The 57671-nt window shown below is 72.0% G+C and carries 40 protein-coding genes and 5 pseudogenes (1 of these 45 running past the window's edge); 22 read left to right on the top strand and 23 right to left on the bottom strand.

Features of this window, described 5'->3' with window-relative positions:
- Window positions 1-2448, bottom strand: the 5' portion of a protein-coding gene (locus AB0O40_RS10290; protein ID WP_365037807.1) for an NB-ARC domain-containing protein. Its footprint begins 801 nt before the window's first position; only the first 2448 of its 3249 coding nucleotides appear in the window; the start codon lies at window positions 2446-2448; its stop codon lies beyond the left edge, outside the window.
- A 148-nt stretch (window positions 2449-2596) separates the two neighbouring features.
- The gene (locus AB0O40_RS10285; RefSeq protein WP_365037804.1) at window positions 2597-3562 is read right to left on the bottom strand and encodes a DUF5937 family protein; all 966 of its coding nucleotides are present in this window, start codon (window positions 3560-3562) and stop codon (window positions 2597-2599) included.
- Between the two features lie 77 nt (window positions 3563-3639).
- On the opposite strand from AB0O40_RS10285, the gene AB0O40_RS10280 reads away from it, so the two are divergent.
- Window positions 3640-4512, top strand: coding sequence for an alpha/beta hydrolase (locus AB0O40_RS10280; RefSeq protein WP_365037801.1), 873 nt, complete (start codon window positions 3640-3642; stop codon window positions 4510-4512).
- On the opposite strand, the gene AB0O40_RS10275 is transcribed toward AB0O40_RS10280, so the two are convergent.
- The 7 genes from AB0O40_RS10275 to AB0O40_RS10245 form a co-directional block, all read right to left on the bottom strand.
- A complete protein-coding gene (locus tag AB0O40_RS10275) occupies window positions 4496-4951 on the bottom strand; it encodes a hypothetical protein (RefSeq protein ID WP_365037798.1) in 456 nt (151 codons plus the stop codon). The two genes, AB0O40_RS10280 and AB0O40_RS10275, sit on opposite strands and share 17 nt — an antisense overlap.
- Window positions 4952-5218: 267 nt before the next feature.
- On the bottom strand, window positions 5219-5788 hold the full coding sequence (locus AB0O40_RS10270) for a class F sortase (protein ID WP_365037795.1): 570 nt from the start codon (window positions 5786-5788) through the stop codon (window positions 5219-5221).
- 106 nt (window positions 5789-5894) lie between these two features.
- The gene (locus AB0O40_RS10265) at window positions 5895-6368 is read right to left on the bottom strand and encodes a hypothetical protein (protein ID WP_365037792.1); all 474 of its coding nucleotides are present in this window, start codon (window positions 6366-6368) and stop codon (window positions 5895-5897) included.
- Window positions 6369-6600: 232 nt separating this feature from the next.
- Window positions 6601-9075: a CHAP domain-containing protein gene (locus tag AB0O40_RS10260; RefSeq protein ID WP_365037789.1), complete on the bottom strand. Its 2475-nt coding sequence runs from the start codon at window positions 9073-9075 to the stop codon at window positions 6601-6603.
- Window positions 9076-9392: 317 nt separating this feature from the next.
- Window positions 9393-10598, bottom strand: a complete 1206-nt coding sequence (locus AB0O40_RS10255) for a PP2C family protein-serine/threonine phosphatase (protein WP_365037786.1) — start codon at window positions 10596-10598, stop codon at window positions 9393-9395.
- 197 nt (window positions 10599-10795) lie between these two features.
- Window positions 10796-11119, bottom strand: coding sequence for a multidrug efflux SMR transporter (locus AB0O40_RS10250; protein WP_365037783.1), 324 nt, complete (start codon window positions 11117-11119; stop codon window positions 10796-10798).
- Entirely contained in the window at window positions 11116-11769 is a 654-nt protein-coding gene (locus AB0O40_RS10245) for an NAD(P)H-dependent oxidoreductase (protein WP_365037780.1), read from the bottom strand. The genes AB0O40_RS10250 and AB0O40_RS10245 overlap by 4 nt, the downstream gene beginning before the upstream one ends.
- A 112-nt stretch (window positions 11770-11881) precedes the next feature.
- On the opposite strand from AB0O40_RS10245, the gene AB0O40_RS10240 reads away from it, so the two are divergent.
- Entirely contained in the window at window positions 11882-12442 is a 561-nt protein-coding gene (locus tag AB0O40_RS10240; protein ID WP_365037777.1) for a helix-turn-helix domain-containing protein, read from the top strand.
- A gap of 51 nt (window positions 12443-12493) precedes the next feature.
- Here the strand turns inward: AB0O40_RS10240 and AB0O40_RS10235 are convergent, their stop codons facing one another.
- From AB0O40_RS10235 to AB0O40_RS10225, 3 genes and pseudogenes are all read right to left on the bottom strand, one after another.
- Complete coding sequence (locus AB0O40_RS10235) at window positions 12494-13012, bottom strand: DUF427 domain-containing protein (protein WP_365037938.1); 519 nt, start codon at window positions 13010-13012, stop codon at window positions 12494-12496.
- Window positions 13004-13222 (bottom strand): annotated as a pseudogene (locus AB0O40_RS10230) (UBP-type zinc finger domain-containing protein); the annotation flags it as partial. The gene AB0O40_RS10235 and the pseudogene AB0O40_RS10230, both read right to left, overlap by 9 nt.
- Before the next feature lie 257 nt (window positions 13223-13479).
- Window positions 13480-14946 carry a lamin tail domain-containing protein gene (locus AB0O40_RS10225; RefSeq protein ID WP_365037774.1) on the bottom strand — a complete coding sequence of 489 codons (1467 nt, stop codon included), beginning with the start codon at window positions 14944-14946 and terminating at the stop codon, window positions 13480-13482.
- Between the two features lie 647 nt (window positions 14947-15593).
- On the opposite strand from AB0O40_RS10225, the gene AB0O40_RS10220 reads away from it, so the two are divergent.
- From AB0O40_RS10220 to AB0O40_RS10210, 3 genes are all read left to right on the top strand, one after another.
- A complete protein-coding gene (locus AB0O40_RS10220) occupies window positions 15594-16145 on the top strand; it encodes a hypothetical protein (RefSeq protein ID WP_365037771.1) in 552 nt (183 codons plus the stop codon).
- A 70-nt stretch (window positions 16146-16215) separates the two neighbouring features.
- On the top strand, window positions 16216-18057 hold the full coding sequence (locus AB0O40_RS10215) for a ThiF family adenylyltransferase (RefSeq protein WP_365037768.1): 1842 nt from the start codon (window positions 16216-16218) through the stop codon (window positions 18055-18057).
- A complete protein-coding gene (locus AB0O40_RS10210) occupies window positions 18054-19088 on the top strand; it encodes a ketoacyl-ACP synthase III (RefSeq protein ID WP_365037765.1) in 1035 nt (344 codons plus the stop codon). Before AB0O40_RS10215 ends, AB0O40_RS10210 begins: the two co-directional genes overlap by 4 nt.
- Window positions 19089-19224: 136 nt before the next feature.
- Here AB0O40_RS10210 and AB0O40_RS10205 read toward each other — a convergent pair whose 3' ends face one another.
- Window positions 19225-19758 (bottom strand): hypothetical protein, encoded by a 534-nt coding sequence (locus tag AB0O40_RS10205; RefSeq protein ID WP_365037762.1) that lies wholly within the window; start codon window positions 19756-19758, stop codon window positions 19225-19227.
- A gap of 340 nt (window positions 19759-20098) precedes the next feature.
- Between AB0O40_RS10205 and AB0O40_RS10200 the strand changes: the two genes are divergently transcribed.
- Window positions 20099-20617 carry a hypothetical protein gene (locus AB0O40_RS10200; protein ID WP_365037759.1) on the top strand — a complete coding sequence of 173 codons (519 nt, stop codon included), beginning with the start codon at window positions 20099-20101 and terminating at the stop codon, window positions 20615-20617.
- Between the two features lie 170 nt (window positions 20618-20787).
- Here the strand turns inward: AB0O40_RS10200 and AB0O40_RS10195 are convergent, their stop codons facing one another.
- Both AB0O40_RS10195 and AB0O40_RS10190 read right to left on the bottom strand, forming a co-directional pair.
- Window positions 20788-21762, bottom strand: coding sequence for an aldo/keto reductase (locus AB0O40_RS10195; RefSeq protein WP_365037756.1), 975 nt, complete (start codon window positions 21760-21762; stop codon window positions 20788-20790).
- Window positions 21763-22079: 317 nt separating this feature from the next.
- The gene (locus tag AB0O40_RS10190; protein WP_365037753.1) at window positions 22080-22943 is read right to left on the bottom strand and encodes an SDR family oxidoreductase; all 864 of its coding nucleotides are present in this window, start codon (window positions 22941-22943) and stop codon (window positions 22080-22082) included.
- A gap of 152 nt (window positions 22944-23095) precedes the next feature.
- On the opposite strand from AB0O40_RS10190, the gene AB0O40_RS10185 reads away from it, so the two are divergent.
- From AB0O40_RS10185 to AB0O40_RS10165, 5 genes and pseudogenes are all read left to right on the top strand, one after another.
- Window positions 23096-23500, top strand: a complete 405-nt coding sequence (locus AB0O40_RS10185; RefSeq protein WP_365037750.1) for a helix-turn-helix domain-containing protein — start codon at window positions 23096-23098, stop codon at window positions 23498-23500.
- Between the two features lie 184 nt (window positions 23501-23684).
- Complete coding sequence (locus tag AB0O40_RS10180; RefSeq protein ID WP_365037747.1) at window positions 23685-25190, top strand: cryptochrome/photolyase family protein; 1506 nt, start codon at window positions 23685-23687, stop codon at window positions 25188-25190.
- 282 nt (window positions 25191-25472) lie between these two features.
- Window positions 25473-25610: pseudogene (locus AB0O40_RS10175) on the top strand (NAD(P)-dependent oxidoreductase); the annotation flags it as partial.
- A 615-nt stretch (window positions 25611-26225) separates the two neighbouring features.
- Window positions 26226-27782: a hypothetical protein gene (locus AB0O40_RS10170; RefSeq protein ID WP_365037746.1), complete on the top strand. Its 1557-nt coding sequence runs from the start codon at window positions 26226-26228 to the stop codon at window positions 27780-27782.
- A gap of 355 nt (window positions 27783-28137) precedes the next feature.
- Complete coding sequence (locus AB0O40_RS10165; RefSeq protein ID WP_365037743.1) at window positions 28138-28905, top strand: hypothetical protein; 768 nt, start codon at window positions 28138-28140, stop codon at window positions 28903-28905.
- A gap of 71 nt (window positions 28906-28976) precedes the next feature.
- Here AB0O40_RS10165 and AB0O40_RS10160 read toward each other — a convergent pair whose 3' ends face one another.
- The 3 genes from AB0O40_RS10160 to AB0O40_RS10150 all read right to left on the bottom strand — a co-directional run bounded on the left by AB0O40_RS10160 (window position 28977) and on the right by AB0O40_RS10150 (window position 30503).
- Entirely contained in the window at window positions 28977-29117 is a 141-nt protein-coding gene (locus AB0O40_RS10160; RefSeq protein ID WP_365037740.1) for a hypothetical protein, read from the bottom strand.
- Between the two features lie 113 nt (window positions 29118-29230).
- Window positions 29231-29953 (bottom strand): SDR family oxidoreductase, encoded by a 723-nt coding sequence (locus AB0O40_RS10155; RefSeq protein ID WP_365037737.1) that lies wholly within the window; start codon window positions 29951-29953, stop codon window positions 29231-29233.
- Window positions 29954-29960: 7 nt separating this feature from the next.
- Window positions 29961-30503, bottom strand: a complete 543-nt coding sequence (locus tag AB0O40_RS10150; protein ID WP_365037734.1) for a DUF4383 domain-containing protein — start codon at window positions 30501-30503, stop codon at window positions 29961-29963.
- Between the two features lie 214 nt (window positions 30504-30717).
- On the opposite strand from AB0O40_RS10150, the gene AB0O40_RS10145 reads away from it, so the two are divergent.
- From AB0O40_RS10145 to AB0O40_RS10120, 6 genes are all read left to right on the top strand, one after another.
- Window positions 30718-31494 carry an adenosylcobinamide amidohydrolase gene (locus tag AB0O40_RS10145; RefSeq protein ID WP_365037731.1) on the top strand — a complete coding sequence of 259 codons (777 nt, stop codon included), beginning with the start codon at window positions 30718-30720 and terminating at the stop codon, window positions 31492-31494.
- 341 nt (window positions 31495-31835) lie between these two features.
- Window positions 31836-32315: a diadenosine tetraphosphate hydrolase gene (locus tag AB0O40_RS10140; RefSeq protein ID WP_365037724.1), complete on the top strand. Its 480-nt coding sequence runs from the start codon at window positions 31836-31838 to the stop codon at window positions 32313-32315.
- A 1174-nt stretch (window positions 32316-33489) separates the two neighbouring features.
- On the top strand, window positions 33490-36174 hold the full coding sequence (gene lanL, locus AB0O40_RS10135; RefSeq protein WP_365037721.1) for a class IV lanthionine synthetase LanL: 2685 nt from the start codon (window positions 33490-33492) through the stop codon (window positions 36172-36174).
- A gap of 43 nt (window positions 36175-36217) precedes the next feature.
- Entirely contained in the window at window positions 36218-36373 is a 156-nt protein-coding gene (locus tag AB0O40_RS10130) for a VenA family class IV lanthipeptide (protein WP_365037719.1), read from the top strand.
- A gap of 230 nt (window positions 36374-36603) precedes the next feature.
- The gene (locus AB0O40_RS10125) at window positions 36604-37722 is read left to right on the top strand and encodes an ATP-binding cassette domain-containing protein (protein ID WP_365037716.1); all 1119 of its coding nucleotides are present in this window, start codon (window positions 36604-36606) and stop codon (window positions 37720-37722) included.
- Window positions 37719-38600: an ABC transporter permease gene (locus AB0O40_RS10120; RefSeq protein ID WP_365037713.1), complete on the top strand. Its 882-nt coding sequence runs from the start codon at window positions 37719-37721 to the stop codon at window positions 38598-38600. The genes AB0O40_RS10125 and AB0O40_RS10120 overlap by 4 nt, the downstream gene beginning before the upstream one ends.
- Before the next feature lie 266 nt (window positions 38601-38866).
- On the opposite strand, the gene AB0O40_RS10115 is transcribed toward AB0O40_RS10120, so the two are convergent.
- Window positions 38867-42868, bottom strand: coding sequence for a LamG-like jellyroll fold domain-containing protein (locus AB0O40_RS10115; RefSeq protein WP_365037710.1), 4002 nt, complete (start codon window positions 42866-42868; stop codon window positions 38867-38869).
- Window positions 42869-43171: 303 nt separating this feature from the next.
- Between AB0O40_RS10115 and AB0O40_RS10110 the strand changes: the two genes are divergently transcribed.
- The 3 genes and pseudogenes from AB0O40_RS10110 to AB0O40_RS10100 form a co-directional block, all read left to right on the top strand.
- Window positions 43172-51175: a ricin-type beta-trefoil lectin domain protein gene (locus tag AB0O40_RS10110; protein ID WP_365037707.1), complete on the top strand. Its 8004-nt coding sequence runs from the start codon at window positions 43172-43174 to the stop codon at window positions 51173-51175.
- A 26-nt stretch (window positions 51176-51201) separates the two neighbouring features.
- Window positions 51202-51528 (top strand): hypothetical protein, encoded by a 327-nt coding sequence (locus AB0O40_RS10105; RefSeq protein WP_365037704.1) that lies wholly within the window; start codon window positions 51202-51204, stop codon window positions 51526-51528.
- Between the two features lie 330 nt (window positions 51529-51858).
- Window positions 51859-52002 (top strand): annotated as a pseudogene (locus tag AB0O40_RS10100) (helix-turn-helix domain-containing protein); the annotation flags it as partial.
- 159 nt (window positions 52003-52161) lie between these two features.
- On the opposite strand, the gene AB0O40_RS10095 reads toward AB0O40_RS10100, so the two are convergent.
- Complete coding sequence (locus AB0O40_RS10095; protein WP_365037941.1) at window positions 52162-52428, bottom strand: hypothetical protein; 267 nt, start codon at window positions 52426-52428, stop codon at window positions 52162-52164.
- Window positions 52429-52858: 430 nt separating this feature from the next.
- Here AB0O40_RS10095 and AB0O40_RS10090 point away from each other — a divergent pair, with 430 nt between their 5' ends.
- Both AB0O40_RS10090 and AB0O40_RS10085 read left to right on the top strand, forming a co-directional pair.
- Window positions 52859-53215 (top strand): STAS domain-containing protein, encoded by a 357-nt coding sequence (locus AB0O40_RS10090; RefSeq protein WP_365037701.1) that lies wholly within the window; start codon window positions 52859-52861, stop codon window positions 53213-53215.
- A gap of 1273 nt (window positions 53216-54488) precedes the next feature.
- Window positions 54489-54914: pseudogene (locus AB0O40_RS10085) on the top strand (DUF2199 domain-containing protein); the annotation flags it as partial.
- A gap of 238 nt (window positions 54915-55152) precedes the next feature.
- On the opposite strand, the gene AB0O40_RS10080 reads toward AB0O40_RS10085, so the two are convergent.
- The 3 genes and pseudogenes from AB0O40_RS10080 to fxsT form a co-directional block, all read right to left on the bottom strand.
- Window positions 55153-55467 (bottom strand): tetratricopeptide repeat protein, encoded by a 315-nt coding sequence (locus AB0O40_RS10080; protein WP_365037935.1) that lies wholly within the window; start codon window positions 55465-55467, stop codon window positions 55153-55155.
- Window positions 55456-55677: pseudogene (locus AB0O40_RS10075) on the bottom strand (tetratricopeptide repeat protein); the annotation flags it as partial. The gene AB0O40_RS10080 and the pseudogene AB0O40_RS10075, both read right to left, overlap by 12 nt.
- A 44-nt stretch (window positions 55678-55721) precedes the next feature.
- Window positions 55722-57671: FxSxx-COOH system tetratricopeptide repeat protein (gene fxsT, locus AB0O40_RS10070; protein WP_365037698.1), on the bottom strand; the 1950-nt coding region annotated here is incomplete at its 5' end.

Below are 57671 nucleotides of genomic sequence, written 5' to 3'. Positions count from 1 at the left end.
GTCGGGGGCGATGGCCAACGCCCCCACCGCTGCGGCGTGCCCCCGCAGCATGGCCGTGCAGCGCGACGAGGCCAGGTCGAAGAAGCGGACCACACCGCTCTCCCCGGCGTCGGCGAACCAGCCACCGTCCGGTGCCACCACGATCACCCGCACGCGGCCGGCCGCGGTGGTGATCACCCGGGAGTCGTACGGGGCGTCGGCGCGCCACCACCGCACATCGCCGTTGCGGCAGGCGGTGACGAGGAAGCTGCCGTCCGGGGAGATGCCGATCGCCTCCACCGGTGCGTCGTGGCCGTCCAACACCGCCCGGCAGGTGCCGGAGTACGTGTCCCAGAGCCGGATACGGTGGTCGTCGCCCGCCGCCGCCAGCCAGGAGCCGGACGGCGCCAGCGCGAGCGTCCCGCTCTGCGTGATGAACTCCCCGATCCGGTCCCGGAAGGCGCCCCCGGGCACATTCGGGAGCTGTGCCCATCTCAAGTGTGGTCCCGAAACGGCCCAGCTGCGCGGGAGCACGTCGAAAGAGGCCCGGCGCGCCGCAGCGGCGGTCGTGCGCGGCAGCTCCGCACCGCTGTCCGGGTCCCACCGACGACGCGTTCCCCCCTCGTCATGGCTCAGGAGCGTGGCACCGTCGGTGGAGATCCGGAGCCGGGTGACGGCACAGGAGTGCCCCGTCAACGTCCGCAGCAGCGCGGGATCCGGCAGGTCCGGCAGCGCCCCTCGGGACAGCAGCGCCGGCCGGAGCGCCGGCTCCGCGCAGGCCTGCAGGCGCCGTATCTGCTCCCCCCAGTGCGGGAGCTGACCCAGCCGGTCGTACAGGACGTTCCGCAGCGCAGCTCGTGGCCCGACCGGCCCCAGGAGGTGGGCGACCCGGTTGAGATCGCGGGCCAGCGCCGCCGCCTCGGGGCCCGGGATCCGGGCCACATCGCTCCACGGGGCCGCGGGCCCCCTCTGGTGCAGCCGGCGCTCGACCCAGCGCAGGTCGCCGGCGACCTCCAGCGCGCGCTCGGCCGGCCCGCAGGCCAGCAGGTGCTCGACGAGGTGGTCCAACAGGTACCCGTCCGTCAGCTCCCACGCCCGCGTGCCGGGCGGCAGCGCCACGTCCACCAGTACCCGGTGCAGGTGTCCCAGCTCCGCGTGGCCCAACTCCTCGCGCAGGTAGTCACGGAGCACGTCGTGCAGCCCGAGCCGGCCGCCGTCCACCGGGTCGAGGGAGACCAGCGACAGCCCGTGCAACTGCCCGCACAGGTGACGGGCCTGCACCTCGGTGAGTCCGCCGGTGGCCGCCCACAGCCGGGCCACCAACGGCACCGGGACGGCCTCGTCCTCGACGAACACGCCCAGCTCGGCGAGCCGCCGCGCCCCGCCCGGCGGCAGCAGACCGGTAGCGGCCTCGACCGTGGCGCGGACGGCCTGCGCGCGGCGGGCCGGATCGTCCAGGTCCAGCGGCCGTAAGGGCGCGCCGGGCGCCAGTGCGTCCACCGCGGCCGGGCCGCCCTCGCGCAGGGCGCGCAGCGCCTCGGCCCCCGCCGCGGCGGGGTCGGCGCCGGTGGCCACCTGCCCGGCGACCAGCCGGTTGGTGAGCCGCAGGAGGAGGGCCCAGCGGCCGGTGGCCTGCAGCAGCCCCTCGACGGTCTCGTCGGGGAGCGCGGGCAGCCCCCGGGTCAGCACGGCGCCCGCCTGCTCGGGGGACATCTCGTCCACCGGCAGCCGGACCGAGCCCGGGGGCAGCAGTCCGGGCACTCGTGTGGTGACCAGCCGGACGCAGTTCCGGCCGCCGATCAGGAAGGGCGCGAGCTGCTCGGCCTCCCACACGTCGTCCAGCACCAGCAGGGTGCGAGGCCGCCGCTCCAGCAGCCGCCCCAGGTGCTCGCCGGCCCGCTGCGGGTCCTCGTAGGCCTCCGAGTCGCCGGTGAGGAACCGGGTCACCTCGGCGACCTTGGCGGCGACCGCCGACCGGCCGCGGACGTCCCGGCCGACGGTGACGGTGTAGACGCGGCCCTTGAAGTGGCGGCGGACCTTCCGATCGGCTGCGACGATCCCGGCGAGGGTGGTCTTGCCGAAGCCGCCGGCCCCCTCCAACGAGGTGGTGATGCCCACGGCCGCCGCCCCGCTGCCGCTCCCGGCGGTCGCGCAGACCGCCTGGGCGGCCTGCCGGGCTTCGCCGCGGTCGACCACCCAGTCCGGTACGGGTGGGGGCGGCGGCGGGGGCGGGTCCCCGGCCACCGCGGCGGGCCGCTCCTGGCGCCAGGCCGCCACCACGGCGAAGAGCACGGCCGCGGCCGTCAGGCCGAGCACCCACCACCACGGGTGCCGGCGCAGCCAGTCCAGCGGTCCCCAGTCGGGTCGCCCCGTCGCCGCGTTGGCGGCCAGCGAGACCAGAACGGCCAGTACGGCCGAACCGCCGGCCAGGAGAACCGCTTTGCCGGCCCCGCCGCCCGCTGCACGCATGAGCCACCCCCCGGAAGGGACGATAGCCGCGGTCCGGGGGAGGAGGGGGAGATACGGACAACAGCCGGGCCCCGGACGGCCAGAGCCTCGCGAGGCCCGTGAGCACGACGTGGTGGGCGGCGAGGGGCGGAGCGCGGCCTGACCCGGGTCAGCGCGCCGGCCCGGCCATGAGCGCCGTGCCCGTCCGGGTGCGCAGGTGCACGGCGCTGCGGCCCGTGCGGCGGGTCGTCACCAGCCCCGCACCGCGCAGGGCGCTGAGGTGCTGGGAGACGGCGCTGGGGCTGACGCCCAGGCGGGCGGCCAGGTCGGGGGTGCTCAGCGGTTCGCCGAGCTCGGCGAGGAGTGAGGCGCGGGTCCGGCCGAGGACGGCGGTGAGGCCGGCGGACGTCGGGCGGGGCTGCTCCCAGAGAAGTCCGACGCCCGACGCCGGGTAGCGGATGGAGGCGGCGGTGCGCGGGGAGTAGTCGACGATCACGTCGGGCCAGCCGAAGACGGACGGCATCAGCACCAGACCGTGCCCGCCCGCTTCGACCGTCCACACCGCGCCCGAGCGGCGGCGCCCGTGCACCACCAGTTCGCCCTCGCGCCACACCACATCGGCGTGCAGCTGTGCGAAGAGCTCCTGCACTCCGCCGTCCACCAGCGCCACAGCGCGCCGGCCCAAGTCCGCCTCCAGCACCCCCCGCATACGCCCCCAGTGCGGGGCCACCAGCCGGGCGTGGCAACGCGTCAGCGCATCGGCAACCCTGTCCAACAGCGCCGCCGGCCGCGGAAGTTGCCCGCTCGGAGCGCCCAGTGCGGCGGCGCACTCCGCCGTGACGAACACCGGGTCCGTCGCCCGCAGGTCCGCCAGCTCGGTGTCGAACGCCGGCAGGCGCTCCTTCGGCACCGGAAACAGGAAGGACGGCAGGCAGCCTTCGAGGAGCGCCCGCAGCAACGGCAACTCCGGCTCCTCTGCCAGCACCGGCTGCGCCTCGTGCACCCAGGGCCGATGGACCTCGTGACCTCCGACACCGAGCGCCGCCCGGACCCCGAGCACCGTCTCGGCCAGCGGCGACACCGCGAGCCGCACCCGTGCCACCTCGGCCGCCGAGAGCCGGATCTCCACCGGCATGTCCGCCCCACTCTCTGATCGTTTAGCTGTGGCTGAACGATAGCCGGAGCCGCCCACCGGCCCACAGGCTGTCCGCCATGGAGTTCTTCACCTCGTACGACGGCCTCGCGCTCGCCTTCCGCACCCTCGGCGACGGACCGCCGCTGCTCTGCCTTCCCGGTGGCCCCGGGCGCGCTGCCGAGTACCTCGGCGACCTGGGCGGCCTGTCCGCACACCGCACACTGATCCTGCCCGACACGCGCGGCACCGGGGCCTCCGCGATGCCCCCCGACCTGGCGAGCTGCCGAGTCGACCTCCTGGTGGCCGACGTCGAGGCACTGCGGTGCCACCTCGGTCTGGACCGCGTCGACCTGCTCGGCCACTCCGCCGGCGGCAGCCTGGCCATGCTCTACGCAGCCGCCCACCCCGACCGGCTGGACAGCCTGACCTTGGTCACGCCCTCCTTCGCCGCCGTCGGGCTGCCCTCCGGCAACGGTGCGGAGGAGGTGATCGCCGCCCGTGCGGCCGAGCCCTGGCACACCGAGGCGGTGACGGCGCACGGGCACATGATGGCCGCGAACACCTTCGCCGAGGCCGCGTCGTACCGGTTCGCCTTCGAGCCGTTGATGTACGGCCGCTGGGACGACGCGGCCCGCGCCCACGCGGCAGCCGACCCCACCCAGCGTTCGCTCCCCGTCAGCGAGCACTACTACAGGGACTACACGCCCGACAGTCAGGGACTCCGGCGCCGCCTGCAGGCCTTGCGCTGCCCGGTGCTGCTCCTCGCGGGCGAGGTGGACCTGTGGCCCACCGCCAAGTCCGCCTCCGACGCCGCGCCGCTCTTCTCCAACGCGACGCTCGCCATCCAGCCGGGCGCCGGCCACTACCCGTGGCTGGACGACCCGCAGGCGTTCACGGCGACGGTGGCAGGCTTCCTCGCACGTCCCGTGCCGGTCAGCGGTGGCTGGTGACGGTGCCGTCGTGGGCGCGGTCGCGGGTGGTCCCGACGCTCTGACCCTTGGGGGCCCGGCCCCGGTCGGGGCGTGCGACGTCCGACTCGCTGTGCCAGCCCGAGGCCTCGACGACCCCGACGAACCCGTTCGCCTGGTTGAGCACGTACGTCTTGCCGTGGACCCGGGCGGTGGCGTGGGCGGCGTCGAGGGCGGCGATCCGGGTGCCCTTGAAGGTCACCCAGGCCTGGTACCGCCCGTCGCCCAGGGTGCTGACGTGCGCGATGCTGCCGTCGCTGAGCGGCAGGTCCTGCGTCTGCGCGGGGGTCGAGACGGCGGTTGCGGGCCGGGGCGCGTCGGCCGGGGTGGCCGCCCCCGCCGTGGAGGCCAGGGCCGCGACGGCACCCAGGCCCAGGACGGCGGAAGCGAGCGAGCGGCGTACACGGCGGGCGTTCGACATGTGGGGACGGCCTTCCAGGCGGAACATCGATCAGTGCAGGACCGATTCAAGGCCCCGTGCCCGTAGACGATGTTGAGGGAAGGTAACAGCCACGACACGGCGGTCCAGCCGCGCCGGAGAACGGCCCTTCGGCCCGGCCGGAAGTCCGCGGCGGGACGGCCGGGAGCAGTGCCCGAGGGCCGGGCGCGCTTGCCGGTGCCGCCGGCGGGGCCATGGCCCCCGGAGACCGCCAGAGCGGCGCCGGCCGGCCGCTCACGCGAGGGCGGATCAGGTGCTGAGGTAGGCGTACACGACGACGTTGTCGCTGTAGCCGCCGGACTTGCTGTACGTGCCGCCGCAGGTGATCAGCCGCAGCTCCGGCCGCCCCCGCCCGCCGTAGACGCGGTCGGTGGGGAAGTCGTGCCGCGGGACGCTGTTCACCTCGTAGACGGTGAAGACGGCGGTGCTGCCGTCCGCCCGGGAGACGGTGACGCGGGTGCCGGGCGTGATCGTGCTCAAGGGGTAGAAGACCGCGGGCCCGGCGGCGGTGTCGACGTGCCCGTCGATGACGGCGGTGCCGTTCTCCCCTGGGGTGGCCGAGCCGGTGTACCAGCCCGCCACCGCCGGGGTGGACGGGTCGGGGGCGCGCAACCAGCCGTCCTCGTCCATGCCGACCGTCGTGATCGGGGCGTCGATGCGCAGGGCGGCCACCGACAGCCGGACGGGGCGGGACCGGGCCATCGCCGCGGCCGGCTGCGGCAGGCCCTCGGCGCCGGGACTGGTGGCCGCCCGCACCGCGGGCGGCACGTTCGGCGGGGCCGGGTGGGTGAGCATCCACGCGCCGGCCAAGGCGCACATCGCCAGCCACCCCAGACGACGCGACTCCGGCGAGGCCGCCCGCACGGTCACCGCACCCCGCCAGCGACCGTGCCGGTGGGGCCGGGTACGGCCACGGGCCCCGGCGTCAGGACGCGCCGGCTTTCCGGCGGCGGACCACGTACGCGCCACCGAGGACCCCGACCGCCAGCAGCACGGAGCCGGTGCCGGTCCAGCCCGCCACCCCGGCGGCCGTGCCGCCCTCGCCCGCGTGGACGCCGCCGTGGCCCCGGATCGTCAGGGTGGTGGTGCCACGCTCGCCCTTGCAGCGGAACGTCACCGTGTACTCGGCGCCCGGCCGGGCGTCCTCGAACACCCGGACCGTCCTGGCGTGGCCCTCGTTCAGGACGGTGTCGTCGAAGACCGCCGAGCTGACCCGCACCGACGGCTCCTCGCAGCCGTTCGCGTTCAGCGTCACGTGCCCGCCGGGTTCCACCGCCGAGGGCGAGACCGAGAACCCGAAGGACGTGATGTCGCGGCCGTCGTTCGCCCCGGCCGGCCCTGCCGCCGCCACCAGGGCGATCCCGGCCATGAGGGTGACCGCTCCCGCTCGCTTCGCCATCCCGCGCTCCGTACCCGGACCCCGGCCGGGGCGCGCCTGTCCGCGCCCTTGTCGATCCGGTCGTCCGACGCTGCGACGCTATGGCCGTATCCCGCGCGCCACCACCGGGAGTGGGCCGGTCGGAGCGGGCTCCGGTCACTCCTTCGGTGAACACGAGAGCCCGGTCGCCGGTCTGAGGGCGCAGGGCGTGGAGCCGCGGCGGGGACCGGCGGATGTCGCCCGGGCCGACCGGTCAGCCGGTCACCGCATAGCCCGCACCACCGCCGCCCAGGACGGGGCGGGTGCTCGTCACCCCGGGGACACGCAGGGGTACGGCGCTGAGATCGAGGGCGCCCGGCTGGGGGGCGGGGTTCCACCAGTCGTGCCAGCGCTGGCCGAGCTCGCCGCCGCCGTTGTGGCCCCACGCCCACACCGACCCGTCGGCGCGTACGGCGTAACCGTTGCCGTAACCGGAGCCGATGGAGGTCACCGCGGTCAGGTTCTTCACCGGGGCCGCCGTGCTGCTGTGGCCATGCTCCGGACCGTCCACTGCTCCGCTGGTACCGCGCCCCAGTTCGCCGTCCTGGTTCCATCCCCACGCCCACACCCGGCCGTCCTCCCGCAGGGCGTAGCCGGCCAGCCCGAGGGAGGAGGCGATGGCCTTCACTCCGGTCAGGCCCTTGACCTTGGCGGGGAAGAGCGCCACCTCGCGATCGGTGCCGCTGCCCAGCGCGCCGCCGTACTTGTCGCCCTCGCCCCATGCCCACACCGTGCCGTCCGTGCGCAGGGCGAAGCCGTTCATGGCACTCGCAGCGATGGAGCGCACGCCGGTGAGCGCTTCGACCCGAACCGGGGCGTAGGCGTCGTCGGTGCGGCCCGTGCCGTCTTTACCGTTGGCGAGCCGTCCGCGCAGGGCGTCGCCCCAGGCCCAGACGCGGCCGTTCGCGTCGAGCGCGTAGCCGTTCATCCCGCCGACGGCCACCTGCACGATGCTGCTCAGGCCCGGGATGCGGGTCGGCACGTCCACCACCTGGTCTTGAGGCGGCTGTCCGAGACCCAGTTCCCCGTTGTGGTTGCATCCCCAGGACCAGACGGTGCCGTCCGTGCGCAGTGCGAGCGTCGCGTTCTGGCCGGCGGCCACCGCCGTGACCCGGTCGATCCGGACCTTCACCGGCACCGTCACGACCGTGTTTGACGCGTGGGTGCCATTGCCCAGCTGCCCGTTGAAGCTGTGCCCCCAGGCCCACAGGGTGCCTTGGGCGGTGAGGGCGTATCCGTTGGTCAGAGAGCTCCCGCTGACGGCCACGACCCGGTCGGGGCCCGCGACGGTGCCCGGCCGGTACGGGGCCCCGACCACGGGCCGCAGCGGGGAGTTGGTGCCCCAGGAACAGAGTGTGCCCGGGACGGTGCAGGGCGCCCCGGCCGGCGCCGCGTACAGGTACTCCAGACGCTTGCCGTACGCCGGCAGGTCGGCGACCCGGAGGTGGGAGGCGAGGGGGACGTCGCCGAAGGGGAGCGAGAAGTACGCGGACCGCTGGGTACGAGCCTTGAAGGTGTACGCCCGCCAGCTCGTGGGGCCCCGCCAGTCGGTGGGGTACGCGAACACGTCGGTCCGACGGGCGACCGCCATGGCGACCAGGTCCATGTTCACCGCGTACTGCTTGTCCCTCTTGACGAACCGCCAGCCCTTGGCCCCCTGCGCGAGCAGGAGCACGGCCCGGTCGAAGCCGAGGCTCCGGGCAGCCCGGTCCATCTCGGCGGCGCCGACGGGGGTGCCGACCCGGCTGCCCAGGAGGCCGGCGTCATGGTCCTTGTCCCGCTGGGTGTACGGGTAGGTGTAGCCCTCCTCCTTGGTGTGGATCATCGCCTCGGTGTAGTGCCGGCCGGCTCCGAAGCGCCTGGCGTCCAGGCCGATGGCGCGGGCGGCGGGATCGCCTGTCACCACCCACTGGAGGGTGCCGCCCCGGCGCAGGTACCAGGCGCCGTTGTCCCCGCGTACGGACCGGCCGTCGGGGATCTCCTCGAACAGCTTCTGGTTCGCGCGGGCCGTGGCCACCGCGGCGTTGTGCCGGTCGAAGGCGGCCTGCTCGTCCGCGGAGCGGGGCGCGGGGGTGCCGTCGGCGAAGAGCCTGAGCCGGAACGCGCTGGTGTTCGGGCCGTTGAGGTCGATGAAGTGCTCGGGCATGCGGAACCGGCCGCTGCCCGTGGGGAGTACGGTGCGACGTTGGAACTCACCGTCCGACTCCTTGTTGTACTCGGCGACTTCCACGCCGCCGTCGGGCCGGACCTCCTCCACGAAGGCCACGTGCCCGAAGCGGCCCGGTCCGGTGGGACTCGTGGGCTCCCACTGCGCGAGGTCGCCCACCTCGGGGGTACGGTCCACCCGGTATCCGGCGGCGAGTGCGCCGGTGTCCCACTGCCCGGCGTCGCCCCAGCCCCGGATGTCCGTGCCGAACTCCTCGAGGGCCCGCCACCAGGCGTAGTCGGTGCAGTTGCGGTAGCCGTACCCGGCGGGGCTGTTGACGCTGCCGTTCTTCTCGAAGTCGCCCCGGGCGGGGTCTCCTTTGGGCAGGGCGTCGTGGTGCGGGTAGCTCCCGTAGGAGTCGTACGCGGTCTGGTGGCCGGCGCCCGCGGCCGCAGATGCCCGGAGCGGTACGCCTGCACCGGCGTGCACCCCACTTCCGCCGGCGAGGACCAGCACCGAGGTCAGGAGCCCTCGTACGGCCACGCCCCAAGCCGCCCGGGCCCGGCCCGGCCGCGCGCCGACCCGTACCCGGCCGCACCGCATCCGGCCCGTTCCGCCCATGTGCCCCACCCCTCGGTCATGGCCACGCTAGCGCGTCGGACCTTGGTCATGCGGGCTTCCGGTGGTGGCAGGGTGGGGCAGGACGGGTTCAGGCTGGATGACGAGCAGCGGGCGGTCCTGACCGAGGCGGGCGGGAGCGTCGCGGCGCTGCACCGGCGGCGGACGGCGGAGGTGTCGTCTTCTGCGACGGGGCTCCGGTCGGCGTCGGGGACGTTGCATCGTGCGGTGTAGAGGGGACGTCAGCCGTCGCCGCGCTGCGTTGCCGTCCGGGGGTGCCATTCGGCCAGGACGATGGTGGCGTCGTCCTGGAGCCGGCCGTCGTGGTGGTCGAGGATGGTGTGGACGAGCCGGCGCAGGGTTTCTGGGGCGGGCTCGCCGGCGGCGAGGGCGCGGGTGATGAAGTCGACGAGCTGCTCCTCGCCGAAGTGCCGGCCGGTGGCCGAGCGGGCTTCGGTGACGCCGTCGGTGTGGATCAGCACGCGGTCGCCCGGCTCGAGTTGGGCTTCGTGCACGGTGCGGGAGACCGTGTAGCCCGGGCCGAGGCCCAGGGGCAGCTCGCCGTGGGCTTCCAGGGCGCCGGGTACGACGTGGTGGGCGCGGATCAGGAGCGGGGGCGGGTGGCCGGCGTTGACCCAGTAGAGCCGCCCGGTGACCAGGTCCAGGTGGGCGAAGATCCCGGTGAGCAGCCCGCCGGGCTGCCAGCGGTGCAGCTCCTCGTCGATCCGTTCCGTGATGTCGGTCAGGGACCCGCCCGCCCGACGGGTGGAGCGGCAGCCGGCCAGCGCGACGGCGGACGCCAGCCCGGCGGCCAGGTCGTGTCCCATGGCGTCGACCACGGTCAGGTGCAGCCGGCCGTCGTCCAGGCCGTGGTCGAAGGCATCCCCGCCGATCTCGTACGCGGGCTCCAGCGCGGCCGTGGAGGTGACCGTGTCGGTACCCAGCGTGCGCGGCGGCAGGAACGCCCACACCATCTCCGCCGCCGTGGTCATGGGGCGCCGGCGGATGGTTCGGCTGAACAGGTCACTGAACCCGCTCTTGGAGACCACGGTCAACGCCGTCACCGCCGCCAGCCGCGTGGCGCCGTCCAGCATCGCGGGTGTGATCTGGTCGGCGACGACCTGGAGAACGCCGATCCGCGCGATCCCGTCGATCAGCGGCAGCCACATGGTCAGCGGCGCTCGGTGGGACAGCCGCAGCGACATCGTCCGGTACGCCCACCCGGCCACCGTTCCCTCGATCGCCAGCGCCTCGCCGCCGCCCTCGACCGCTCCGGGGCCGGGCAGCGGCACGAGCTGGTCTTCCTGGACGTCCGCCAGGTAGACGGTCGCAGAAAGCATCCCCAGCCGGCGGGCCGCCTCTTCGACCAGCTGCGGCACCTCGCGAGGTGCCGCGGTGTGCGACCGCTCCAGGAACAGGGCCAACGCCGCCCCCGGCTCCTCCGCCATCACGCACCGGCCCTTTCGCCGACCTCGGCTTCTGCTTCGAGTCTGGGACCGATCCGCCCTCCGTGCGCGCTTTCCGTCCCCGCTGTGCGCATACCGTCGCGGGCAGTGGTGGGCGGGGCTCGGTCCGGTACAGGTCGCCCGCCGGCCGGGTGTCGCCGGCCGGCCCGGCCCCCGGCCGAGGTGGGCCGGGCGGTGTCTCAGCCGGCTGGTGTGGTCGCGCGGGACAGGGCTACGCCCCCGATGATCAGGGCCAGGGCGAGGAGTCGGCCCAGGCTCACAGGGTCCTTCTGGACGACGACACCCAGCGTGATGGCGCCGGCCGCGCCGATGCCGGTGAAGACGGCGTACGCGGTGCCGACCGGCAGGTCCGCCATCGCCAGGGAGAGCAGGTAGACGGCGACGGCGGCGAGCGCGAAGCACAGCAGGGTGGGCAACGGGCGGGTGAACCCGGCCGTCGGTTTGATGCTCTGCGACCACGCGACTTCCACCAGGCCGGCGGCGACGAGCAGGAGCCAGCTCACCGTGCCCCTCCTGCCGTGGCGGCGGCCTCCAGCGCGGCCGCGCGGGACGCGTCGTGCGCCCCGCGCCGGCCCGCGAGCGCCGGATCGGTCAGAGAGTTGACCAGTTCGGTCCCGAGGAAGGTCATGTCCTCCTCCGGCACCGCGAAGTGACCGGCGAAGAAATCGCGCAGGTAGCGCTCCTGGTGGTCGTACGGGTGGCGCGGGGTGCCCGGGCCGTACGCCCCGCCGCGGGCGTACGCCACGACGAACCGCCGGCCGGCCAGGGACATCCGCGGGAAGGTGACCTGGTCGATCCAGGCCTTCAGGGACGCCGGAACGGAGAAGTTGTACATCGGTGTGGCGATCAGCACCACGTCGGCCGCGACGAGCTCGGACAGCAGCGGCTCGACCACGGCCCAGGCCGCCGCCTGCGCGGGGGTCCGCACGGCCTCGTGGTAGCGGGCGGGGTCGGTGATCCCGTGTGCCAGGACGTGGTCGCAGAGCTCGGTCCACGCCTCGCCTATCTGCGGGACCGGGTCCCGGGCCAGGTCGCGGTGGAGGTACGAGCCGTCGGGGTGGGCCGCGCGCCAGGCGGCGGCGACGGCTTCACCCGCCTCCCGGCTGAAGGACTGGCGGCGAGCGCTGGCGTCGAGGTGCAGCAGCGTGGTCATGGCGGGGTCCCCTCGGCAACGGCCGGAACATTAACCGGACACGGTGTCCACTTATACCGGACGAGACCCACAACCGGACAGGGCGTCCACTTATTCCGATACGCTGGAACCCATGGAGACGAGGGAACGCGCGGACGCCGCCCGCAACCGGGCCAAGGTGCTCTCCGCCGCAGCGGAGCTCTTCGCCGCCGGTGATCCGAGGGCGGTCACGATGGAGGACATCGCCCGGGCGGCCGGCATCGGGCGCGGCACGCTCTACCGCCGCTACCCGGACGTCACCTCCATCGCGGCGGCCCTTCTCGACGAGCACGAACGCACCCTGCAGGAACAGCTCCTGCGCGGCGACCCGCCGCTGGGTCCCGGAGCACCGCCGGCCGAGCGGCTGACCGCCTTCTACGCGGCCTTGGTCGACCTGCTCGACACGCACGGCCACCTGGTACTGGGCGCCGAGACCGGCGAAAAGCGCTTCACCGTCGGGGCGTACGGCTTCTGGCGCGCCCACGTCCTGGCCCTCCTGCGCGAGTCGGGCACCCCGGACCCGGAAGCCCTCGTGGACCTGCTCCTCGCCCCCCTGGCACCCGAGGTGTTCCTCCAGCAGCGCGCACGGGGAGTCACCGCGGACCGCATCAAGGCGGCCCTGACACACCTCGCCCGCGCCCTCCCGGCCACCTGAACGACCGGCACGCGCCGGCGAACCGGGCCGCATCGAGGCGGCGGCCCGGACTCACCACAGCAGGGTGCCCGGCCCGCCCTTGAACGGCCCGCGTACCTCCGAGGTGATCCAGCCGCCGTAGAAGTCGCCCTCCTGCGCCGTGGCGTCCTCTCCGGCGACCGTGCACCGGTCCATCCGGCTCGGGTAGAAGGCGACGTGGTCCGCCAGGGCCGTGAAGCCGGGTTCGGGACGGGGATAGCTCCAGGCCGCGGCGGCGCGCACCTCGTCTCCCACGACGACGTCCCAGTACCGGGCCGAGCCCTTCCACTCGCACCAGGTCCGGCCCGAGAGCGCCGGGACCAGCAGGTCCGTACGGACGTCCGCCGGAGGGACGTAGAACACCGGCGGATGGCTGGTCTCCAGAACCCGCAGCGACCGGCAGGTCTCCGCCACCACCTGCCCCGCGCACTCCACCCGCACGAGGCGGTCGTCCTCCCGTACGGCGGGCGGGCGCGGGTAGTCCCAGACGGACTCGGGCGGCCGCGGGGCGGAAGCCTGCGCGGGGTGTTCCGGCAGCGGGTCCAGGTACACCTCGTCCTCGTAGCACCAGGCCCAGTCCTGGCCGCGGGCCAGGGCGCGGGCCACCGGGTGGCCGCTGGAGTCGAAGTGCGCCGCCGCGTGGGCGCCGGGGGAGCTGTCGCTGCAGCCCACGTGCCCGCAGGTCAGGCAGAGCAGCAGGCCGGCCGGCGCGCGTCCGGACACCACGCAGGCCGTGCAGGTCTCACTCGGCGGAGCCGGTTCGGCCGTCCAGGTGTGGGAACAGGACCTCCCCGAGGGCTGTCCGCCGTCGTGCCGGGGTGCCCACTTCGTCATCGGCGATCACCGGCCGGTGCAGTGCCGTCCATGATCTCTCCTTCGCCGTCTCCCGTCTTATCTCTCCTTCCCCCGCACCTCGCGTAGCGGATGCAGCGGGCGGTGGATACGCGCCCGGCAGCGTGCCCGGCGGGCGCCGTCGTACCGGCGCCGGCCGGACGGCCGACCGGCTGCCGGTGCGGGGCTCAGTACGCCGTGCCGTCGGCGCGCCGGCCGGGCGAGCTGGGGAGCGAGCTGATGGTGTCGTGCTTGACCCAGCTGCCGGTCGCCGATCCGTCGGGGTTCCGGTTGATGGACACGCCGTCGGAGTTCGCCTGGCCGGAGGTGTAGCTCAGCGACTGGACCGTCGCTCCGGTGGAGTCCCGGAGGGTGACCGTGTCGCCGCTGTTGGACAGGTTGAGCCCGCCGGTGCTCGCTCCCACGGCCGTGATGCCGGCGGGGATCGCGGAGCTCGCGCCGAAGACGGTGATCGCCTTGCCGGGCTGCAGCGTCGTGCCGGCCGCGAAGGTGTGCCGTACGGCCGAGCCGTCCGAGAGGGTCCAGCCGGTGAGGTCGGCTGCCGTGCTGCCGGTGTTGACGAGCTCGACGGCTTCGCCGGCGGTGTTGCTGCCGGGTTCGTTGGCCAGCACCTCGTTGATCATGACGTTGGCGGGGCCGTTGCCGCCACCACCGCCGAGGAGGAAGTTGTAGCGGGCCAGCACCGGGTAGTGGTCGCTGGTCGTCGTCGCGTAGTTCGGGATGTAGGCCTGGGGCTGGAAGGCGGTCGCCGAGCCGGCGACGTACTTCGCCTGCACCTCGTCGGTGGTGAGCTGGTGGTCGATGAAGTCCGGGTAGTCCGCCGTGGACGGCACGCCCGCCAGCGACAAGGCCCTCGTCGGGAAGGTGTAGCGTGCCGCGTCGCTCACGAAGTTGGCGTAGGGCGACGCCTTCTGCGGCGTTATGGAGGTGTCGACGTCGTCGTTCCAGTCGCCGATGACGAAGACGTTCTGGGTGGGGTAGGTCGTGTCGAGGTAGGACTTGAGGGCCTGCGAGGCGGGGTTGCGCAGGTTCCACGCGTCCTGGGTGGCACCGGACTTCGCGTGCAGGACGATGAAGACGAGGTCGCGGGTGACGCCGTCGAAGGTCCCGCGCAAGGTGAACTCCACCGGCGGGCGGCCGGCGAAGTTGCTGTTCTGGGCGGTCAGGATGACCTTCGCGCTCACCAGGGTGGCCATGCTGGAGCGCCAGACGAGGGCGACCTTCTGTTCGGTGTCGTTGAAGTCCGAGTAGTACTGGGCGCCGTTCGTCACGATCGGGTCGTTGGCCACGACCCCGGTGTACCCGGGCATACCGGCCACGAGTTGGTTGAACGCCGAGGTGCTGACGACCTCGGAGAGGCCCCAGACGTCCATGTCGGCGCCCGCCATGACCTCGCGGACGTTCTGCTGCTGCAGCGCTTCGTCGGTCGGGCCGAAGTCCGGCGACCCGAACCACTCGACGTTCCAGTTGCCGACGTCGAGCTGGGTGGGCGATCCGTGCGAGGGGATCGCGGTGGCCGCGCCGGCCGCGGGGGCGGTGGTGAGGGCGGCCAGCGACACGGCGGCGGCCAGGGAGGCGACGCCGAGCGCGGCGGTGCGGCGGAGGCGTGTGGCAGCTGTGCGACGAGGTGACATGAGGTGCCTTTCGCGAGCGGTTGCGGACGGTTCGCGGAACACCGCACCGGCTGGTGTGGGGGAACACGCCGTGGCGGCAAGGCAGTTGTAGACAGGCCGGATGGCACACGAGGGACCGGAAGATGTCCCGCGCATGTCACTTCTACGCGTGTTGCGCAGTGTGCTCCCGGCACCGGCGCGACGCCATACCCCGGACACCCCCGCCCGTTCGGCGCGTCGCGGTGCGCCCTCGGCCGCCGCTGCGCTCCGTGGCCGCCCCGCACCCCGCGCGATCACCCGAACGGGGAGGTGGCAGATGGAGGGCGCGCGGACGCAGTGACGATTCCGCAGAGCACCGAACGGCTCGGATCGCCCCGGGGCCCCGTCGTACCGGCGTACACGTCACCCCGCGCGCCGGTACGCGTGCCCGAGCACCGTCTGAGAGGCCACGAAGGCCCGTATCACCAGGTCGCGCTGGTGTCCGGGGGGCGTGCGAGCAGCCGGCAAGTCCCCACGCACAGGTGATGAAGCGATCGCACGCGTTGACTTCTGGATGTCTGTTCGCTGCGGCCGTCCGGGTGATGCGCGCCGCTGCTCGTGATCATCCGCGCAAAGGATGGGGCGCACCGACCGTGATCATCGGTCGCCGCCCAGAGCAGGAGGACTCCGTGCCCGACACCGCCACCCCCGTACTCACCCGCAAGATGCGCTTCATGTTCACGCTGCTCGACGCCGACCGGGACGGCTTCCTCGACGCGGACGACCTGACCGCCGTCGCCGACCGCATGGACGCAGTCTTCCCCGGGCAGCCCGACCGCATCGGCACCCTGCGCAGCACCCTGCACGAACTGTGGGTGGACCACCTCGCACCCGCCGCACCCGGCAGCGGCCGCATCGACGTCGAGGCCTTCGAGAACGGCATCCGGCGTTCGGTGAGCGTCAGCCCGGTCACCCTTCTGGAGACCCTGCACGCCGGTGCCTGTGCCTGGATCTCCCTCTGCGACGCCGACGGAAACGGGCTCGTCGACCTCGAGGAGTACCTGCGGCTCAACCGGGCGATCGGCGGGCTGCCCGCCCAGCAGATGGAGGACTCGTTCCGCAGGCTCGACCGCGACGGCGACGGGACCCTGGACCCGGCCGAGATCGACGCCGCCGTCGTGGAGTTCTTCACCAGCGAGGACCCGGCCGCCCCCGGCAACTGGCTGTACGGCCCTTTCTGAGCCCTCGGGCCGAAGCCGGGCCCGAGCCCCCGTCACAGTCGAAGCCGCAGAGGAAAGAGGACGGTTCGCAGTGCAGCAGGCTTACAGGGCCGCGGAGGCGACATGGCACGTCTCCGCGTTCCGCATCGGACCCGGGGACCCGGAGGCGGCCGGACTGGTCGGCCGCATCCGGGAACTCCGGGCGAGGATCTTGTTCGACCACGGCCGTCGCCCGGACTTCCGGACGCCCGCCGGCGCATACGCCGATGACCAGGAACTCGACTTCGGGGCCTGGCACTTCGTCGGCCGCCGCACGGTGCACGGACCGCCGCTGGGGTACGTACGGCTCTCGACCCCCGAGACGGGCGAGCTCTTCCAGACCCGGGCGTACCTGGGGGCGGAACGCTACGAGGAGGTGCTGCGGGCGCAGGGCCTCGGCACCGGCGAAACGTTCGAGCACAGTCGGTTGGTCGTCGAGCACCAGGCCCGCAAGCTGGGCCTGGGAATCCACCTCAACGCCTTCGCCATGGCCGCGGCTCGCAGCCTGGGGGCCAAGGCGATGATCGGCACCTCCGGCACGGCGGACGGGCAGGATCGTTTCCACGAGCGTTTCGGCTTCCGGGCCGTCCCGGGCACCCGCCGGTACGTCGAGCGGTACACCGAGGATGTGCTGATCATGCTGTACCGGGCCACCGCCCCGGCCGGCGACCACGAAGGCCTCGTCGAGCGGTTGGAGGGGGTCTTCCCCGCCGCGACGATCCCGGTGCGGGAGGCCGTACTGGGCCCCGACGCGTCCGCCTCCTCACCGCTGCGCGTCGCGCCGCACCGGGTCGCCGCCGCCGATGCCGAGCCCTGCCGGCGGCCGGTGCTCTACGACCTGACGCGCGCCGAGGACCGGCGGGCCCACGAAGCCCTCCTGGCCTCCGGCGCCGTCCGGGAGGTCCTGGACACCATCGAGGAGCAGCTCGCGGAACTGGTCACGAGCCGCGAGCCGGTGCTGCGCACCTCACCGCAGGCAGTCCGGCGGGCGGTGGCGCAGCAGCTCGGCGGCACCGAACCGCACGCGTACGGGACCTGGGCCTGGTACCCGTGGTCCGGACGGTTGGTGCACCTGCTGCCCCGGGACGAGTTCCGCCTGGTGCGCACCGACCGTAACCGGGGCCGCATCGAACGGCCCGAGCAGCGCCGCCTGATGGGCCGCAGGGTGGGCATCATCGGCCTGTCCGTCGGCAGCAGCGCCGCCCTGACCTTCGCGATGGAGGGCATCGGCGGTGCGTTCAAGCTCGCCGATTTCGACACCCTCAGCGTCTCCAACCTGAACCGGCTGCGCGCGGGAGTGCACCACCTGGGCCTGAACAAATGCGTGGTCGCAGCCCGTCAGATGCTGGAGATCGACCCCTGGCTGGACATCGAGATCCACCCCGGGGGCCTCACCGACGAGACGATGGAGGAGTTCTTCACCGGCGGCGCGGGCCCCATCGACCTCCTCGTCGAGGAGTGCGACACCCCCTACGTGAAGCTCGCCGCCCGCCGACGCGCCCGCGCGCTGGGCATCCCGGTCGTGATGGACGCGAACGACAGGGGCCTGCTCGACGTCGAACGCTTCGACCTCGAACCCGACCGGCCGCTCCTGCACGGACTCCTCGGCGACACCACCTGCGAGGACCTCGTCGGCCTCACCTTCGAGGAGTCGGTCGACGTCATCCTCGCCATGGTCGACCGCGACCGCATCAGCCCGGAACTCGCCGCCGCCATTCCCCGGATCGGCACCACGCTCAGCAGCTGGCCGCAGCTCGCCTCGGGAGTCGCCCTCGGCGGAGCCCTGACGGCAGAAGCGGCCCGACGCATCCTGCTCGGCCTGCCCCGGCCCTCGGGCCGCTTCTACGCCGACCTCGAAACCCTCACCTCGGCCGACCGGAGCACCCTCCCATGACCATGACGCACGAGCAGACCGCCGACACGCACACCGGCGCCGGCCTGCCGGTCCCGTTCGGCGTCGCGGGAACCGGGCAGCACCTGCCCCCGACGATCGTCACCAACAAGGAGCTCACCCGGAACCTGCGCACCAGCGAGGAGTGGATCACGACCCGCACCGGGATCCGCGAACGCCGCCGTCTGGCACCCGAACTGGCCACCTCCGACATGTGCGTGGCAGCTGCCCGCCCCGCGCTGGAAGCCGCCCGACTGGAACCCTCGGACCTCGACGCGATCATCGTGGCCAGCTACACCGCCGACCAGCCGCTCCCGTCCACCTCGGTGATCGTGAAACACGCGCTCGGCGCCACCCGGGCACTGGCGATGGACGTCGCCCAGGCCGCCTGTGCCTCCGGCGTGCACGCGGTGCTCCAGGCCGCCCACCTCCTGCAGAATCCTTCGATCACCACCGTGCTCGTCATCGGAGCGGACTGCGCCTCCCGTGTCGTCCGCCCCACCGACCGGACCGGAGGCGTCTTCTTCGGGGACGCCGCCGCAGCAGCCGTCCTCACGAGCTCCCGGACGCTGGGTGCCGGACTGCTCTCGTACGACATCGGCTCGCAGCTGTCCTACGCCGTCCAGATCCCCGGGGGCGGCTCGCGCCTGCCCACCACCCCCGAGACCCTGGCCTCCGGGAAGCAGTACGTGTCCATGGACGGACCCGCCGTGTGGGAGACGGCGACCACGCGGCTCCCGCAGAGCATCACCGGCGCCACCCGCCGGGCCGGCCTGCTGCCCACGGACATCGACCACTACTTCTTCCACCAGGCCAACGCCAACATCCTGGCCGAGGCGCTCCGCCGCCTGGACGTCCCGGCCGAGCGCGCGCCCGTCACCCTCGACCGACTCGGCAACACCGGTGCGGCGGGCCTGTTCACCGCCCTCCACGCGACCGCCTCGAGCGGCGGACTGCGCCCCGGGGACACGTACGTCCTGTGCGGCATCGGGGCGGGCTGGCACTGGGGCACCCTCTGCCTGCGCCAACCCTGACCCGGCCGCGAGAGTCACCCCGGCGCGCAGGCCATGCCCGGCTCCTGCCCCGGTCCGGCCATCGTCCACGACGAGGAATCGCCCTGGGGGGCTGTCCGGTCGCGTCGGGCCGGAGCCGGGTCACCGGCGAGGGGGTTCAGCAGTTGCGGAGCGAGTGCACCGGGGTCCAGTCGGCATACGTCTGTTCGGTCGGCGAGGTGTCCGTCCAGAGCGTGTTGCCGCTGCTGCCGTAGAAGCGGGAGACCGTGCCGGAGGACTGGTTGTTGACGAAGTACCCGCCGTCGTTCCAGTAGGACACGGAGTAGCGGTTGCAGGGGTCCTGCTTGAACAGCTCCCAGTTCCCGGTGGTCGGGTCCCAGACCAGCTCGCACAGGCTCAGGTACTCGCACGTATAGGTCTGGCCGGGGGCGACGTGACCTGCGGTGGACGCCGGCGAGGTGTAGGGCGACGTCGCCGTGGGACCGAAGCTCCGGACGCCCGCGGGTGCGGAGGGCGCGGTACGGGTGACGGCGTGGCGGCCGGTCGATGCGTTGGCGGCAGGTGCGCTGGTGGCCGTACCGGCCGCGTTCGCGATGCCCACCGTGCCGAGTGCCAGGGCGGCGCACGCGACCGCGACTGCGGCATATCCACGTAGCTGGACCATGATCGAGACCACTCCCCAGATTGGCATGTGCATTGCCGATTCGCGGCACCCAGCATCGCGAGCCGCACGGGGGAGGGTGAAGGAGGCAACCGGCCAGGATCCGCGCTCGATACACGCCACCACGAGGCCGGCGTCAGCCGGCACCGAGCCCTCGCGCCGGCGCCGCCGTCAAGCCGCGAAGGCCGGCGCGGGGGGACACCGTGCCCGCCGGGTCGGGCGGCCGTCCGACGCCCAGGAGGAGCACACCCCCGCACGGTTACGGCCACGCCCCGGAAGAATGGCCTGACCTTGCCCCCGGTGTGGCGTTGACAGTCATGGACAGCGGCCTGGAGCATGTGCGCAGCTCCTGACCTGCTGGATTCCACGGATGACGAGGTGGGCAATGCGGACGTTGCGAAGAGCCCTGGTCGGTTCCATGGCCGTGATCGCCGTGTTCACGGTCTCGACCGGGACGGCTCAGGCCGGTGCGGACAACTGGCGGACCAACCCGGAGCTGTGCCGGTCCGGGTGCAGCACGAGCGCCGCGTACATCAGCTTCTGGCAGTCGGTCCTCTGGGCCGACAACGTCGGCGGGAGCATCTCCCTCACCTTCATCGACGGCCAGTTCGGCCCGAACACCGAGGCCCGGACTCAGGCCTGGCAGGGCATCCACCTCGACTGGGACGGCAAGCCCCTCGCCAAGGACGGCCGCGCCGGCCCCAGGACGTGGTGGTCGGCCGAGACCACCTACAACAAGAACGTCTGCACGTGGGACAGCGCGGGCAACAGGCTCTGCACGTTCTACGGCACCGCGCACTCGTTCAAGTGGGGCGAGGTCAACGGTTCCGGCTCCGACTGGTGGTTCATCAACCCCCGGACCAACGCCAGGGTGAGCCTCCCCGCCTGACCTCCCGGCCCGGTCAGGGACCAGCACGGTCCCTGACCGCAGGGCCGGCCGCCCTCCCCGAGCGGCCGGCCGGTCCACCAGGCCCCCGGGTTGAGGATGCTGGCCGGGCGCAGGGCGGACTCCGCGACCGGCCGACGAGACGTGGCGCGATGCGGAGGCCGGTGCCGGCATCAGCGCTCCAGCAACTCCATCTGCGCCGGGGTGTGGGTGTCTCCCGCGGCCGGGGGCAGGGCGCTGAGACGGGCGAGCTGGTCCGCGGTCAGGTGCAGGGCATCGGCGGCGCTGTTCTCCTGAACGCGTTCGACGCGGCGGGTGCCGGGGATCGGCGCGATGTCCTCGCCCTGGGCCAGCAGCCACGCGAGGGCGACCTGTCCGGGTGTGGCGTCGACCTCGGCGGCGATGGCGGCGACCTGGTCGGCCAGGTCCAGGTTGTGCTGGAAGTTGGCCTCGGTGAAGCGGGGGTTGTCGGCGCGGAAGTCGGTGGCGTCGAAGTCCGCGCGCGAGCGGATGGCGCCGGTCAGGAAGCCGCGCCCGAGCGGGGAGAACGGCACGAAGCCGATGCCCAGTTCGCGCAGGACCGGCAGGACGCGGGCTTCGGGGTCGCGGGTGAACAGGCTGTACTCGGACTGCACGGCGGTGACCGGGTGGACGGCATGGGCGCGGCGAATGGTCTCGGGCCCGGCCTCGGACAGGCCGATGTGCCGGATCTTGCCCTCCTCGACCAGGGCCGCCAGGACGGCGACGGTGTCCTCGATCGGTGTGCCGGGGTCCACCCGGTGCTGGTAGTACAGGTCGATGTAGTCCGTGCCCAGGCGGGCCAGCGAGCCCTCGACGGCGGTGCGGATACTGGCGGGGCTGCTGTCGGTGCCGCCGGTGCGGCCGGTGTGGGAGATCAGGCCGAACTTGGTGGCCAGTACCACCTGCTCCCGGCGCCCCTTGAGCGCACGGCCGACCAACTCCTCGTTGGTGTAGGGGCCGTAGACCTCGGCCGTGTCGATGAGGGTGACGCCCAGCTCCAGGGCGCGGTGGATGGTACGGATCGACTGGTCGTCGTCGGTGCCGGCACCGGTGTAGCCGTGGGACATGCCCATCGCTCCCAGGCCGATGCGGGCAACGTCCAGGTCACGCAGGCGGATGTGCTTCACGAGGATTCCCGTCCTTCGATCAGGCAGGCGGTGGAGGTGGATGAGGGACGCCCCCGGGGCCAGGGGTGGACGACGACCTTGAGGCCTCGCGGTCGTTCATCAGCCGGCAGCCCTCGGCGACGGCCTCGAGGGCCACCGTACGGTCGACGACCCGGCCGGGGCGAACGGTGTCATCCAGGGCGTGCCGCATCGGTTCGCCGGTGCGGCGCGGCCTACGGCACATCCCGTACCGCGGCGAACTCATGCACGGCTGCCCCGCCGAGACCGGCCTGGCAATCAAGCCCACCTGTGCCAACCGGCCCCTCACGCGTCCCACCTCAGCGATGCACGGCGGCTGAGAGTGCCTCGGTCAAAGTCACGGGCGGGCGGCCGATCAGGCGGTGCAAGTCGCCGGAGTCGGTGGACATCTCGCCGCGGCTCATACCGCGGTCGGCGTCAGCGAGGACCTCTGCCAGCTCGCCGGGCAGGCCCGCGGAAACCAGCACCTGGGCGAAGTCGGCCACCGGGAGGTCGGCGTAGGTAACCTGCTTTCCGGTCGCGGCGGAGATCGCGGCGGCGAGCTCTGTCATCGTGAAGGATTCGTCACCGCCGAGCTCGTACACGGCGCCGGTGTGGCCTTCAGCGGTGAGCACGACGGCTGCGGCCTCGGCGTAGTCGGCGCGGGACGCGGCGCTGATCCGCCCCTCGCCCACGGCGCCGACGACCGCGCCGTTCTGCAGTATCTGCGGCAGTTGGCTGGTGTAGTTCTCCAGGTACCAGCCGTTGCGCAGCAGCACGCTGGGGATCCCGCGGTCCCGTAGGTAGGCCTCGGTCTCGCCGTGCGTGGCACCGATGACGGTGGTGGCCGTGTCCGCGTGCGTCGTGCTCGTGTACGCCACCAACGACACGCCTGCGGATGCCGCGGCGTCGATCACGCGGCGGTGGTTGGCGACCCGCTCGCCGACGGGGACCGAAGCCGAGATCAGGAGCAGCCTTTCCGCCCCCGCGAACGCCTCGGCCAAGCCTTCGGCGTCCGCGAAGTCGGCGCGGCGCACCGTGATGCCCCGGTCGGCCAAATCCTTGATCCCGGCGATGTCCCGGCCGGTCGCGATGATGTCCGCGGCCGGGATCCCGCGCCGCAGCAGTGCCTCGACGGTGAGCCTGCCCAACCGGCCGGTGGCTCCGGTGACGACGATCGACATGATGGTCTTCCTTCCTTGCGGGCGTGCCTCGCACGCCTGCCGCGGTCCGTCCGCCGCGGGTCGGAAGACACCATGACCTGCACACTCTCTGTTGGGGAGTAGCCACTTCTTGGTAGGGTACTCACCGCAGTGAAAGCATCGAGGTGAGCCGGATGTCAGCCGTCGTGAATGTGACCGGGCCCACGCCGTCATTCGATCCGTACGAGCGCGGCTGCCCGTCCCGGGACCTGCTCGACCAGATCGGCAGCAAGTGGGCGGTCCTCGTGCTCGGCGAACTCGGCCGGAACGGGACCTCCCGGTTCGGCCATCTCCGGCAGGCGCTGGCGGGCGTGAGCGAGAAGATGCTCACCCAGACGCTGCGCACCCTCGAACGCGACGGGCTGGTCAGCCGGACCGTCTACCCAGAGGTACCGCCGCACGTGGAATACGAGCTGACCGCGCTTGGCCAGACGCTACGGGAACCGTTGAAGGCGCTCACGGAATGGTCCGTGCTGCACATCGAAGAAGTCATCGCCGCCCGCGCAGAGTACGACGACCGCACTGAGCGCACCAGGTAATCAGCGGCGGCATCAGGAGTTCAACCTCTGCTGTGGTCCAGGCCCCCAACCGGATCGTGGAGGGCTCCGAGCTCCCCGGGTTCCGGAGCAGACCGGGGAGGAACGGGAAACCGTGGTGCCACGTTTCCTGCACGACGGCCGCGTCCTTCGCTCTCGGGCCGGTCGGCATTGGTTGGATGCGGGAATGAGCTCAGTGCACTGGCTGTTCGGCGACCAGCTCGGCCCTCACTTCACCGCCACCGCAGCCGGCGGGACACCGAGGAATGTGCGGTGGTTGTTGATCGAGTCCCTTGCTGTTCTGCGGCGGCGCCGTTTCCACCGGGCCAAGGCGCACCTGGTGCTCAGCGCCATGCGCCACCGGGCGGCGGAGCTGGGGGAGCGAGCCCAGTACGTCAAGGCCGAGACCTACCGGCAAGGACTTGCACGGGCCGTGGGCGACGCGCCCGTCTCCGTCCACCACCCCACCTCCCGCTCGGCCCTCCGGCTCGTGACGTCCATGCCGCAGGTGACGGTCCATCCGCCGCGCGGATTCCTTGTCGGACACAAGGAATTCGCCGAATGGGCCGCGCGGCACAAGGGCCGTCGGCTCCTGCAGGAAAGCCTCTATCAGCACACCCGTCGCACGCACGACATCCTGATGGACGGTGACCGGCCGGCGGGAGGCCGATGGAACTTGGACCACGACAACCGCGAGCCACCACCCCCCGGCCGCGCCACCTTGGGCGCTCCGCCGCCGTACCGGCCCCGGGAGGACGAGATCGACGAAGAGGTCCGGCGGGATCTGGACCGCTGGGAGCGCGAGGAGGGCATCACCTTCGTGGGACGGGACGGACCCCGCCTCTTCCCCGCGAGCCGCCGAGAGGCGCTGGCAGCCCTCGATCACTTCGTCACGCACCGGCTCGCCGGCTTCGGCGCACACGAGGACGCGATGCTGGCCGCAGATCCCGTGATGAGCCACAGCCTGCTGTCCTCTTCCCTCAACCTCGGCCTGCTCGATCCGTGGGAGTGCGTGAGCCGCGCCGAGGAAGCGTTCAGAGCCGGGCTGGTCCCGCTCAACAGTGCCGAGGGCTTCATCCGGCAGGTATGCGGGTGGCGCGAATACGTGTGGAACCTCTACTGGTATCTCGGCGAGGACTACCGACAGCGCAACGCACTGCGTCACACCGAACCGATCCCCGCATGGTTCGCCGAGCTGGACGCGGAGGCCGTGAGAGCCCGCTGCCTGTCCACCGTCCTCAGGCAGGTTCGGGACACGGGGTGGACGCACCACATCCCCCGCCTGATGGTCCTCGGCAGCTACGCCCTGCAGCAGGGCTGGGACCCGGCACAGGTGACGGACTGGTTCCACCGGTGCTTCGTCGACGGCTACGACTGGGTCATGCTCCCCAACGTGGTGGGCATGTCCCAGTACGCGGACGGCGGCCAGATGACCACCAAGCCCTACACCTCGGGTGGTGCCTACATCCATCGGATGAGTGACCTGTGCAAGGGATGCCAGTACCGGCCCTCCGACCGCAGCGGTGAACGGGCCTGCCCCTACACCGTCGGGTACTGGTCCTTTTTGAGCCGGCATCGCGCACGGCTGGAGGCGAACCCCCGCATGGCCCGGGCGGTGAAGGGCCTGGACCGCCTCGGCGACGCGGCGCAGGTTTCGCAAGCACACCACGACGCGGGCTACGCGCCCCCTTGACAATCCCTTCGCGGAACCGACGCTTGCGGACAGGGCACTCTCGCCATGCTGGACTTCTTGCCACGAATCCCGCACTGCCACCGGGGGCTCGGCACCGTCGAGTACGAGGTCGAAGCCCCGCCGACCGGGCGAAGCCCGAGGCAGCCTCACCACCGCCTGCGGCTGTCAGTACCTGGCCCTGGCGTGATCGGCCGGCCCACCCGGCACTGCAGTTGGTTCGGCCGGCGGTGTGGTGCGTCACGGCGTCGCCTGCGGCGACTCGGGCCGGAGTGCGCCTGCAGTCTGCTGGAGTTCCCGCTTCAGATCATGCACGCCCACGGCGACGCCCTGGACTTCTTGCGCACCGTCACCTACGTCTGGTGGACCGGTCTCTCTCCGGCCGGCACGGCTGCCCCGGGACAGCGCACCGGCGCCCACCGCGGTCCTCGGTGCTCTCCGAGGCGGCTGCCAGGTGGGTTGATCACCAGCGTCGACAGCCCTGGTCGTCGCCAAGGCCGGCCCGGTGCCCGAGCCGGTGACCGCGCTGCGTGAGCGGCTGGAGGCGGAGGCCGACGAGCTCACGGCGTCGTCCCCGGTCGCCGCGGTCCGGGCGGTGTGCGCCTTGGACGTGCTGGCCGACCGGCTTGGGCATGGGGCGGCCCGTGGCGCCCGGAGCCCCGCGGGCCGCAGGTACCCCTACCGGCACCGGCGCGGCCTTCTTCCGGTCTCTGCGAGGCTCCGGGCGTGGTGCGCAGTGGCCTTTCGGCGAGCCGATCACGATCACTTCGGAACGACTCGTCCCCGGTCCGGAACGACTCGCGGACCGTCTGGCCACGACTGCCTCTGTCCTGGCGGGATGCGGGTGAGCGGACCGTCCGGGGCGGTGGTCGGTGCGGGTCGCGACCGGCCCGGTGGAGGGCGGTTCGCCCGCGCTGCCCGGATCCGGGTACGCGGCCGCCGCCGGTCCGCCATGATGGCAGCGAGCTGGGGGGTTCGATGGGCGGGAAGTTCGATCGATCAGGCGGGGCCGTCCGACGTGCGGGCCTCGCGGTCCTGATGGCGGGTGTGCTGGCCGCCGCCGTGTCCGGGTGTTCCGGGGAGCGTGCGGAGGCGGGGGCCGAGCCGTCCGGCTCGCCCGGCGCCGCCCGGTCGGACGGGCCGCCCGACACCGTAAAGACCCGGCCCACCTTCCCGGTCCCCGACTTCACGCGCACGCCCCTGCCCGAACGCCCCGCGGCCGCCGACGAGATGGCCCGCAGGTCACTGCGGCTGGCCGCGACCGACGCCCGGGGGGCCACCGCGCTGGCCATGGAGGCGGCAGGGCTGGGTCACAGCCCGACGGTGGTCAAGGCACTCAAGCGGCTGGCCTCGCCGTACCTCGTCCAGTACCTCGCGGGGGAGCCGGGGGACGGGACGTACACGGTCCTCACCAACACCGCCGTCGGGCGGATCGTCGTCGGCGGCTCCACGACCGGCACCGTCACCGCATGGGACACGTACACGGGCCGCCGCCGGCTGCACCAGCGCCTGGGGGCGCCCGTGCAGCGGGTGGTCGCGGACGGGGGACTGGTGGCGGCCCGAACGGCGGCCGGCGAGATCGCCGTCTGGGAGTTGACCGGCGGGCGACGGGTGGTCACCGACACCGTCCCCGTCAGGGGCAACTCCGGACTCGCCTTCCTCTTCTCGCGCAACCACAGGCTGTTCGCGTACGGCAAGGACGCCGGAGTCGTCGTGAAGGACACCCGGTCCTGGAACACCACCGCCACGCTGCCGGCCGGGCCCGCGGGCAGTGTGGGCGACCTGACCCCGATCATCCACCCCACCCGCCTGGACGCGGTACTGGCCGGGGTGCGGGACGGCGTCCGGCTGCGGCTGTGGGACCTGGCGTCCCGCACGGAGCTGCCGTCCGTCGCGCTGTCGGATCCGGGCGGGGGCGCCCGGAGCAAGCCGCACGTCTTCGGGCCCCAGTCGATGAGTGACCGGACCGTGCTCTCCGGGGGCGGTTACTCACGGGTCCTGCGGCTCGACGCCCGCAACTTCCGCGATGTCTTCGCGAAGGAGGAGGTCCTCAGCCCACTGGCCTGGACCTTGTCCTCCCGGGCCGACCCCATGGCCGGCGACGGAGCGGGCGACGACGAGAGCACGGGGGCCACCGGGAACGGCAGCCCGCACGGCGGCATCCTCATGGCCGCCATCTCGGCCGACTTCGACGTGGTCGCCGTGCCGTTCGACGACCGCCGGCGGGTGTTCGTCCAGTTCAACTACCCCAATACGGACCTCTATCCCGGACCGGAACGGCGGCAGGACCCCTACCTCGTGGCGCCGGCCGGACGCACGATCACGGCGGTCGCGGCCTGGTCCGCCTACCCGGGGCCGCAGGCGGCCCTGGCCCTCGACGACGGACGCGTCGCGGTGTGGAACTTCGGCTGGACCGTGTGGGGGCAGTCCCCGGATCGCGGCTCGCTGGACGAAGAGCTGCGCCGCCTGTGCGAGACGGCGGCGCTCCTGCCGGCGAAGGACGAATGGGCCCGCTGGGCCGGTCCTGCCGTGCCGTACCGGCCCATCTGTCCGGTGATCGCCAAACGCGGATACCAGGGCGGGGGAAGCGACTAGGCACCGTCAGGGGGAGCGACGGGCCGCCGGCCGCGACCGGGCACCGGCCCGTACGACGGGGACGGGAAGACGAAGGCATGGGCGAGGGGCGGAAGACATGAGCACAGCGGCGCAGGGCGGGACGGGCGGCGGCACGGGACCGGGGGGCTCGCACGGAGCGCAGCCGGCTCCCGCCAGTGGGGGTACCCCTCCCGCGGGACATGCGGCGGGCACGCAGGCCGTGGGGAGTACGCCGAGTCCCGGCGGCACGCCCGCACCGGCAGCGGGAGCCGCCGCCGGCACCGCACCGGCGGCCACCCCCGCCCCGCCCCCCGCGCCCGGTCCCCCCGGCCGCGTGCGCCGCGCGCTACGGGCGGTGCGGACCTGGCAGGGCGGCCGGACCGCGGCCTGGGTCGCCGTCGCGGGTCTGGTCGTGGCCGCGGTGAGCCTGTGGCACGACGTCGCCACGGAGGAGGAGCCGGGTGCCTTCACGGTGCTCGAGCTGTCCGCGGACTCCTCGCGCGAGATCCCCGCCACCGAACAGGCGGCCCCCGACGCCCCCAAGCTCCCCACCACGACCGAGGCCACCGTGCTCGCGGTCGGGCTCAAGAACGACACCTCCTCCCTGCGCACGTTCAAGCAGATCGGGATCCGCAACAAGGGCCAGGTGTCGGTCACGCCGTGCGGCGGCGGGTCCGGCGGCGGGACGGTCTTCACCGCCACCTACGAGGTCGACCTCCCGCCGGTCGGGAAGACGGCGCTCACGCAGGCCCCGCACGGCCACAACTTCGAACCCAAGAAGGCCGAGGCCTTCCACCTCACCCTCGGCAGCCCCGGCGGGACCGATGACCTCCTGCAGGCCGGCGGCGTGTACGCCCTGGAGGTGTTCCTGGTCGAGGACAACGGCCACGTGTTCGAAGCGGGCAAGATCACGGTGGCCGAGACCCCGGCCGTCGCGACCCAGTACCCGATGGACCTCAGCCTGCTGCAACTGAGCAGCTACCCCGACGAGAAATGCGTCCGCAAGACCGCCGCCGGCATCAAGAAGCTCGCGGACGACGGCTACCCCCTCTCGGACCAGGTCAAGAACCTGCACGCCGGACTCCTGAAGACGGCCGACGAGCTGGCCACCGCCACGCCGTAGCCCGCATGACGGCCGGAAGGGTGCGTGCGGCCGAACCGGCGCGCTGCCGGCTGCGCCGTCGGTCGGCGCGGTCACCAGCCCATGACGCGGACGAGGAAGAAGGCCGCCACCATCACCGAACCGATGGCGATCAGGGTGAGGAAGACCGCGGGGTGCTCCCACAGGCCGCCGTCGGGGCGCTCGGGGTGGGCGGCCGCCGTCGAGCCCTCCACCTCCGGAGTCTCCTGCGGGAGCGTCTTCGGGGCTTGCGGGGGCCGAGGCGGGTTCGGAACCTCCGGAGTGCGGTGCGTGGACATGGTTCCTCCTGCGGTGTCGTCGGTGGACGTCAGTGGACCGGGTCCGACGGGGTCGGGAGCCCGGTGCCGGGGATCGCGTTCCCCGGCGGCAGCGAGCGGGCGAGGGCGCTGACCAGCTGTTCCACGAGGGCGTGCACGACGGGGGCGGGGTCCGCGCCCGCCGCCAGGGGCGGCGCCGTGCCGGCCACGGCCCGGGACGCGAAGCCGGTGTCCAGGTGGGGCAGCCGGGCGTCCACGACCGTGAGGTGCCGCGGCCGGGTCTCCCGTCGCAGGACGCCCAGCCAGCCGGCCAGCGCCGCCTTGGAAGCGGTGTAGTCGGCGGTGCCCAGGAGCGGCGAGTCCACGATCGCACCGGTCACGGCGGCCAGGAACCCGCCGTCGCCGACCACCGGTACGGCCCCCCGCAGCAGCGCCATCGGGCACAGCGCGTTGACGGTCATCAGGTGCTCGGCGGTGGCGTCGGCCACCTCGGCGGCGGGCCCGAAGCCGGCCACCCCGACGGTGACGAGGACGCCGTCGAGGCCCCCGAGTGCGGCACGCGCCCAGGGTGCGCTGCCGGCGCACGCGTCCAGGTCGTACGCGTCCACGGTCCTGGCCGGAGCATGCGCCGCGGCGGCAAGTTCGGCGAGGGCCTCCGTATCGCGGCCGGCCAGCGCCACGAGCGCACCGCGCTCCAGGAGGTCGGCGACCGCGAGGCGTCCCAGGGCGCCCGTCGCCCCGGCCACCAGCACCCGTGCCGGGCTCCCGGCCACGGCTGTCTCAGCGCTCCGGGATCCGGGCCGGCCGGACGGCGGGGGCGCCCTCCGGCAGGGCGGGGCGGGCGACCCCCTCCCGGGCGGCCTGCTCGGGGTGCCGGCGGATCCAGTACGGGTTGTCGTGGGGGAGTCCCCCGCTGACCCGCCCGTACATCCCGAAGGTCATGATCAGCAGGCCCATGAGGAAGCTGAAGATGACGTTCGACATGCCGAAGTCGAGGATGTTGCCGGACCGCCCGATGAGGAACAGGTGGACGAATCCGCTGAGCACGAAGAGGACGCCGACGACGGTGTTGACGGTCGAGGCCAGGTTCCCCCCGATGAAGGCGGCGACGATCAGGAGCAGGCCGACGACCACCGAGATGGTGCTCAGCAAGCCGTTGGTGGACAGCCCCGCGATCTGCCGGCCGTCGGTGCTGAACGCGGCGAGGCTGCCGGCGAAGCCGAGGCAGCCGAAGAGGAGGAGCAGCAGGCCACACAGGCCCGCGCCGACGCGGTACACGCGGTTGAGGGGGTGGTCCACGGGCAGTTCGTCTCTGAGGTTCATCGACTTGCCTCCACACCTACTCGTTCTGTCCCGTTATCTGCAGATTGCAGCGCGTTGGGCTCCAACGAAACTCGCAGTGCTTCTGCATCGATTTGTGCGGTTCTGCGCGCTTGGTCGCCCCGAGCGGGCAGCGGGGACCAGGGACCCGCCGGAACCGCATGATCGACGGCACGTACGATCGGCTGGTCCCCGACGCCGTGAGGAGTTCCGGCCGATGAACGTCCCGATCCGCCCGCGCGAGCCGCTGCCCGGCCCCCTGGCGGACCAGCTCGGGGCGGGGGACCGGCTCCGCGTCTCCCTGCATTCCCGGGTCGAGGACGGGGAGGAACTGCACGCGCTGCTGTGGCGTGCCGGCCCCGGCTGGCGAATGATCAGCAGCGCCGTACTCGGCGGCGGCGTCGGCGTGCGGGCCTGGGTGCTGAACGCACAGGTGTCACACGGCTACCGGCGTACCGACCCCGGCCGGCACCTGGCCCGGCTGGCCCACCGGTACGGGGCGCCGGGACCGGGCGTCGGGCTGATGACGGCAGCCGACGTGCAGGGCTACGGCCGGGCGGCCGACGAAGGCGTGACGGCGATCGCCACCGCGGGCATCGGAGTGCGCGGCTGGGCGGCGTCCCCCGCCGCTGGTGCGGCCGGGCCGCCGCCACCGGGCACGATCAACATCGTCGCGGCGGTGCCGGTGGCACTCGGCGACGCGGCTCTGGTCAACGCCGTGGCCACCGCCACCGAAGCGAAGGTACAGGCGCTCCTCGAAGCCGGTCACGACTGCTCGGGCACGCCGACCGACGCGGTGTGCGTCGCGGCCCGGGTCCCCGCGCCGGGCGCTCCCGTGCACTCCTTCGCCGGACCGCGCTCCGAGTGGGGCGCGCGGCTGGCCCGCGCGGTCCACGGCGCGGTGCTCGCCGCGGCGCCCCGTGCGGAACAGCCGCGCGGCGGGCCCGTGCCCCCCAGCCCGCGCTGCCCGGACCTGGACTGTGAATCGGTGTAACTCCCGATCATGGAGGACGCACCGATGACCAGTGAGAACGCGCGGGCGGCGGTGTGGTCCGCCACGGCACCGCGTACACCGACCCGGGACCGGAGTGCGTCTGCCGGCGGCACCGGTGCGGCGGGGTGGTGCCGCTGTCCCGCCGTGGACCAGCGGAGTCCGCAGGACGTCCGGGAGGGCGACGAGTCGCCTGCGGCGCTGGGCGCCGCGGACCCTCGTTCGGGTGACGTTCGGCGGCTGGGATTCCCCGGGCCGCGGGATGCCCGCGGAGGGCCTGCTGGACGGCATGGCGTCGGCATTCCTCGCGCAGGTGCTTGATCACCTGCATATAGGTTCTGGCCATGACTGGGGACTGGCGGATCGATCGCATCGGGACTGCTCTGAGAGGTGAGAACCCGACTGTGTTGCGGCGGTTGACGTCGGGGTTCGCGGTGATCGGGGATGTCCAGTTCCTGCCGGGCTACTCGGTCCTTCTCGTAGACGAACCGGATGTGCAGAGGCTGTCGGCCCTGCCGAAGGCAAAGCGGCTGTCGTTCCTGTCTGACATGGATCAGCTCGGCGAGGCTGTCGAGCGAGCCTGCCGACGGCTGGACCCGGCTTTCCGGCGGGTCAACCTGGAGATCCTGGGGAACAAGGACCCGTTCCTGCATGCGCACGTGTGGCCGCGGTTTGAGTGGGAACCGGCTGACGTGGCGGCTGCTCCGGTGTGGCTGTATCCGGGTGACCGGTGGACTGACGTGCAGTTCAGGCTCGGTCCGCAGCATGACGTCCTGCGAGAAGCGATCGGCAGCGAGCTGGACCAGTTGAGCTCGATGGGCTGAGCTGGGCCCGCCGGCCGTCAGGTCGGCGCGCCCGGTGATCGGACGTTCACCCGTTTCCGCAGCTCGCGGGCTTGAGCGGGCTGTTGGCCTGCACGACACGGCTTAGGCTCGCCCGGTGACTGAGGCACCCCCGGCCAAAGCCGAGATCGCCGAGGCCGAACGAGAACTCGGAGTGTCCCTTGTCCAGGGGCTGTCCGTGGACGCCGTCTTGGGCCGGTCACCGGATTGACGGATTCGGAGGCTCAGAGGTGGCACCCCGATTGCCGGGGCCTGAAGGGTCCAGGGTCCTTAGCCGGATTGCTCCCGATCCCTCCCCGCCTCCGACGGCGCCCCGGGCGGCGGCCGAGCAGCCGGGGGCGAGCGCGGATGCCCGGTCGATGTGGGGCCGTTGACCGAGGGCCCGGCCGTCCAGAATGACCTGGCCGCCCGGGTCGCAGCCCTTGAGTGGGATCGAGATCTCGTAGGTGTGGTCCATGTCGGCATCGGCCCGGCGCTGTAGTGGTGTGTGTCCGGTGACCCGGTGAACGCGGATTCAGCCCGTGAGCACTGTTTCGAGACTGTTTCGGCATGCCCGCGCGGTGATTCGTCTTTCAATATCTTCTTTGGCGTGCAGCTCGGATGCGTGATCGATAATCATGAATCGCCCCGGAGGCGTTTCGAGCTGCCATTCGAATCCATGGCGGAATCGAACTCTTTACCGTGGCCTTCGAGCAGGGAATGCTGTGGGTCGCAGGGGAGAGGTCGCGGCGCAGGGCTCCCGGTGACCCCTCGCGTTTCTCTGGAAAGCCAGCTGGCGTGGGGGTCTGGTCGGTTTTGGGGTCCAAGAAGGTGCTGGTCGCCGCGTTGTCTAAAGGTCTCGTCGCAGTTCAGGCGGCGTGTGCTGCTGCACCTTCTCTTCATTATCGATGGATATCTGGGATGTGATCCGAAGGAATTTTGCTACGCGTTGCTTCCGTTCCCGGAATCCCTTCCGTCCCTCTGTTTTCCGCGCCCGGTGCGATGCCACCGCGCGCACCATCTCTGCACCTCTGCTCTGCGCCGGTTGACATCGTTCGGCCGCGCAGCGACACCGTGCGCTCGCTGCGGCAAGTGACAGGCGGCCGGGCCCGGTTGTACGTTTTTTCTTACCGAAGGCATATTCCACCAGCGGTTGTCGCCGTTGAGAGGAACGGGCATGAAGAGCCAGCATGCGACCGGAGTCGAACTCGTAGACCTGCTCCACCAGGCGCTGGACGCGACGGGTGAGGGCGCGCGGTGGACCGCCGACGCGGATGAGATGTGGTGCCGGTTGACCCCCGTGTCGGCGGTGCGTCGCCAGCAGGGCTGGAAGCTGCACGTGTCGGCGACGGCCGCCTCCGCGCCCGTGGTGCTCGTGAAGTCCCTGGCCGTGCTGCTGCGCGACGAGTCGGTGTTCAAGTTCGCCCGGTCCTTGGACCAGGTGGGCGCCCTCAACTCCCGGGCCACACCGCGCGGAAGCTCGGGCAAGTTCATCACCGTCTACCCGCGCGACGATGCCGACGCCGCCCGGCTGGCCCTGCTGTTGCACGAGGCCACGCGGGGGCTGGCCGGCCCGCGCATCCTCTCGGATCATCCCTACGCCCCGGACAGCCTGGTCCACTACCGCTATGGCGCCTTCGTCGGCCGCCGGAAGCTGTCGCCGGAAGGGCTCCTGATCTGGTTCATCGAGGACCCCGACGGCAATCCGGTCGAGGACCGGCGCACGGGCCGGTACGAGCCGCCCGCCTGGGCCGTCAGCCCCTTCCCCGCATCGGTACCCGTGCCGCGTGCGGCGCCGGAGCCCGCCGGGCCGGTGCTGCTGGGAGGCCGTTTCTCGGTACGGGAGGCGATCCGTCACACCAACAAGGGGGGCGTATACCGGGGCACGGACGCCACGACCGGCGCACCCGTGATCATCAAGGAGGCCAGACCACATGTGGAGGCTGACGCTTCCGGCAGCGACGTACGCGACTGGCTGCGCGCCGAGGCCAGGGCGCTGGAGCAGCTGCGCGGTACCGAGCTGGCGCCGGAACCCCTCGGAGTCTTCGAGCACGCCGGCCACCTCTTCCTGGCCCAGGAGGAGGTACCGGGCATCCCGCTGCGCAACTGGGTGGCCGAACGCTTCCGTGACACGGGCGCCGAACACTACGGAGCGGAGGCCTTGGCCCAGGTCGCACGCCTGGTGGAGCTCGTCGCGGCGGCGCACGCCCGCGGCTGCGTCCTGCGGGACTTCACCCCCGGCAACATCATGGTCCGGCCGGATGGTGAACTGCGCCTGATCGACCTGGAACTCGCCGTCCTCAACGACGACACGGCCCTGCCGACGACGGTCGGAACCCCCGGGTTCAGCGCCCCCGAGAGGCTGTCGGACGCGCCCGTCTCCGCCACGGCCGACTACTACAGCCTCGGCGCAACGGTGTGCTTCGTCCTCGCGGGGAAGGTCCCGCAGCTGCTGCCCGAGGAACCCCCAGGCCGGCCCGCCCAGGACAGGCTCGCCGCATGGCTGGACGCCTGCGGCTCCACCACCCCCCTCCCCGACGGCCTGCCCGACATGATCCTGGGACTGATGAAGGACGACCCGGCCGAGCGCTGGGACCCGTCGAGGGCCCGCGCGGCCCTCGACGGCAGGGAGGGCACCACGGCCCCGCGCCGCGCCCCCGCCCCCGCCCCCGCCCGGGCAACCCGGCGGCCCCGGAGCGAGTCGACCGCGCCGGCGGTGGCGGGCATCGTGGACCACCTCGTCGAATCCATGACCCCCAAGGACGAGCGGCGGCTGTGGCCCGTCTCGACCACGGCCGGGGAGACCGACCCCTGCACCGTCCAACAGGGCGCTGCCGGTGTCCTGGCCGTCCTGACCAGGTACTTCGAGCACACCGGCGACCCGCGCCTGCCGGAGGTCATCACGACTGCGGGCCACTGGACGGCAGCGCGGACCGACATCCGCTCCACGCGCCCGGGCCTGCACTTCGGCGGCCGCGGCACCGCCTGGGCACTCTACGAGGCGGGCCGCGCCGTCGGCGACCGGACCCTGACCGACCACGCCCTGGCCCTGGCTCTCGCCCCGCAGGAGGAGACCCCGCACCACGACATCACCCACGGCACCGCGGGGAGCGGCCTGGCCGCCGCCCACCTCTGGCAGCGCACCGGTGATCCGCGCCTGGCCGCACTCGTCGTCGACGCCGCCGACCGGCTCGCCGCCGCCGCGCGGCGCGACAAGGGCGGCATCGGCTGGCCGGTACCGGGGGAAGCGGTCTCCCCGGAGAGCGGCAAACGCTACCTGGGCTTCGCACACGGAACCTCGGGCATCGGATGCTTCCTCCTCGCCGCTGCGGCCGTCTCGGAGCGCCGGGAGTACCTGGACCTGGCCGTCGCCGCCGGTGAGGAACTGGTGGCCGGCGCCGTGCCGGTCGGCGAGGCCGCCCAGTGGCCTGCCCAGGCCGGCGACGTGCCCACGGCCCCGTACTGGTGCCACGGTTCGGCCGGCATCGGCACCTTCCTCATACGGCTGTGGCAGGCCACGGGCGACGACCACTTCGGCGACCTCGCCCGGCGCGCCGCACGGGCGGTCGTGGAGCGGGCCTCCCGGGCCCCGCTCACGCAGTGTCACGGGCTGGCGGGCAACGGCGACTTCCTCCTCGACCTGGCGGCGGCCACCGGAGCGCCCGGCTACCGCGCCATGGCCGGGGACCTGGCCGGCCTCATCGTCGCCGAAGGCGCCCACCGCCACGGCCACGTCGTCTTCCCCAACGAGTACGGCGACGTCTCGACAGGCTGGAGCGACGGATCCGCAGGGATCCTGGCGTTCCTCCTACGGCTCCACCACACGGACTCCCGGCACTGGATGTTCCAGCAGCCGGGCTGAGCGGCAGGGCACCTGCCGCCATCGCAGAGAGAAGGAGAAGCTCATGGAGAACCACGACATCGAACTGCTGGCTCACCTGCACGCCCTTCCGGAGACCGACCCGGTCGGCGCCGACGGAGCGGCGTTCGCCGCGACCTGCGAGTGCGTCGGCCTGCTGACGCTCCTCAACACCGTCTGTGTCGGCATCAGCTGCGCCTGACCAGGCCTTACCCGGGCCCTCGCGGCTCCGGCCGGGTCAATGGCCGGTCAACGGCGGGTTCGTTGACGATCCGCTGACCCGGCTCCCCGCCCGGAGCGACACCCGTGTCCCGCCACGGGAACCCGGCCGGGGAAGTCCCGCGAGGGCCTGATCTACCTCCGGCCGGCGGCTGCCACGACGCAGCCGCCGGCCGGAGCCCATCCAGTCACCCCGCAGACGGAGGACCGCCCATGCAGCCACCCGCAGGTGACCCGGCCCCCGCCCGGGCAGCCCTCCTGACCACCGCGCCCACCGTCCCCGACACCGCGCGGCCCGGCCCCGAACCCGCGTACGCCATCAGCACCCGCGCCCTGGTCAAGAGCTACCCGGGCCCGGACGGCACCACCACGCACGCCGTAAGCGGGCTGGACCTCGATGTCCGACAGGGCGAGACCTTCGCCTTCCTCGGCCCCAACGGCGCGGGGAAGTCCACCACGATCGCCCTGCTCTGCGCCCTGGCCCGCCCCACCTCCGGCCACGCCTTCGTGGCCGGTGCCGACGTACTGAGGCAACCCGACGCGGTGCGCCGCCAAGTCGGCATCCTCTTCCAGCACAGCGCCCTCGACCCGGACCTGACGGCCGAACAGAACCTGCACATCCAGGCCCGCCTCTACGGGATGAGCCGCCGCCGGGCCCGCCGCCGCGCCACCGAGACACTTGAGGCGGTAGCCCTGGCCGACCGCCGGCGTTCGGCCGTTCGCACCCTCTCCGGCGGTATGCGACGACGCCTCGAACTGGCCCGCGGCCTGTTGCACGAACCCCGGATCCTCTTCCTCGACGAGCCGACCACCGGCCTGGACCCCCATGCACGCGCCCAGGTCTGGCGGCACCTGGGCGCTCTGCGGGACGGCCAGGGCACCACGCTCTTCGTCACCACCCACTACCTCGACGAAGCGGAGAACTGCGACCGCCTCGCCATCATCGACGGCGGCCGCCTGGTGGCCCAGGGCACCCCCGGCGCGCTGAAGGCCGCGATCGGCGACGACCAGTTGGTGATCCGCACCGGGGACGACCCGGCCGCCTACCCGGTCGTGCGCCGCACCCTGCCGCCCGCCACCGCCATCACCCTGGAGGCCGACGCCATCCGGCTGCGGGTCCCCGACGGCAGCGCGTGGATCCCGCGCCTGTGCGCGGCGCTGCAAGCCCAGGGCATCCCCGTGCGAGCCGCCTCCGCCACCCCGCCCACCCTCGACGACGTCTTCTTCCACCACACCGGCCGCAGCATCCACACCGCCCGTCCCCAGCACGGCTCCGGCCGGGCCCCCGCCGCCCCGCTCCCGGCCCAGCCGACCGTCGAGGAGGCATCGTGACGACCTCCGCACCGCCGACGGGCACACCCGGCACCGGCCCCGTCCCGTCGTACCAGCCGCCGACGGCGTCCCCGAACCGGCTGCGCACGGAACTGCGCGCCGTCCACGCACTGGTCCACCGCGACCTGCTGCGCCTGTCCTCCCAGCCCACGCACACCGCGCTCATGCTCATCCAGCCGGTGCTCTACCTCTTCATCCTCGGCGGCGGCCTGTCCGCACTGATCCCGCGTGCCACGCTGGGCGTGGGGTACCAGGCCTATCTCTTCCCCGGCATGCTGATGATGACCGTCCAGACGCCGGCCATCATGGTCGGCATCCGCATGATCACCGACCGGCAGAGCGGCTACCTGCGCGAACTGCTGATGGCGCCGGTGCGCCGCGCCACCCTCCTGCTGGGAAGCTGCGCCGGGGGCACTGCGGTCGCCGCCGTCCAAGGCACCCTGCTGCTCGCCCTCGCCGGACCGGTCGGCCTGCCCTACGATCCGCTCCTGCTGGCCCTCCTGCTCGCCGGGATGATCCTGGTCTCCTTCACCATCACGGCCCTTGCCCTGGCACTGGCCGTGAGCCTGGCCCGCCCCGAGATGTTCCACATGCTGCTCGGACTGGTCATGATGCCGCTGCTGTTCCTCTCCGGCGGCTTCTTCCCCCTGGAGGGCCTGCCGGGCTGGGCCCGAACACTTGCCGCCGCCAACCCGCTCGCCTACGGAGTGGACCTCCTCCGGCGCAGCATTTCCCTCCGCGTACCCGACCACGCGGCCGCGACGGGCATCGAATGGTTCGGCCGCCAGCCCTCGCCGGCCCTCGAAGCGGCTTCCCTCCTCCTGGCCGGCACCCTGTCCCTGCTCTGGGCCGCCCACCGCTTCAACCGCCCCGAATGACCCCGCCCCCGCCCACCGGCTGCGCAGCTGACTGCGGTTTCCGGCACAGATCTTGGGGAGCGGTCGCGGACTGTCACCGAGGCAGCACGAGTTGGGTCAGCCCGCAGGACGGTGTGTCGGGGCCGGTCGGTCGGTGGTGAGCTACGACCGGCGCAGCGCGAGGAGCGGCTGAAGCAGATCAGGGGACCGTCATCGGAATGAGGATTCGGCGGGAAACACCTCTGCCCGGCCCCTGAGGGGCCGGGCAGAGGTGTTTCCCGGAGGGGTCAGCTCAGTTGGGTTGCCTTGGCGTGTTCGGCGGGGGAGGGGGCGGTGGTGGGGGAGAGGGCGAGGGGCCAGGTGCGGACGTCGGCCACCTGGCCGTTGGCGTACTCGACGTAGCCGCCGTTCGCGACCGTGCGGCCGATGTTCAGCGCGCCCGTCGCGTTCCACGGCGTGTACGTCCAGTCGCGGACGCCGGCGAGGCGGCCGTCGACGTACAGGCGGATCTCCTGGGCCGGCTGGTCGTACACGCCGACCAGGTGGGTCCACTTGCCGACGACGGCCTTGCTGCCGCTGTACGTCGCGCGCCAGGTGCCGGTCGGGCTGTCCGCCGAGCGGTGGCCGAAGGCCCAGACCTGGGCGCCCGAGGAGTAGTACAGCTGGAGCCCGGAACCGTACTTCGTCGCACCGGCCTGGGAGACGAAACTGCTGTTGACGGCGAGGGAGTCGAGCTTGACCCAGGCCGAGACGGTGTGGCTCTTGGAGGTGTCCACGGCGGAGCCTGACGCCTGGGCGTAGCCGGTGGCCCCGTCCAGGTCCAGCACCTTGCCGCGGGCCGCGTCGGTGGCCCAGGTGGCACCGCCGCCGAGGGTCGCGGCGAGGGTGCCGTTCGCGTCGGCCGCCGCGGTGCCGGTGCCCTCACCGAGGTGCCACCAGTGGTTGGAGGTGTCGGTGACGCTGCCGAGCGACTGCGGGGTGTCGAACCTGTACTGCGGCGGCGAGACCATCGCGCCGCTCTGGACGTACGGGTAGTCCAGGAGCTGCCCGTAGGTGTCGACGGCGAGCAGGTCGGGCAGCCCGTCGGGGCCCCCGGCCGGGCTGGTGAGGTCGCCGGCCGAGGCGACGACCGGGTAGCCGGCGGGGGACAGCGTCAGCGGCAGCGTCGCGTGGACCGTCGGGTTCAGCAGCGGTGGCAGGCCCGTCGTCGGGTCCGGGGTGATGGTGTACGAGTAGAGCGCCCCGGACGCGTTGTCGCGGGTCCACAGGACCGGCTTGCCCTGGAAGGTGCCGGGCGTGATCAGCGTCTGGCCGCTCCAGTCGCCGCCGCCCAGGAGGAGCGGGTTCTTCAGCCGGCCGCCGGTGGTGGCCTGGTAGATCCACAGCTGCTTGTTCTCGACCGTGATGACGGCCGGGTAGCCGGTGGTGTTGCCGAAGACGTTGCCGGGCGTCACCAGCTGGGTGACGTTCCAGGCGCTCGGGTCGTACGTGGTGGTGCGGCAGCGGGTGTCGTCGGCGACGAAGTCCGAGGACATGCACGGGTCCTTGGGGATCACGTCGAAGCGCCGGCCGGTGAAGCCGCCCAGGACCGAGTAGCGCTCGGCCGGGAAGGCGTTGTCGTCCTTCGGGTCGAGGTCGTTCTTCACGACGTACATCTGCTTGCTGGTCTTGTTGTACGCGAAGAGGTCGTCGACGTCGGCGCCGTGCAGGTTCCCGCGGTGGGCGACGAGGTAGTTGTTCCAGCCCGTGCCGTCCGGGGAGTCCGCCGGGGTGGCGACCGTGACGGGGCCGGTGACCGGCGGGGCGGTGCCCGTGACCGGGCCGGTGGCGGCCGGGGCGACGGCCTGCGCCGGGTCGGTGTCGCCCGGGATCAGGTTGAGGTCGCCGGTCTTGGTCGTGGCCAGCAGGTCGACCACGCCGTCGCCGCTGATGTCGCCGGGGGTGACCTTCGTGGCAGGGTTCCACGGCACGGTGTAGGTGTAGCCGGCCGGGGCGGTGGAGATGTTGCCGGCCTTGTCGACGCCCGCCACGTACAGCGTGTGCACGCCCCACTTGGTCACCGGCACGCCGGTGAGGGTCGCCGTCGCGTTGCCGGCGGCGTCGGTGGACGTCACCGGCGCCTCGACGCCCGTGGTCGCCGTCGGCTCGGTGTCCAGCGTCCAGATGAAGTGGTCGATGCCGCTGGACAGGCAGTCGCCCGGGGTGCAGCTGCTGTCGGCGGCCGCGGAGTCGGCGCCGGTCACGGTGAAGCTCGTGGTGACGCCGGGGCCCGCGTAGACCGGGGGATCCGCGGGCGCGGTGCCGACCGGCGGGAAGGAGGCGTTGGTGGCCACCGTCGGGGTCGTCGGCGCGGCGAAGTCCGTCTTGAACCAGCAGTGCGGGCTGATCGCCGACTTCAGGTCGAGGGTGGAGTTGTTCTGGGCGTAGACGTCCCAGCCGTACTCGTGGCCGTCCAGCAGGGTGAAGCCGATCGAGGCGGCCGCGTCCGTGCCGGAGGCCAGGTAGGTGGTGTCCTTCTCGATCTTGTCGAGGGCGTTGCCGCCCGAGTCCAGCACCGTGCGGTCCCACACGTGGTAGTGGGCGCGGACGGTCTCACCGGAGATCTGGCTGGTCACGGTCGAGTGCAGGGTGACGTTGCTGCCCGCGTTCGAGTACGTCGTGGCACCGATCCAGCCGTCGCCGCTCATCACGCACGCGCCGCTCGCCCCCGAGGCGGTCGGCACGGTGCGCAGGCTCGATGGGACGCCCGGCGGGATGTCGAACCGGGTCGTCAGCGTGAGCGACTGGGACATGCGCAGGTAGTCGGAGTTGGAGGAGGTCTGCGACTCGTCGCCGTAGAGACCCACGGTCCAGGTGTTGGTGCCCGCGCCGAAGGTGCCGTCCGCGTCGTAGCCGTCGCCGTCCGCGTCGGCGATCTTCTGGGCGGCGGCGGTCACGTTGAAGGTGGCCGTGCTGTTGGTGCAGGAGCTGCTGGAGTTGGCGCCGCTGGGCACCGTCGTGGAGACCGGCGGGAAGGCCGTGTCGTGCACGCCCGGGCGGCTCAGCCAGTCGGTGCCGGAGGAGATCGCGTTGGTGGTGTGCAGGGTCAGCGGCTGGTTTTCGGAGCAGTTCCAACTGGCCGCGTACGTCGTGGCGATCGAGATCTTCGCGTCGTACACGACGAACGAGGACTGCAGGCCGCCGGTGTTGATCGCCCAGTAGGAGCGCTCGAGGCCGGTGCCGCAGGCGCCGCCCCAGCGCTGGTAGCCGACGCCCTGGCCGTTGGCCTGGGGCTTGTCGTACTGGGGGGAGTTGTCGCACGCCGAGCTGGAGTAGACCTCGGTGTAGTGGCCGGCCGTGGACGACACCGGGTTGGTGTACGGGTCGATGTAGACGGGGTACACCGTGTCAGGCCCGGACAGCAGCGAGGTGTCCGGCGTGAGGGTGAGGCCGGCGTCCGAGGCGGTCATCGCCACCGGCTCGACCGCGGCCTCGGTGCCGGGCGCGGCGGCCGTGGAGGGCCGGTCCGTGCTCGGCTCGGGGGCGCTGTGGGGGGAGGGGGCGGGCTCCGACGGGGCCGCGGAGTCCCACATCAGCGGCTGCGGGGAGGCGTACGCCACCTCGCCGCCGGCGTCGGTGGCCGTCATCCCGCCGGCGTCGGTGCTCCGGAGCGTCAGGCCTTCGGTGTCGGCGGCCATCCGCAGGTTCTTCAGCTCGGGGTTGGCCGCCGCCTCGGCGTTGCGGACGATCAGGACGTCGCTGAAGCCGCCCTGCTCGGTGACCGACACGGACAGGTCGACGCCGGGCAGGACGTCGGCGTAGAGCGCCGTGTCGCCGGACACCTCGGGGGCCGGCAGCGTGAACGGCAGGCTCAGCGAGAGCCCGGGGCCGTCGGCGTGGTCGAGGGTGACGAGCGGGCCGTCGCCCCCGGCGGAGAGCGTGACCCCGTTCGGGGTGGCCTTCGGCGCGAGGCGGCCCCGGCCGTCGGCGGCCAGGGTGGCGTCGACGGGCACCCAGCGGCCGTCGCGCCGCACCCGGGCCGGGAGCAGGCTGGTGGTCTGCGTGAACGTGCCGTCCGGGTTGGCGTCGACGGTGCTGATCTCGGTGGTCTTCTCGGGCACCGGTACGGTGCGGCCGTCGGCGACCGCCGTGGCCTGCGCGGCGAGCATGGGGTCGGTGGGCGCGGGCGCTTCGGCCGCCGCGGGCAGTGCCGGCAGGGCCAGGATCAGCCCGGTGAGCACCGGGAGCGGGACCAGGCGGCGCCGCAGACGCCCACGCCGGGCCCGCCGGTCGGACGATGGAGTGAACACGGGATGACTTCCTTCGGTTGTGCTGGGCCCCGCACGGTGTGAAGTGGGCCACCCCCATCCGGGGTTGGTGTGGCCGAAATACGCCGTTGCGACCTGGGGGCTCTTTATGTCCGGCGGGTGCCGGGGCGGCCATGGCGATCCATGCGGGAAATTCCGAACATGTGTCCGCCGCAGGCTATTGAGCTGGGCGTCGATCATCAATAGCCTTCGGCAGCCATCTCGGGACCGGGATGGTGATCGTGATCGGAACACGGCGGTGGGATCTCCCACCGCCGTTCTGTGTATGTGGGGTGCTTTCCGTATATGGCTGAATATCGACGCCGCAGCTCACGGCTGTGGCGCTGGATCCTGCGCACGGCGCGGGGGAGATGGACCGTTGCCGCGCTGCTGACGGCACTGCTGGTGCCGCTGGGTGCCCTCGCAGGACCCGACGGCCGGCCGCTCCTCGGCGGGCCGCTCTTCGAGGGGCTCTTCGGCGGGAACAGCGCCGACGGCGCCTTCCTGCACGACGGCGGCTACCGCTTCGAGGGCAAGAACTGGCGGCCGGTGAAGCTGCCCACGACCCCGGCGGTCGGCAGCCACACGCTGAAGCCGGCGGCCTTCTCCCACCCCAAGGGCTATCGCCCGCTGCGCCCGTACACGGCCGTGGCGCCGAAGTGGCCCAAGGCCGCGACCACCGTGGTCGCCCTGCCCAAGGGCGCCGGCAAGCCGGTCAAGGCCCCCGGCACGCCCGTGTGGATCGCCCCCGGCCGGACCGCCCCCAAGGCCGTCCGGGTGCAGGTCGCCCCGCACGCCGCGGCCGGCCGGGCCGGCGTCAACGGCATGCTCCTGGCGCTGCGTCCGCAGGGAGCCACCGCCGGGGCCGGCGTCCGCCTCGTCGTCGACTACGCCGCCATCCAGCAGGCCTTCGGCGGCGGCTACGGCTCCCGGCTGTCCCTGGTGACCCTCCCGGAGTGCGCGCTCACCACGCCCGAGCTCGCCTCCTGCCGTACGAAGACCCCTCTGAAGACCGAGAACCGGGTCGGCGCCGCGCAGCTGAGCGCGTCCGTCGCGATGGCCACCGCCGAGACCACCACCGTCGGCGTCACCTCGGACACCGGCGGCTCACAGGGCGACTTCGGCGCCACCTCGCTGAGCGCCTCGGGCACCTGGCAGGCCTCCGGCACCGGCTCCTACACGTACAGCTACCCGATCGACGTGCCGGCCGCCCTCGGCGGCAGCGCCCCCTCCGTCGGCCTGAACTACGACTCCCAGGCGGTCGACGGCGAGACCTCGGCCCGCAACTCCCAGGGCTCGTGGATCGGCGACGGCTGGTCGTACGCGCCCGGCTTCGTCGAGCGCTCCTACCGCGCCTGCACGACCTTCCTCGACGGCAACGGCGACAAGATCCTCAAGGGCTCCGGCGACAAGTGCTGGTCCGGCGCCAACGCCATCGTGTCGTTCGGCTCGCACAACGGCGTACTGATCCCCGACACCAAGGACCCGGGCGTCCCGAACCTGCTCCGCCAGTGGAAGCTGCGCGGTGACGACGGCACGGTCGTGCAGGAGCTCTCCGGCGCGGTCAACGGCCTCCAGGACGGCACGTACTTCCGCGTCCTGACCATGGACGGCACCGCCGCCTACTTCGGCGCCCAGCACGCCCCGACCGCGGCCGGCACCGCCGGCGCCATGGACGCCGCACCGACCGACACCTCCACCAAGTCCGCCTGGGGCGTCCCGGTCCTGCACCCGCGCTCCGGCGACCCCTGCTACGACAGCGCCAAGGGCAAGGCCTCGCGCTGCGCCAAGCCGGAGGGCTGGCGCTGGAACCTGGACTTCGTCGTCACCCAGAACGGCTTCGTCCAGCGCTACGACTACTCCACCGAGTCCAACTACTACGACCTCGGCGGCGGCCAGGCGGCCGCCGGTGCGGACGGCACGCTGGTCTCCTACACCCGCGGCGGCGCGCTGAGCCTCATCTCGTACGGCTACACCCTCGCCGACGCGCGGGCCTCCCGGGCCCCGGCCGCACAGGTCGACTTCGCCACCGTGCAGCGCTGCCAGACCGACGCGACCTTCACGGACTGCTCGGCGGGCAACCTGAAGGACGCCACCTCCCCCCACTGGCCGGACACGCCGTGGGACCTGCACTGCGACTCGACGGACACCACCCACCTGCCCACCGGGTCGCAGACCATCCCGGCCAACGTCTGCATCACCTACTCGCCGACCTTCTGGTCCACCACCCGGCTGGACTCCATCACCACCAAGGTCAACGTCAAGGCGACCGGCCAGCTCACCGCCGTCGACACCTACAAGCTCCGCCAGATCTACTCCGACGCCGGCGGCACCGTCGACCCGGTCACCGGCACCTCCGTCGACCCGGCCCACCACGGCGTCCTCCAGGCCGTCCAGTGGCTGCAGTCCGTCAAGCACACCGGCAAGGACACCTACGGCAACGGCAACACCGACCTCGCGCTGAACCAGGTGTCGTTCACCGGCACCGAGATCGACAACCGGGTCAACGACGTCGAGCCCTCCGCCCCGCCGCTCTACCACCCGCGCATCTCGTCCGTGCAGACCGAGACGGGCGAGTCCATCGCGGTCGAGTACAACTCCGCGCCCTGCGCGGGGAAGACCCTCGACATCGCGCAGGCCGACGCCAACACCGAGTCCTGCTACCCGGTCTACTGGGCGCCACCGGGCGCGAGCAAGCCCGTCGCCGACTGGTTCAACAAGGTCACCGTCCACCAGGTGACGGTCTCCGACCTGACCGTCGCCGGCCAGTACCAGCCCGACCAGCGCAAGATCCCGGCCGGCTCCGAGCCACAGGTCTCGACCTACGCCTACGCCGGTGCCGCCTGGCACCGTGACGACTCCGAGCTGAGCAACGACCTCTACCGCACCTGGGACAGGTTCCGCGGCTTCCGCACGGTCACCGTGCAGACCGGCCGGGCGCCGGAGCCGGTGACGCAGTCCGTCACCACCTACCTCCAGGGCATGGACGGCGACTACAAGAAGGACGGCACCCGCCGCTCCGTCACCCGCACCGCCCAGGTCGGCGGCCAGACCGTGCAGACCATCACCGACGCCGACCAACTGGCCGGCATCGCGCTCCAGACGGACACCTACACCAAGGCCGGCGGCACCATCACCGCCACCTCGGTGAACGGCCCATTCACCTTCACCACCACCGCCACGCACCCCCAGACGCCGTGGACGGACTGGACGCAGACCGAGTACCCGGGCGACCCGAAGCCGGCCCTGTCCACCCTCCCGGACGTACTGGCCCGCCGGCTCAAGACCACCCAGGTCCACGGCTACGCGCTGCTGGCCGACGGCACCTGGCGGCACACCCGCCAGGACTCCACGTACGACACCGAGGGCCGCATCTCCTCGATCGACTCCTACGGCGACGTCAGCGTCCCCGCCCAGCGCAAGTGCGCCACCACGGCGTACGCCACCCCGCCGGCCGGGAACACGGCGATGCTGTCGTACCCGAAGCAGCTCACCACCTACAGCGGTGACTGCGCGAACGCCCCGACGCCGACGACCACGCTGACCGACCGGCAGATCTACTACAACGGCGACGGCACGCTCACCAACCTCGGCGCCTTCGGCACCGTCTCCGCCACCGGCAAGTCCACCGGCGTCCGCATCGCCACCGGCTTCACCGGCACCACCGAGAACTGGCGGACGACCACGGCGCTCAAGTACGACGGCGCCTCCCGCGCCACCGACAGCACCGACGCCACCGGCCAGAGCACGCACACCGACTTCACCCCGGCCTGGTCCGCGGCGGGCGGCAACACCAACCCGACCGGCCTGACCACCACCAACTCCAAGTCGTGGACCACCTCGTCGGTCTTCGGCCCGCTGCGCGGCCTGCCCACGCAGACCGTCGACGCCAACGGCCGCAAGACGGAGATCACCTACGACGCCCTCGGCCGCCGTACCGCCGTCTGGATGCCCGGCCGGGACAAGGGCGCCGGCGAGAGCGCGGACATGACGTACGCGTACTCGATCAACCCCGGCGCAGTGCCGGCTCCGGGCGACACCGTCACCCAGCCCGGCGCGCCCTCCGCGGTGACGACCAAGTCGCTGCGCGAGGACGGGACGTACGCCACGTCCATCACGATCTACGACGGCATGCTCCAGCCCCGCCAGACCCAGGTCAGCGCGATGGGCGACAGCAACTCCGGCCGCGTGATCTCGGACCGCTTCTACGACTCGCACGGCTGGCCGCTCGCGGCCTACCAGGCGTACTCGGAGCCGAGCAGCCTTCCCTCGACGACGCTGTACGCGGCGAACGAGAACGAGGTCCCGGCCGAGTCCACCACCGAGTACGACGGCCAGGGCCGCTCGGTGAAGCAGACGCTCTGGCACCAGGCCGTCGAGCAGTGGCACAGCTCCACCGACTACCCCGGCGCCGACGAAGTCGACTCCACCGCCCCCGGCGGCGGCCGCACCGAGGCCGTCTTCACCGACGCCGGCGGCCGCACCACGTCCTCCGTGGTGAAGAACAGCGGCACCACGGTCAAGCTGCTGCGCGGCGACGGCATCCCCTCCGGCAGCTCGGTGACCTCCGCCAGCGTCCGCCTCGCCATGCAGGCCGACGGCAACCTGGTGCTCTCGTCGCTGACCACCGGCAAGTCGCTGTGGTCCACCGGCACCACCGGCAACAGCGGCGCCTACGCGAAGTTCGGCACGGACGGCAACCTGGCCGTCTTCTCCACCGCCGGCGCCCAGCTCTGGACGAGCGGCCTCGCCGCCTCGACCGGTCTGACGCTGGAGGTCCGCAACGACGCCGACCTGACGATCCTGGGCAGCTCCGGCGCCGCCGCCTGGTCCTCGGCCACCGCGGGCCGCGCGGCCGTCGCGGACGCCACGACCCGCTACGGCTACGACGCCTGGGGCCGGACCACCTCCGTCAAGGACACCGCGGGCAACACCTGGTCGTACACGTACGACTTCCTCGGCCAGGCCCTCACCGCGACGGACCCGAACACCGGCACCACCACCTACGACAAGTACGACGTCGCGGGCAACCTGCTCCAGACCACGGACGCCCGCGGCCAGACCGTCTCCTACACCTACGACTGGAACAACCGCCGCACCGCGTCCTACGGCGCCGCCTGGTCGGCCACCCCGGACCCGGCCAAGCAGCTCTCCGGCTGGGCCTACGACACCCTGGCCAAGGGCTTCCTGACCTCCTCGACCCGCTACGTCACGGGTGCGAGCGGCAAGGCGTACACCTCGGCCGTCACCGGCTACAACACCGAGGGCCAACCCACCGGCTCCTCGCTGACGATCCCGGCCTCGGACGGCTTCGCCGCCCCGGGCCAGGCCGCTCCGCCGGCCTCGGGCACGGTCACGTACACCACGTCCGCCCGCTACACCCCGACCAACGGCATGCTGTCGACGGTCCACTACGGCGCCGACGGCAACCTGCCGGCCGAGGACATCGACTACGGCTACACCCAGCAGGGCAACCTGGACACCGTCGGCGGCTACATCACCGCCGCCAACACGCCCGCCTACCTGTCCACCGCGGTGCACGACGCGTTCGGCCGGGTGCTCCAGGCGAACTACGGCCCGGCCGGCAAACAGCTGGCGACGTTCACCCAGTTCGACGGCACCACCGGACGGGTCAGCCAGGCCTCGTCCATGACCCAGACGTCGGCGACCGCCCTGGACGTCGTCAAGTACCGCTACAACGCGTCGGGCGAGGTCACCGCGGTCGACGACCTGCGGGACAACACCACGCACGACACGCAGTGCTTCACCTACGACTCCTTCCAGCGGCTCGCGTCCGCCTGGACGGACACCGCCGGCATCACCGATCCGACCGCGGCCGTGCCCGGCGCGCTCGGCGGCTGCACCAACAAGCGGGTGCAGAACACCTCGCAGCTCGGCGGCCCGGCGCCGTACTGGCAGGACTACACCTTCAACCTGCTCGGCGACCGCACCGGCTTCGTCAACCACGACGTCACCGGCAACGCGCTGAACAACACCACCCAGTCCATCCCCTACACCGGCACCGACGCCGGCCTCGCCGCCACCCTGCCCAACCAGGCGGGCGCGGCGAAGAACACGGGCCCGACGGGTACGGCGACGACCACGCCGACGTACACCGACCCGGCCTACGCCAACAAGAACGCGGGTCGCACCATGACCCGCAAGGTGACCGCCACCGGTCCGCTGAGCACCGGCTTCACCCTCACCGGCGGCGGCAAGAAGTGCATCGAGGACGCCGGCGGATCCACCACCCCCGGCACCAAGGTGCAGATCGCCACCTGCTCGGGCAGCAGCACCGCGCAGAAGTGGACGGTCGGCACCGACGGCACCGTCAAGGTGCTCGGCCTGTGCCTGGACACCACCGCCAACGCCACGGTCGCCGGCACCCTCGTGGTGATCGACACGTGCAGCACCGACACCACCCAGAAGTGGAAGGTCACCACCACCGGCACGCTGGTCAGCAACGCCAACAGCGCGCTGTGCCTGACCGACCCGGCGGCCAGCGCCACCAACGGCACCCAGCTGACGCTCGCGACCTGCGGCTCCAGCGGCCAGGTGTGGACCAGCGCCGCCACCGCCAACGGGCCCGTCCCGGCCGGCCAGACCCAGACCCTCACCTACGACACCGAAGGCCGCACCCAGAGCGTCGCCACCGGCAACGGCACCGGGAGCAACACCAGCAAGTACCTCTACGACGCCGACGGCGGGCTGCTGATCCAGACCGCGGCGGTCAACGGCGTCGACAAGAAGCGCGTCCTGTACCTCTTCGGCGGCAGCGAGCAGATCACGCTCGACGTCACCGCCAAGACGTTCACCGGGCGCCGCTACCTCAAGGGCCCCGACGGCACCGTCGTGACCCGCTCCTCCACCGGCGCCGTCAGCTACCAGCTCGGCGACGCGGCGGGCACCGCCACCACGTCCGTGGACGCCACGACCCTCGCGGTCACCCGGCGCTCCTTCGACCCGTACGGCAACTCCCGCGGAGCCAAGCCCGCGACCTGGGTCGGGGCCGACGAGAACCACGGCTTCCTGGGCCAGCCGGCCGACCCGGTCACCGGGTTGAACCTGCTGGGCGCGCGCAACTACGACCCGCTCACCGGTCGCTTCCTCACCCCGGACCCGATCTTCCAGGCCGGGGACCCGAACCAGATGGGCGGCTACAGCTACGCGGCGGACAACCCCGCCAGCAGCGCCGACCCCACCGGGTTCGACGACTGGTACAACGACCCGTCGATGAACACCTGCGTCATCGACTGCAACAAGGCGCCCGAGGTCTCCACCACGACGCCCAACACCAGCGTGACCTCCAGCGGCAACACCGTCACGGTCAACGGCTACACGGTGAAGGGCATCCACAACACCCAGAAGTTCATGGACAAGTACGTCCAGGAGCTCGAGGGCTACTTCAAGCAGGGCGGCGGCTACGGCATCGAGTCGCCGAACCAGATGATGGCCGACATCGCGTCCGCGCTGATGGGGGCCTGCTGGGACGACAAGACCTGCAACAACTCCCAGGCCACGCGCTCGTTCCTGTACGACATCTACTGCATGAACGAGGAGTTCGTCTTCGGCTGGGACGGCGCGATGGGCGCCGGCGCGGAGGTCAAGCCCAAGGTCAGCTCCGCGGAGGCGGCCAAGGCGGCCGAGCTCGACGCGGCGAAGTCCCGGGCCGGCACGGCGGGCGACACCGCGAAGGAGGCAGCAGCCGGAGACGGCCGCGGCACACAGGAGAAGACGACAGCAGAGGAGGCCGCGAAGCCGGCGACCAAGCCGAGCGAACCGGCCGCGGGCGCCGAGGGAACGAAGGCCGCACCGGCCCCCAAGGCCATCGAGCCCGCACCGGTGCGCAAGGCCCTCACCGCGGGACCGACCCGCAAGGCCCTGCCCGCCGCCCCGAGCCGGCCCGCACTGACGCAGTCGCCGATGGCGGAGGCCCAGGGCTGGCAGGGCAGCGAGAGCTACCCCGGCATCGACTCGTACCGCTCGATCACGCTCCGCGAGGGCGACACGCTGTACGGCGGCTACCCCGGTCCGGGCGCGTACCTCACCACCCCCGACGGGTTCGCGCTCGCCGGGGGTGACGCGACGGCTTACTATCAGGGCGTCCAGGTGGGTGCCTGGAAGGGCACGTACCGCCAGTTCATGCGGGAGTACACGGTCACGCAGAACACGCAGGCCGCGTACGGCATCACCGAGGCCAACCCGCAGTACGGCGCCGGCGGCCTGCCGCAGGTGTACCTGCCGAACTGGCAGCAGGTGCTGTCGCCGGTCCGGGACCACCCGATGAAGAACTGGGGCGGTGCAGAGTGACGATCGGAAACGAAAGGCCCCCAACGATGATCGAGATCGCCCCCGGGAATCCCGCGAGCCACGAGCCCTGGCGCAACCTGCTGCCCGTGGTCGAGCTGCTGCTCGCGCACGGCAACCGGTACGTGGCGGGTCGCGAGGGCTTCGTCGTGGACCCGCGCGGCGGCGGCGCGGAATGCGCGCTGGAGCTGCCGCTGGACTTCGACCTGCTGGAGGCCGAAGTGACCTTCCCCGACACGGTGGACGCCGGTCGCGAAGGCGACGGCATCCTGGACCGCGGGACGTGGTGCATGATCTCGGGCCCGGGCGAGCGCGCGAGCAGGTTCGTCCTGCCCAGGCGCCTGGACCTGGACTAACGGACACCACCACCAGCGGCCACGGCCCCTGAGCCACGCCAAGAGATCCCGTCCGGTCGCAAGACCGGTCGGGATCTCGGCGTTCGGTGCGGACCCCGGCGCGGCCGGCGCCTCCAGGCCCCGACCGCGCTCGCCCCGCTGATCGAGGCCCGGGCCTGGGCGGGCCGGCCGGCATCCGCGGTATGACCTTGCAGGCCATGTCCGACGACGCCCTGCTCGCTGCTCAGCTGGATGGCGGAGAAGCCCAAAGACGGAGACGGGCCGGCCGAGGAACCGGATGGGGCCGAGCACAGCCACCGCCGGCCTCTCAGCGATGTCCAGTTCCTCACCGTGGCAGAGGTTGCTGAGGTCATGAGGGTCTCGAAGATGACCGTCTACCGCCTCGTGCACAACGGTCACCTCCCCGCGATTTGTGTCGGGCGAGCATTCCGTGTCCCGGAGAAGGCCGTACACGAATACCTCCGGGAGAGTTACGCGGAGTGGTCCGTGCACGCTGGCAGCCGAGGCAGGAGTAGCCGCAGCAGGCCGGGCGCCGGTACCGGGGTCGTAGCCCTGGCAGGTCCCGGGCGGTGCGGCTGCGCCAGCCCTCCGGCGGCAGAGGGTACAGGTGGTCGGGCCGGCTGGGTGGGGCGGTCAGCAGGCGTCAGTCCACCCGATACGCACGGCGGTGAGGGTGTAGCCCGGGCCGGAGGTGGAACGGCCGGGTTTGACGCACCAGATGCCTTCAGCGCCCGTGCCGGCCCAGCGGACTTTGAGCTGGACTCGGCCGGTGACCCGGGCGTTGACGACCGAGAAGTTGCGCTGGGGGTGAGCCAGGGGCTGGTAGCCGAAGGTGGGTTGCGCGTACGTACCGACGCGGCTTGCCGCGGTGGTGGGGTTGAGGCCGTTGTAGATGCACACGATGCCCCCAGGACAGCTAGGGGCGGCGTGAGCTGTCGTGGGAGTGAGCAGTACGGCCGCCGTCCCGATTGCTGCGATACCGGAGACGATGGTGCTTTTGCTGACCATGTTGCCCTCCACCGAGAGAAATGCCCGGCGGGCGACTCACGCATCGGGCGGACGGCCCCCCAAGTAGCGTAGGCAGCTGCGACCGGCATGGCAATTTGTGCCCACCCTTGCCCGTCGTTGCGGCCGCGGCGGCCTGTCTCGCGCGGCTGGTGTCTTCGCCGGCGCAGGCGCCGGGTCGGTGCACCCGCGCCGGGGCTGCAACGGCTGTCCGGTAGCGGGCCTACAGGGGGTCGTGGGGCCGTTTAGCCTGCGGCGGGCTGGCCTTCGTCGGATACCGGGACCTACGGTGTGGGCCCGGAAGGGTCGGTGAGAGGCGGGTGGCGTGGATCAGGTCTACGGCTACGACACGGGCGCGGACATCCCCGTCCAGCACCAGGACGACATGGTGGTGGTGCGCCCCACGGGTGAACTGGATATCGACCGCGCGACGGGCCTCAAACGTGTGCTCTTGGCGGAGCTGGCCCGTACCCCGCAGCCGGGCCGCCTGGTTGTCGACATGACCGGCGTGACCTTTTGCGACTCCACGGGCCTGAACGCTCTGCTGACCGCCCGCCGGCAGGCAGGAGACCAGAACGTGCCCTTGGTCCTGTCCGGGGCGCGGGATCAGTTTCTGCGGTTGCTGGAGCTGACGGACACCTTGCTGTTGTTCACGCTCGAGCCGGCCCCGCCGGTTGTGTAGGGCTGGGGCCTGCAGGGCGGCGCTTGGGCGAGGTCTGCCACCGGGGGCTGAAGTGTCCTGCCGCCCTAGGACAATGGTTTCGCTGTCAGCTTGTGTTCGGATTCGTCTGGTGCGGCTTGGGACTCAACCACGGTGACAGCAGGGGCGTAAGGGGCTTTTCAGACGCCGCCCCGACGATCGAGATGGCCTCGGAGCCGGGTAGGCCGTGTGCCCGCCTGGTCGCGGAGAGGCCACCCGCCACCGGATGCCGGCCTGCGACCTGCTGGACGGGAGGGCCGGCTTCTGACCCGCCTCGGCGGCATCCAGTACGCCGCCCGATGGAACGCGCTGCACGGTAATGCCGTCGGCGCTGATGTTCACCTCCGCCTCGCCTCCATCAGCAGCCCGGATCATCATTTCCCCTGTGTCCTGATCCGTCTGTGCAGTGTGAGGATCCAGTACGTCGCGACTGGCCTGCTCGTCGAGGACGACAGGCTCGCCGCCAGCGAAGCGGTGCATGGAAAACCCGTACCCCATTGCCTTCCTTCCACTTCCCTATAGCTCCGCCTCGGCGTCGAGTTCTTCGTCGACGATGTCGGTGTACAGATCATCAAGTGTCGCGCCGGTCCGACGCGCCCTCTCCCAGAGCGGTTACTGGGGCCGAGGACCGGTGTCTGCGTGCCGCTTCCGTGGTGTCACACAACCCTGTCACACCCGATGTGACAGGGCGATTGTCACATGCTCTGACCTGCGATGACCTACCTGTCCCCCCTTCCTTTCGTGGATGTCACATCCGGATGTGACATGGCGGCGGACGGCCCCACACGCGGGGGTGGCCCGGGTCCTCCTGGCGGGTGAATATGTCCTTGCCTGCCCCCGCATAGAAGGGGTTCATAATCCCAACTCGCGCTAAGCCACTGCTTTCGGCAGATTCCGAAATCTTTCGGCGTGTTTCCGGCGCGGCCATTCGGGCAATCCGATGTGCGATTGGAGTGTATTCCATGGCGCGTTCGAATCTGCGTGAGGTGTACAACAAGGGCCAGGCCGCGGGCCGGCTGCGCGTCCCGGTGGCCGCGTGGTGGTGGGCGGCGGGCTCGGGCCTGGTCCCACTGTGACTGAGCGCGGTAGTTGGCCGTTGAGCACGCTAGTTGGCACCTGAGCGTGATGGTGGACCACGCAGGGCGGGGGAGGGGGCCACCCGAAGAGCTGACGTCCGTCACTAGGCTCCAGCCTCATGACCAGTGATCCCGGGTTCACCTGCACGTGCTGCGGCGCCCACCACCCTGACTTGCCGATGAACTACACGGCCGAGGCCCCCGCGGTGTGGGATTCGGCTTTCGCCGACGCCGACGACTGCCTGCTGTCGTCCGACCAGTGTGTGGTCCGCGGGCACCAATACTTCGTGAAGGGCCTGATCGAGATACCGGTGATCGGCAGCGATGAGGTCTTTTCCTGGGGGGTCTGGGTCTCGCTCAGCCGTGAGAACTTCTTCCGAGCCGCAGACCTGTGGGACAGCCCCGGCCGGGAGTGCGAGAAGCCGTACTTCGGCTGGCTCACTACCGAGCTGCCGGTCTATCCGGCCACGACCCTCAACCTGAAGACGTACGTCCACACCCGCCCGGTCGGTGAGCGCCCCTTCGTCGAGCTTGAGCCCACCGATCACCCCCTCGCGGTCGAGCAGCGCACGGGGATCGACCTGGACCGTGTGCGGGAGATCGCGCCGCGCGTTTACCGGGTAAACGCCATCGCCCTGTGGCCTCTCCAGCCTGCCTCACCAAGGGCTTCTTCCCGCCGGTCTACCTGTATGGATGCCGGGCAGCCGCGAACGGGAGCGCACTGCGGCCGAGCGGCCGACGCCGCCCCGGCCCACACGAAGGACGAATCCATGAGCTGGGCCAATGGTCGTGCTGGCCTCCTCGGTAGTGGAGGGGAGTGTGTCTCCGTTCAGAGCTCGACGGTTACTTGGACACGAGGCAGATCACGCCAATGCCGATGAACAGCATCAGCGTGATCGCGAGGGCTTTCTTGCCGGTACCGAGTCGGCTCGACGGGATGAAGGTCCGGGGAGTGGGGGAGAGCTGTTTTGTCTTCCAGTGGGCGAGGTTGTTCCGGGTGAGGAGGATGGAGGGGTGGTCTTCGCCCAGCACCCGTGTTCGGTCGGCCAGAAGGTCTGTGTAGGCCTGGACTGCGCCGGCCGCATCCCCTGACGTGGCCTTCCAGTGGGCGAGGTTGTTCCGGGTGAAGAGGGTGTCGGGGTGGTCTTCGCCCAGCACCCGCGTTCGGTCGGCCACAAGGTCTGTGTAGGCCTGGACTGCGCCGGCCACATCCCCCGCCTCCCCCTTCCAGGAGGCGAGGTTGTTCCGGGTGGTGAGGGTGGAGGGGTGGTCTTCGCCCAGCACCCGCGTCTGGTCGGCCAGAAGGTCTGTGTAGGCCTGGACTGCGCCGGCCGCATCCCCTGACGTGGCCTTCCAGTGGGCGAGGTTGTTCCGGGTGGTAGGGGAGCAGGTCTCCGTTCAGAGCTCGACGGTTACTTGGACATGAGGCAGATCACGCCAATGCCGATGAACAACATCAGCGTGATCGCGAAGGCTTTCATGCCGGCGCCGAGTCGGTCCGACGGGACGACGACCCGGGGAACGGGGGAGAGCTGCTTTGTCTTCCAGTGGGCGACGTTGTTCCGGGTGAGGAGGGTGGAGGGGTGGTCTTCGCCCAGCACCCGCGTTCGGTCAGCCAGGAGATCTGCGAAGGCCTCGACCGCGCCGGCCACATCCCCCGCCTCCCCCTTCCAGTGGGCGAGGTTGTTCCGGGTGAGGAGGGTGTCGGGGTGGTCTTCGCCCAGCACCCGCGTCTGGTCAGCCAGGAGATCTGCGAAGGCCTCGACCACGCCGGCCACATCCCCCGCCTCCCCCTTCCAGGAGGCGAGGTTGTTCCGGGTGGCGAGGGTGTCGGGGTGGTCTTCGCCCAGCACCCGCGTCTGGTCAGCCAGAAGGTCTGCGTAGGCCTGGACAGCACCGGCCACATCCCCTGACGTGGCCCTCCAAGAGGCAAGGTTGCCCCGGGCGGTGAGGGTGAAGGGGTGGTCTTCGCCCAGCACCCGCGTCTGGTCAGCCAGGAGGTCTGCGTAGGCCTGGACAGCGCCGGCCACATCCCCCGCCTCCCCCTTCCAGGAGGCGAGGTTGTTCCGGGTGGTGAGGGTGGAGGGGTGGTCTTCGCCCAGCACCCGCGTTCGGTCAGCCAGGAGGTCTGCGTAGGCCTGGACAGCGCCGGCCACATCCCCCGCCTCCCCCTTCCAGTGGGCGAGGTTGTTCCGGGTGAGGAGGGTGTCGGGGTGGTCTTCGCCCAGCACCCGAGTTCGGTCAGCCAGGAGATCTGCGTAGGCCTCGACCGCGCCGGCCACATCCCCTGACATGGCTTTCCAGTGGGCGAGGTTGTTCCGGGTGGTGAGGGTGTCGGGGTGGTCTTCGCCCAGCACCCGCGTTCGGTCAGCCAGGAGGTCTGCGAAGGCCTGGGCCGCGCTGGCCGTATCCCCCGCGTCCCCCTTCGCGGAGGCGAGGTTGTTCCGGGTGGTGAGGGTGTCGGGGTGGTCTTCGCCCAGCACCCGCATCTGGTCGGCCAGGAGGTCAGCGGACGTTTGGGCCGCGCCGGCTGCATCCCCAGCCTCTCCCTTCCAGTGGGCGAGGTTGCCCCGGGCGGTGAAGGTGTCGGGGTGATCTTCGCCGAGGCGGCTGCGGATGGTACCGGTGAGGTGCCGGAAGTAGTCCACGGCAGCGTTGACCTGGCCTGATTTACCAAGGCTGTTGCCAAGGAGGAAGACCAGTGTGTGGGCTTCGGGCTGGGTCAGGGCGCCTGCGGCGTGGCCCATGAGAGCGTTGGCGTTGGCGCGCAGCATCTGGGCGAAGGCAGTGTCGCGTTCGATTTGGGGCCAGGCGTCGATGAGACCGTCGCCGGCGGTGCGGGCGGTCTGGTGCTGCTGCTCTTCGGTGAGGGTGTCGCGGGTAGTGCGTTGGATCAGTTGGTGGATTCTGACGGTCTGGTGGGGGGCGGCGGGTTGGTGGTCGATGAGGCTGAGCCGGTCCAGGGCCCGCAAGGTACGTGCCGCGTCGGCGGGGGAGACGGCGGCCAGCTCCGGGCTGACCTTGGCTGCAGCTCGGTGGGCGGCGAGGTGGATGCGTGCTGCGTGGCTGGTGAGGACGGTTTGGGGGATGCCGTTGGGGTCGAGGAGGGAGGCGAGGTGGAGCATGGGGCGGGCCAGGCCTGCCGGTTGGAGGGTGTCGGCGCGGTCGATGGATAGGGACCAGGCCGCGGCCAGAGCCGTGGCTTGCTCGTCAGGCAGAGTGTCGGGGGCCAAGTGGTCGAGTGTGGTGGCGCGGTCGGCCAGCAGTACCCGGTACGAGGCCACACTCTCGCCCGCGTCAACGAGGTAGGCGACCGCCTGGGCCAGCGCCAAGGGCAGATGCCCGAGGTCGTGAGCAAGCGA

The sequence above is a fragment of the Streptomyces sp. NPDC089919 genome (assembly GCF_040684615.1).
Classification (GTDB): Bacteria; Actinomycetota; Actinomycetes; order Streptomycetales; family Streptomycetaceae; genus Streptomyces.
The sequence above is the reverse complement of the archived record's forward strand: the minus strand, read 5'-3'. Positions and strand labels throughout refer to the sequence as shown.

What these genes read in the sequence shown, in the direction of transcription:
- lanL (WP_365037721.1), top strand. Translation starts at nt 33,490, where the DNA reads ATGAAGAGCCAGCATGCGACCGGAGTCGAACTCGTAGACCTGCTCCAC.
- AB0O40_RS10280 (WP_365037801.1), top strand. Translation starts at nt 3,640, where the DNA reads ATGGAGTTCTTCACCTCGTACGACGGCCTCGCGCTCGCCTTCCGCACC.
- AB0O40_RS10270 (WP_365037795.1), bottom strand. Translation starts at nt 5,788, where the DNA reads ATGTGCGCCTTGGCCGGCGCGTGGATGCTCACCCACCCGGCCCCGCCG.
- AB0O40_RS10275 (WP_365037798.1), bottom strand. Translation starts at nt 4,951, where the DNA reads ATGTCGAACGCCCGCCGTGTACGCCGCTCGCTCGCTTCCGCCGTCCTG.
- AB0O40_RS10185 (WP_365037750.1), top strand. Translation starts at nt 23,096, where the DNA reads ATGTCAGCCGTCGTGAATGTGACCGGGCCCACGCCGTCATTCGATCCG.
- AB0O40_RS10170 (WP_365037746.1), top strand. Translation starts at nt 26,226, where the DNA reads ATGGCGGGTGTGCTGGCCGCCGCCGTGTCCGGGTGTTCCGGGGAGCGT.
- AB0O40_RS10205 (WP_365037762.1), bottom strand. Translation starts at nt 19,758, where the DNA reads ATGCCAATCTGGGGAGTGGTCTCGATCATGGTCCAGCTACGTGGATAT.
- AB0O40_RS10225 (WP_365037774.1), bottom strand. Translation starts at nt 14,946, where the DNA reads ATGTCACCTCGTCGCACAGCTGCCACACGCCTCCGCCGCACCGCCGCG.
- AB0O40_RS10210 (WP_365037765.1), top strand. Translation starts at nt 18,054, where the DNA reads ATGACCATGACGCACGAGCAGACCGCCGACACGCACACCGGCGCCGGC.
- AB0O40_RS10265 (WP_365037792.1), bottom strand. Translation starts at nt 6,368, where the DNA reads ATGGCGAAGCGAGCGGGAGCGGTCACCCTCATGGCCGGGATCGCCCTG.
- AB0O40_RS10110 (WP_365037707.1), top strand. Translation starts at nt 43,172, where the DNA reads ATGGCTGAATATCGACGCCGCAGCTCACGGCTGTGGCGCTGGATCCTG.
- AB0O40_RS10245 (WP_365037780.1), bottom strand. Translation starts at nt 11,769, where the DNA reads ATGACCACGCTGCTGCACCTCGACGCCAGCGCTCGCCGCCAGTCCTTC.
- AB0O40_RS10140 (WP_365037724.1), top strand. Translation starts at nt 31,836, where the DNA reads ATGACTGGGGACTGGCGGATCGATCGCATCGGGACTGCTCTGAGAGGT.
- AB0O40_RS10150 (WP_365037734.1), bottom strand. Translation starts at nt 30,503, where the DNA reads ATGAACCTCAGAGACGAACTGCCCGTGGACCACCCCCTCAACCGCGTG.
- AB0O40_RS10190 (WP_365037753.1), bottom strand. Translation starts at nt 22,943, where the DNA reads ATGTCGATCGTCGTCACCGGAGCCACCGGCCGGTTGGGCAGGCTCACC.
- AB0O40_RS10240 (WP_365037777.1), top strand. Translation starts at nt 11,882, where the DNA reads ATGGAGACGAGGGAACGCGCGGACGCCGCCCGCAACCGGGCCAAGGTG.
- AB0O40_RS10130 (WP_365037719.1), top strand. Translation starts at nt 36,218, where the DNA reads ATGGAGAACCACGACATCGAACTGCTGGCTCACCTGCACGCCCTTCCG.
- AB0O40_RS10200 (WP_365037759.1), top strand. Translation starts at nt 20,099, where the DNA reads ATGACGAGGTGGGCAATGCGGACGTTGCGAAGAGCCCTGGTCGGTTCC.
- AB0O40_RS10105 (WP_365037704.1), top strand. Translation starts at nt 51,202, where the DNA reads ATGATCGAGATCGCCCCCGGGAATCCCGCGAGCCACGAGCCCTGGCGC.
- AB0O40_RS10145 (WP_365037731.1), top strand. Translation starts at nt 30,718, where the DNA reads ATGAACGTCCCGATCCGCCCGCGCGAGCCGCTGCCCGGCCCCCTGGCG.
- AB0O40_RS10255 (WP_365037786.1), bottom strand. Translation starts at nt 10,598, where the DNA reads ATGGCGGAGGAGCCGGGGGCGGCGTTGGCCCTGTTCCTGGAGCGGTCG.
- AB0O40_RS10180 (WP_365037747.1), top strand. Translation starts at nt 23,685, where the DNA reads ATGAGCTCAGTGCACTGGCTGTTCGGCGACCAGCTCGGCCCTCACTTC.
- AB0O40_RS10285 (WP_365037804.1), bottom strand. Translation starts at nt 3,562, where the DNA reads ATGCCGGTGGAGATCCGGCTCTCGGCGGCCGAGGTGGCACGGGTGCGG.
- AB0O40_RS10125 (WP_365037716.1), top strand. Translation starts at nt 36,604, where the DNA reads ATGCAGCCACCCGCAGGTGACCCGGCCCCCGCCCGGGCAGCCCTCCTG.